Annotated in this window: 39 protein-coding genes (2 of these 39 cut by a window edge); 23 read left to right on the plus strand and 16 right to left on the minus strand. The window is 53.8% G+C overall.

The features are described from left to right. A protein-coding gene (locus tag WCT94_RS00255; protein ID WP_336867150.1) for a multidrug ABC transporter permease/ATP-binding protein crosses the window boundary here: on the minus strand, positions 1-555 show its beginning. 1,092 nt of this gene lie to the left of the window's left edge; the window shows 555 of its 1,647 coding nt (coding positions 1-555); its start codon is at positions 553-555; its stop codon lies off the left edge, out of view. A gap of 722 nt (positions 556-1,277) precedes the next feature. On the opposite strand from WCT94_RS00255, the gene WCT94_RS00260 reads away from it, so the two are divergent. The 4 genes from WCT94_RS00260 to WCT94_RS00275 all read left to right on the plus strand — a co-directional run bounded on the left by WCT94_RS00260 (position 1,278) and on the right by WCT94_RS00275 (position 21,169). Continuing rightward, on the plus strand, positions 1,278-15,869 hold the full coding sequence (locus tag WCT94_RS00260) for an Ig-like domain-containing protein (protein WP_336867152.1): 14,592 nt from the start codon (positions 1,278-1,280) through the stop codon (positions 15,867-15,869). Between the two features lie 513 nt (positions 15,870-16,382). After that, positions 16,383-17,810, plus strand: a complete 1,428-nt coding sequence (locus WCT94_RS00265; RefSeq protein ID WP_336867155.1) for a TolC family outer membrane protein — start codon at positions 16,383-16,385, stop codon at positions 17,808-17,810. A 39-nt stretch (positions 17,811-17,849) separates the two neighbouring features. Continuing rightward, the gene (locus WCT94_RS00270; protein WP_336867157.1) at positions 17,850-19,988 is read left to right on the plus strand and encodes a type I secretion system permease/ATPase; all 2,139 of its coding nucleotides are present in this window, start codon (positions 17,850-17,852) and stop codon (positions 19,986-19,988) included. Positions 19,989-19,999: 11 nt separating this feature from the next. Beyond that, entirely contained in the window at positions 20,000-21,169 is a 1,170-nt protein-coding gene (locus WCT94_RS00275; RefSeq protein WP_336867158.1) for an HlyD family type I secretion periplasmic adaptor subunit, read from the plus strand. Positions 21,170-21,262: 93 nt separating this feature from the next. Here WCT94_RS00275 and WCT94_RS00280 read toward each other — a convergent pair whose 3' ends face one another. Then, entirely contained in the window at positions 21,263-22,471 is a 1,209-nt protein-coding gene (locus WCT94_RS00280) for a glycoside hydrolase family 28 protein (protein WP_336867160.1), read from the minus strand. 578 nt (positions 22,472-23,049) lie between these two features. On the opposite strand from WCT94_RS00280, the gene pelI reads away from it, so the two are divergent. Beyond that, positions 23,050-24,105: a pectate lyase PelI gene (gene pelI / locus WCT94_RS00285; protein WP_336867162.1), complete on the plus strand. Its 1,056-nt coding sequence runs from the start codon at positions 23,050-23,052 to the stop codon at positions 24,103-24,105. Between the two features lie 98 nt (positions 24,106-24,203). Here pelI and uxuA read toward each other — a convergent pair whose 3' ends face one another. Beyond that, positions 24,204-25,400: a mannonate dehydratase gene (gene uxuA, locus WCT94_RS00290; RefSeq protein ID WP_336867164.1), complete on the minus strand. Its 1,197-nt coding sequence runs from the start codon at positions 25,398-25,400 to the stop codon at positions 24,204-24,206. A gap of 284 nt (positions 25,401-25,684) precedes the next feature. Further along, positions 25,685-26,419, minus strand: a complete 735-nt coding sequence (locus WCT94_RS00295; protein WP_336867166.1) for an FCD domain-containing protein — start codon at positions 26,417-26,419, stop codon at positions 25,685-25,687. 211 nt (positions 26,420-26,630) lie between these two features. Between WCT94_RS00295 and WCT94_RS00300 the strand changes: the two genes are divergently transcribed. The 6 genes from WCT94_RS00300 (at position 26,631) to WCT94_RS00325 (ending at position 31,844) form a co-directional block, all read left to right on the plus strand. Further along, positions 26,631-27,824: an alpha/beta hydrolase gene (locus tag WCT94_RS00300; RefSeq protein ID WP_336867168.1), complete on the plus strand. Its 1,194-nt coding sequence runs from the start codon at positions 26,631-26,633 to the stop codon at positions 27,822-27,824. Between the two features lie 85 nt (positions 27,825-27,909). Next, positions 27,910-29,154 carry a SpoIIE family protein phosphatase gene (locus WCT94_RS00305; RefSeq protein WP_180778253.1) on the plus strand — a complete coding sequence of 415 codons (1,245 nt, stop codon included), beginning with the start codon at positions 27,910-27,912 and terminating at the stop codon, positions 29,152-29,154. Positions 29,155-29,167: 13 nt separating this feature from the next. Further along, positions 29,168-29,722, plus strand: a complete 555-nt coding sequence (locus WCT94_RS00310; protein WP_012773669.1) for a SiaB family protein kinase — start codon at positions 29,168-29,170, stop codon at positions 29,720-29,722. A 1-nt stretch (position 29,723) separates the two neighbouring features. Further along, positions 29,724-30,176 (plus strand): DUF1987 domain-containing protein, encoded by a 453-nt coding sequence (locus WCT94_RS00315; RefSeq protein ID WP_336867170.1) that lies wholly within the window; start codon positions 29,724-29,726, stop codon positions 30,174-30,176. After that, positions 30,163-30,870, plus strand: a complete 708-nt coding sequence (locus WCT94_RS00320; protein ID WP_336867171.1) for a GGDEF domain-containing protein — start codon at positions 30,163-30,165, stop codon at positions 30,868-30,870. The genes WCT94_RS00315 and WCT94_RS00320 overlap by 14 nt, the downstream gene beginning before the upstream one ends. A gap of 80 nt (positions 30,871-30,950) precedes the next feature. Continuing rightward, the gene (locus WCT94_RS00325) at positions 30,951-31,844 is read left to right on the plus strand and encodes a LysR family transcriptional regulator (protein WP_336867174.1); all 894 of its coding nucleotides are present in this window, start codon (positions 30,951-30,953) and stop codon (positions 31,842-31,844) included. Here the strand turns inward: WCT94_RS00325 and WCT94_RS00330 are convergent. The 4 genes from WCT94_RS00330 to WCT94_RS00345 all read right to left on the minus strand — a co-directional run bounded on the left by WCT94_RS00330 (position 31,841) and on the right by WCT94_RS00345 (position 36,454). Further along, complete coding sequence (locus WCT94_RS00330) at positions 31,841-32,566, minus strand: sulfite exporter TauE/SafE family protein (RefSeq protein WP_336867176.1); 726 nt, start codon at positions 32,564-32,566, stop codon at positions 31,841-31,843. The genes WCT94_RS00325 and WCT94_RS00330 overlap by 4 nt on opposite strands. 581 nt (positions 32,567-33,147) lie before the next feature. After that, the gene (mltB, locus tag WCT94_RS00335; protein ID WP_336867178.1) at positions 33,148-34,233 is read right to left on the minus strand and encodes a lytic murein transglycosylase B; all 1,086 of its coding nucleotides are present in this window, start codon (positions 34,231-34,233) and stop codon (positions 33,148-33,150) included. Positions 34,234-34,369: 136 nt separating this feature from the next. Next, positions 34,370-34,711 (minus strand): zinc ribbon domain-containing protein YjdM, encoded by a 342-nt coding sequence (locus tag WCT94_RS00340; protein ID WP_010285776.1) that lies wholly within the window; start codon positions 34,709-34,711, stop codon positions 34,370-34,372. A 120-nt stretch (positions 34,712-34,831) separates the two neighbouring features. Then, positions 34,832-36,454, minus strand: coding sequence for an EAL domain-containing protein (locus WCT94_RS00345; protein ID WP_336867180.1), 1,623 nt, complete (start codon positions 36,452-36,454; stop codon positions 34,832-34,834). A gap of 313 nt (positions 36,455-36,767) precedes the next feature. Between WCT94_RS00345 and fecI the strand changes: the two genes are divergently transcribed. From fecI to WCT94_RS00390, 9 genes are all read left to right on the plus strand, one after another. Next, entirely contained in the window at positions 36,768-37,289 is a 522-nt protein-coding gene (gene fecI / locus WCT94_RS00350; RefSeq protein ID WP_336867647.1) for a ferric citrate uptake sigma factor FecI, read from the plus strand. Next, positions 37,286-38,242 (plus strand): ferric citrate uptake sigma factor regulator FecR, encoded by a 957-nt coding sequence (gene fecR, locus WCT94_RS00355; RefSeq protein ID WP_336867182.1) that lies wholly within the window; start codon positions 37,286-37,288, stop codon positions 38,240-38,242. Before fecI ends, fecR begins: the two co-directional genes overlap by 4 nt. Before the next feature lie 92 nt (positions 38,243-38,334). Continuing rightward, complete coding sequence (gene fecA / locus WCT94_RS00360; RefSeq protein WP_336867184.1) at positions 38,335-40,683, plus strand: TonB-dependent Fe(3+) dicitrate receptor FecA; 2,349 nt, start codon at positions 38,335-38,337, stop codon at positions 40,681-40,683. Positions 40,684-40,758: 75 nt separating this feature from the next. Beyond that, positions 40,759-41,673, plus strand: a complete 915-nt coding sequence (locus WCT94_RS00365) for a Fe(3+) dicitrate ABC transporter substrate-binding protein FecB (RefSeq protein WP_336867186.1) — start codon at positions 40,759-40,761, stop codon at positions 41,671-41,673. After that, positions 41,670-42,665: an iron-dicitrate ABC transporter permease FecC gene (fecC, locus tag WCT94_RS00370; RefSeq protein WP_336867189.1), complete on the plus strand. Its 996-nt coding sequence runs from the start codon at positions 41,670-41,672 to the stop codon at positions 42,663-42,665. The genes WCT94_RS00365 and fecC overlap by 4 nt, the downstream gene beginning before the upstream one ends. Next, positions 42,665-43,624 (plus strand): Fe(3+) dicitrate ABC transporter permease subunit FecD, encoded by a 960-nt coding sequence (fecD, locus tag WCT94_RS00375; protein ID WP_336867191.1) that lies wholly within the window; start codon positions 42,665-42,667, stop codon positions 43,622-43,624. The genes fecC and fecD overlap by 1 nt, the downstream gene beginning before the upstream one ends. Next, on the plus strand, positions 43,625-44,392 hold the full coding sequence (fecE, locus tag WCT94_RS00380; RefSeq protein WP_336867192.1) for a Fe(3+) dicitrate ABC transporter ATP-binding protein FecE: 768 nt from the start codon (positions 43,625-43,627) through the stop codon (positions 44,390-44,392). Between the two features lie 195 nt (positions 44,393-44,587). Then, positions 44,588-45,217: a glutathione S-transferase family protein gene (locus WCT94_RS00385; protein WP_336867195.1), complete on the plus strand. Its 630-nt coding sequence runs from the start codon at positions 44,588-44,590 to the stop codon at positions 45,215-45,217. A 335-nt stretch (positions 45,218-45,552) separates the two neighbouring features. Beyond that, positions 45,553-46,032, plus strand: coding sequence for an Hcp family type VI secretion system effector (locus WCT94_RS00390; RefSeq protein ID WP_336867197.1), 480 nt, complete (start codon positions 45,553-45,555; stop codon positions 46,030-46,032). A gap of 202 nt (positions 46,033-46,234) precedes the next feature. On the opposite strand, the gene WCT94_RS00395 is transcribed toward WCT94_RS00390, so the two are convergent. After that, positions 46,235-46,930 (minus strand): hypothetical protein, encoded by a 696-nt coding sequence (locus tag WCT94_RS00395; RefSeq protein ID WP_336867200.1) that lies wholly within the window; start codon positions 46,928-46,930, stop codon positions 46,235-46,237. 330 nt (positions 46,931-47,260) lie between these two features. Next, a complete protein-coding gene (locus tag WCT94_RS00400) occupies positions 47,261-47,641 on the minus strand; it encodes a hypothetical protein (RefSeq protein ID WP_336867203.1) in 381 nt (126 codons plus the stop codon). A gap of 521 nt (positions 47,642-48,162) precedes the next feature. On the opposite strand from WCT94_RS00400, the gene mutS reads away from it, so the two are divergent. After that, positions 48,163-50,727 carry a DNA mismatch repair protein MutS gene (gene mutS, locus WCT94_RS00405; RefSeq protein ID WP_336867205.1) on the plus strand — a complete coding sequence of 855 codons (2,565 nt, stop codon included), beginning with the start codon at positions 48,163-48,165 and terminating at the stop codon, positions 50,725-50,727. Between the two features lie 57 nt (positions 50,728-50,784). Here mutS and nlpE read toward each other — a convergent pair whose 3' ends face one another. Further along, positions 50,785-51,480, minus strand: a complete 696-nt coding sequence (gene nlpE, locus WCT94_RS00410) for an envelope stress response activation lipoprotein NlpE (RefSeq protein WP_336867648.1) — start codon at positions 51,478-51,480, stop codon at positions 50,785-50,787. A gap of 73 nt (positions 51,481-51,553) precedes the next feature. Next, positions 51,554-52,108, minus strand: coding sequence for a YaeQ family protein (locus WCT94_RS00415; protein ID WP_336867207.1), 555 nt, complete (start codon positions 52,106-52,108; stop codon positions 51,554-51,556). Positions 52,109-52,347: 239 nt separating this feature from the next. Between WCT94_RS00415 and WCT94_RS00420 the strand changes: the two genes are divergently transcribed. Then, on the plus strand, positions 52,348-52,548 hold the full coding sequence (locus WCT94_RS00420) for a YaeP family protein (protein ID WP_010285748.1): 201 nt from the start codon (positions 52,348-52,350) through the stop codon (positions 52,546-52,548). Next, positions 52,535-52,795: a Rho-binding antiterminator gene (gene rof, locus WCT94_RS00425; RefSeq protein ID WP_012773648.1), complete on the plus strand. Its 261-nt coding sequence runs from the start codon at positions 52,535-52,537 to the stop codon at positions 52,793-52,795. Before WCT94_RS00420 ends, rof begins: the two co-directional genes overlap by 14 nt. 148 nt (positions 52,796-52,943) lie before the next feature. Here the strand turns inward: rof and tilS are convergent, their stop codons facing one another. From tilS to dnaE, 4 genes are all read right to left on the minus strand, one after another. Then, positions 52,944-54,278 (minus strand): tRNA lysidine(34) synthetase TilS, encoded by a 1,335-nt coding sequence (tilS, locus tag WCT94_RS00430; protein WP_336867208.1) that lies wholly within the window; start codon positions 54,276-54,278, stop codon positions 52,944-52,946. Continuing rightward, positions 54,268-54,657, minus strand: a complete 390-nt coding sequence (locus WCT94_RS00435; protein WP_336867210.1) for a VOC family protein — start codon at positions 54,655-54,657, stop codon at positions 54,268-54,270. The genes tilS and WCT94_RS00435 overlap by 11 nt, the downstream gene beginning before the upstream one ends. 111 nt (positions 54,658-54,768) lie before the next feature. Then, complete coding sequence (gene accA, locus WCT94_RS00440) at positions 54,769-55,728, minus strand: acetyl-CoA carboxylase carboxyl transferase subunit alpha (RefSeq protein ID WP_012773645.1); 960 nt, start codon at positions 55,726-55,728, stop codon at positions 54,769-54,771. Positions 55,729-55,740: 12 nt separating this feature from the next. Next, positions 55,741-57,671 carry the 3' portion of a DNA polymerase III subunit alpha gene (gene dnaE / locus WCT94_RS00445; protein WP_336867212.1) on the minus strand. It continues 1,552 nt past the right edge of the window, so only the last 1,931 of its 3,483 coding nucleotides appear in the window; the start codon falls outside the window, past its right edge; the stop codon is at positions 55,741-55,743.

A 57,671-nucleotide genomic window follows, 5' to 3' on the forward strand; every position in this document is an offset into this window, starting at 1 on the left:
AAGACGATCTTCCGCTTCCCGCACCTTAGTGAGATGGCTGTACACGCGGGAAACCAGCATAAAACCGCCCCAGAGCGTTATCGCAATCCAAACGGACGTGACCACCAGCATTTTCGGGGAGAGCCAGGCAAGGTAAACCGCTGAACCAATGGTGAGCACAATGCCCTGAATCAACTCCGGCAGACGCACAAATGCAATCGTGATATTGCGGATATCGCTGGACAGGCTGGCAAGCAGTTGCGCACTGCCGATCTGCTCGATACGCGCAATGTTGGTGTCCAGAATACGTTTGATAAACTGCCCGCGCAGACGATAAACGAAGTGGTGCCCCAGCGTGGTCAGCGCCAATTGCGACACCAGCGTGACGCCCATCAAGAGCAGCAGCAAGCCCAGAAATTGCGGCAATACACTCAACGACTGATTGACCGTTTCAATCAATTGCAGATTGATAAAGGCAATAAGCCCAATGCCCAGCGCGGCACTCAACAAACTTAACAGGATAACGGCCAGAAATGGCCAACGGTACTGCTGGTAAACAATGCGGAGCAACTCCATAACAACCTGGTCTCTCTGATGAAAACAATCGCCCGCAGTGTAATAGGGATAACCGTGATATCAAGAATAATTCTCATATCCAGCGTTGCGCCAGACGCCCTATCTGCAAACCCCACACCCGACATCGCCAGCACCAACCATAAGAAAAAGTCATTGATTATCACACTTCGTGATCACTTTTCTGGCAACACGCTTTGTTTAACGCTCACGTATTAACAAAAACACAAATTGATACAAAAAATAAAGATAAAGACACTGCCTTAACGGTGAGTATCACCCATCGGCTCCGGCTCACCTGCGGACAAAAGGCGTATTCCCACGCCACAAAATGCGCCAGGAGACGGTATTTTAACATTATAGTTAGTGTGGTAATGATAAGGATAAAAGGGTAATGTCGCTAAGTTATTTAATATGTAAGAATATTGTCATCTTTTTTTTATTTTCAAAACATTTCAAAAAAGTTGGATTTTTGCTTAAGCCACACCTATAAATATCAAGAATTGAATGATTATCATCCCAATGGACTACTCCCCATGGAAGAGGGATAGACAGCAATCTATTTAGCCAAATTTGACTATTTATGCTTTTTGTTTCTGAACCAGGTCAACTTTAGCGCCCCGCTTTTTGTTGGTGGCGCATCACCCCATACGTCCCCCGTCTCGGCACCGATCCGATGGGAGAGGTATTAAGACAATGGTTGCAGATAAGCAAGAGGCTATTTCATGTCAGATATGAATATTATTGCTGGAAATGTGAATATCCTGTCGCGCCAGAATGGCCAGTTCATAGAAAACGTTCCACAGGGTACGAGAAACATCGAACTACTGGAAAGCAGCACCGTTCGAATCCATGGCACGCCAGATATCGTGTCTCGCTATGAGCGCGTCGGCAACGACCTTATCTTGCACATGAAAGACGGTACCACCGTCCGCTATGAAAGCTTCTTCACGCTGGATGCCGCGGGTTATCACAGCGAGCTGGTTTTTGACGATGGTACCCGCCTCATCCATGCGCAGTTCTCGGGTGCAGCGGCGGCAGAAGGAGCCACACTCGCAGCAGAAGCCGTTGCCCTTACGCCAGAATACACCGCGCTGGGCGATATGACGTCATTACTGATTGGTAGCACCACCACCAGTACGTTATCTGCAACCACACTGGGCAGCGTTCTGGGCGCGGTCGCTGTCGCTGGGGTCGCCGTCGCTGTCGCGTCATCAAACAATGACAACAGCGCCACACCGCCACCGCAAGAACCCTTAACCGTCGATGCTTTTGCCGGAAATAACGGGCTAAACCGTGCGGAAATCGGTCAACCTCACGTCCTCAGCGGGAAAACAACGGGCGTCAGCGCGGGGCAAACCGTCACTATCACGTTGAACGGCGTGGTTTACACCACCACCGTTGCTGCCGACGGCAGTTGGCACTTTACGCTGCCAGCAGATGCGTTTACCGGACTGCAAGACGGCATTTACGCACTAAAAGTGAGCGTGCCGGGTACGAACGGCGTCGTCCATGAGAAAACGATCGATCTCACCATTGACACCCTACCGCCGAATTTAACCGTTGATAAATTTACGGGTGACAATTACCTCACCGTAGGAGAGCTGGCAAACGGCCAGGTCCTGAACGGAACGGGGGAAGCGGGTCAGAACGTCACTATCACGCTCAATGGGAAAACCTATACCACGACCATTAATACCGCGGGTAACTGGACCCTGACCGTGCCGGCCGCAGACCTTCGCGCACTGAGCGAAGGCGAACACGCGATGTCGTTTACGATCAGCGATAGTGCCGGCAATACCACCGTGGTCAAGCGCACCATTATTGTCGACACCACGCCGCCGGAGCTGTCTCTGTCGCCGTTTACCGGCAACAACCTGCTCACCGCCGATGAACTCCAGTCTTCGCAGACTGTCTCTGGTACCGCTTCCCTGTCGGATGTCGGCCAGACCGTGACGGTGACATTTAACGGCACGACCTACACAACAACGGTAGAAAGCGATGGTTCATGGAGTGTGTTCATTCCCCCCGGCGACATGCAGGCACTGACTAACGGCACCTACAATCTGGTCGCGTCATTAACGGATAAAGCAGGCAACACCACTACGCTGCCTCCGCAAACCATCACGGTGGACACTAACGCCGAAGCGGTCAACATCAGCATCGTCTCAGCAGATGACCGCCTGAATGCCGTGGAAGCAGGACAGCCGCTGACGATCAACGGGACCACCGCTAATGTTGCCGCTGGCCAAACCGTGACGGTGACGTTGAACGGAAAACCCTACACCACCACAACGGGGGCAGACGGCAAATGGTCTGTGGACATCCCCAGCGCAGACCTACTTGTGCTGTCAGACGGCAGTAATACCCTGACCGCCAGCGTTCAGGGAGTCAGTGGTAATACCGTCACCGTCAACCACACGCTGGATGTACACATCAACACGCTCCCTTCCATCACGCTGACACCGCCTTTCACCGACGGCGTATTAAACGCAGCCGAAGCCGCACAGGATCAGGTCATCAGGGGGGAAACCGGGATTAGCGGCAGAGGACAAACCGTCAGCCTGACGATCGGTGGGAACTACGTTACCGGAACGGTGGATGCCAACGGGAACTGGACGGTGACAATCTCCAAAGACATCCTGCAAAGCCTGCCATCGGACAACATCAGCGTGCTGGAGATTGTTGTCCGCGATATCGCTGGCAACGAAACCACCGTAACGCAGAACATCAGCGTTGATACGACCCCGCCGACGCTCAACGTCTCCGCTATCGCGCAGGACGATGTCCTCAACGGTGCAGAACTGGTCGTCAATCAAGTGGTCAGCGGAACAGCCTCGCTCAGTGAAGCCGGTCGCACGGTCACCGTTACGCTGAATGACAAACCCTACACCACCACCGTCGGCAACGACGGAAACTGGAGTATCACGCTGCCAACGGCCGATCTGGTGGCGATCGCGGACGGGAACCATAACCTGACCGTTACGCTGACCGACGCCGCAGGCAACACCACAACGGTAACCCGTCCGCTGACCATCGACAGCGGCGCAACCACGGCGCCAACCATTACTGTCAATCACTTCGCGGGCGATAACGTCATTGATGGCGCAGAAGCAAAAGTCAGCCAGCAGTTGAGCGGGACGACCACTAACGTTGAGGCGGGGCAAGTTGTCACCATTAGCCTGAATGGGAAAACCTATCTTGCGACCGTGCAGTCTGGCGGCGTCTGGAGCATCAACGTTTCAACCGCAGATATGGCTCTGCTGGCAGACGGCACACACAGCATTAGCGTTAACGTCAGTAACAAAGCGGGCAACGCCGCGAGTGGAAGCCAGAGTATTAACGTCGATAAATCTGGCGACAGCATCGCCATCAATATTATCGCCAGCGATAACCTGTTAAGCCGGGCAGAATCCCTCCAACCGCTGGCGATCAGCGGTAATACCGCCAATGTTCCCGCAGGGCAGACGGTGACCGTTACGCTGAATGGGAAAAATTACACCACCACCGTTGCCGCAGACGGCAGTTGGACGCTGCAAATCCCCAGCGCCGATCTTCAGTTGCTGTCAGACGGCAATGCCACCGTGACCGCCAGCGTGAGTGTTGCCGGAAGCAGTCCCGTAACGGACGCTCACACGCTCGGCGTCTACATTAATACGCTACCGCAGCCGACGATTGATACCCCATTCGGCAACGGTTCACTCAACGGTACAGAAGCGCTGGTCAGTCAGACGATTACCGGCCACACCGGCGTTAGCGGCGCCGGTCAGACGGTCATCTTATCCCTCGGCGGGAAATCCTATACCGGAACGGTTGATACGGCAGGTAACTGGAAAGTCACCGTCCCTGCGGCCGATCTCCAGCAGTTGCCAGAAGGTGATAACACGCTGCTGGTAACCGCCCTGGATGCCGCAGGCAATCAGGCGGGTAAAACATTTGTCAGCCATACCGACTTCACCGCTCCAACCCTGACCATCGGCACCGTTGCCGGCGATGACACTATCAATATGGTCGAATCGCAAAACAACCAGACAGTCAACGGTACCGCCTCACTCAGCGAAGCGGGTCGTACTGTCGTTATCACCTTCGATGGGCAGTTCTATACCGGGGTTGTCGGTACCGATGGCAACTGGAGTATCAGCTTACCTACAGCCGCGCTGCGCGGCATGGCCGATGGCAGCTACAAACTGTCCGCGTCGCTAACCGATGCAGTCGGTAATACCGTCAACGTCGAAAAATCCATTACGCTCAGTGCAGACCCTGCGTTCCAGCCAACAATCTTCGTTAACGCTTTTGTTGATGAGAACAACGTTATTAGCGCGGCCGATCTCAAAGTCAGCCAATGGCTGACGGGCACCAGTTTGAATGTGGAAACAGGTCAGGTCGCCACGATTCTTCTCAACAAAAAATTCTACTTTGCCACGATCAAGAGCGGTGGCAACTGGAGTGTGGAAATTCCCGCTGAGCATATGGCTGAACTCAGCGAGGGAACGGTATCGATCTCTGCCACCATTACCGATCTGGCCGGTAACGAGGGCAGCCATGAAATCTGGTCTTCAATCGACACCAGTAATGACAGTATCTCCATCAGCATTGTCGCGCTAGATAACCAGATTAATCGACTTGAAGCCTCACAGCCGCTAACGATTTCAGGCTCGACGGTCAACGTGACTCCAGGAGAAAGCGTTACCGTTACGCTCAATGGCAAGACCTACACTGGCACCATTGCCGCAAACGGCAGTTGGAGCGTAATCATCGACAGCAGTGACATGCTCGCCTTACCGGATGGCACAACGACCATTACCGCCAGCGTCGCCAACCCCGGCGATGTTCCTGTCACTGCCAGCCGCGATATTGATATCCATATTAACAATCTGCCACAGCCAACGATTGACCCGCCTTTCGGCGACGGCATACTGAACATCATCGAAGCCGCCAGCGGGCAGAGCCTGACAGGGAAAACCGGGATTGCCGGAGGGGGCCAAAGCGTCATCGTCACGTTGAACGGCAAAACCTACACGGCAACCGTCGATAATCAGGGTAACTGGAGCGCAGCCCTTCCTGCCGCCGACCTGCAATTTCTGCCAACTGGCGTACAGACCATCCGCGTAGAGGCAACGGATACCGCAGGCAACAGCATACAGAGCGTCCGCGATATTACCGTCGACATGGTTCGTCCTCTTCTGACGCTGAAACCGCTGACCAGCGACGGCATCATCAACGCCGCCGAGAGCCTGAACGATCAGGTCATCTCCGGTAATGCGTTACAGTCGCAAGCAGGACGCACCGTCATTGTCACAATCAACAACAAAAATTATCAGGCTCAGATTCAGGTTGATGGCAGTTGGAGCACTACCGTTCCCGCTGCCGATCTTCAGGCGCTGGCTGACGGCAATTACACGGTGACAGCAACATTGACCGGCGCATCAGGCAACAGCACCGCCGTCACGGGGACATTAACGCTGGATGCCAATCCGGCGAACCTGCCTCTGCTCACCGTCAACGCCATCGCGCTCAATAACATCATCGACGGGGGCGAAATCAACGTCGCGCAAGTCATCAGCGGCGGCAGCCGGAATGTCGAGGCGGGGCAACGCGTTACCGTGACCCTCGGCGACAACACCTACACCACAACGGTTGACAGCAACGGTCAATGGCGCGTCAGCGTGCCGTCTGTCGATCTCCTCCATCTGGCCCAAGGCGCGCATACCGTCACGATTAGCGTCAACGATGTCAGCGGTAACCCCGCGACGCTCAACCAGACGATTACGGTGAATACCTCCCTGAGCGGCATCGCTATCGATACCGTCGCGGGTGACGACAAACTGAATCAAACCGAGGCGGCGCAAGATCTGACCGTCAACGGCAGCAGCCAGAACGTGGCGGCAGGCACCACCGTCACGATCATGCTGAACGGGAAAAGCTACGACGGCGTGGTACAGTCGAACGGTTCGTGGAGCATCATCGTATCGGCGGCTGACGTCAGCGCACTGGCCGACGGCACGTCAACCCTCACCGTAACAACGGTAGACAGTACAGGGAACGTCTTGAACGGCAGCCGTACGATCGATGTGTTTACCCATAGCAGCCCGACGTTGACGTTGAACACGCCGTTCAGCGACGGCATACTCAATGCCGCAGAGGCTGGCGTTACCCAGACGCTCAGCGGCACAACCGGTATCGCCTCACCAGGGCAAACCGTCACCGCCACACTCGGCGGCGTGACGTACACAGGAGTTGTTGATACAGCAGGAAACTGGACGATTTCGCTGCCTGTAAATAGCCTGCAAAATCTGCCTAACGGTACCACCGCATTGCAGGTTAGCGTCAGCGACGCGGCCGGAAACAGCAGCACGCTAACCAGCAACATCACCGTCGCTCGTACGCCGCCTACGTTGACGACGGGCAACGTTACTACCGACAACATTCTGAATAGCAGCGAGGTGCAAAGCAGCCAGTTGCTGACCGGCACCGCCTCGCCGTCCAGCGCGGGGCAAACCGTTACCGCCACGCTGAACGGCAAAACCTACAGCAGCACTGTCGGCAGTGACGGTATCTGGAGCATCACCATTCCATCAGCCGATCTGAGCAATCTGTCCGATGGCAATTACAGTATTGTGACCCGTCTGACCGATGCCGCAGGCAATACCACGACGATAACGCAGACCGTTATCGTCGATGCCAGCCCGCTCAACGCACCGGTCGTCACGATTGGGACTTTCGCCGGCAACAACATTATTGACGGCGCGGAAGTCCGAGTCAGTCAGGTACTCAGCGGCACCAGTAAAAACGTTGAGCAAGGCCAGACGGTAACGATTAGCTTCAATGGCAAACCGTATACCGCGCAGGTTTTGTCGAACGGAAGTTGGAGCACCACGATCTCGGATGCCGACATGGCACTGCTGGCTAACGGCAGCCAGACGATTACCGTTAGCGTGAGCGATGTCTCTGGTAATACCGCGACATCCAGCAGCACCGTGACGGTGAATACCAATGCGAGCGGCCTGTCTATTGCGCCAATCACCGGGGATAACCAGATAAATGTGCAGGAAGCGGCAAGCGGCATAACCATTAACGGCGGTGCCGTCAACGTCGCGCCTGGTACGGACGTCAACGTCATACTTAACGGGAAAACCTATACCGTCCAGGTGCAACCAGACGGCACCTGGAGCGCCACTATTCAGCCAGCCGATCTGCAAGCGCTGGGGGATGGCGTTATCACCGTTCATGTCACGGCGGTCGATCAGGCAGGTAATGCCCTGTCGGGGGCACAACAACTGGGCGTCAGCATCCATAACCCACCAGTGGCTTCGCTGCATATGCCATTCAGCAACGGTTATCTGAATCTCAGCGACGCACAGGGCGGGCAGACCCTCTACGGTACGACGGGCCTCCGTGGAGCTGGGCAAACCGTCAGTATTACCATCGGAACCACGGTCTATGCCGGTACGGTTGACGGCAGCGGCAACTGGAGCCTCCAACTGCCATCATCCGTTCTGACCGCACTGGCAGACGGCCTGCTCAACATTTCTGTTACTGTCAGCGATGCTGCGGGCAATACCTCCACCGTTCAGGGCAGCGCATTCGTTGATTTGACCCCACCGGTGCTGACCATCAACACGATTAGCACTGACGATATCATCAACATCGCAGAAAGCCTGCAACCACTGGTGATCAGCGGTACGTCCCCCATCAACGACAGCGGCCGTCCCATCATTGTTAACGTCACCATCAACGGGCAGATCTATCAAGGGCTGGCACAGGCCGATGGCACCTGGAGCGTCACCGTGCCCGCCGGCGACCTGCAAAACATGCCGAACGGCATCACGGCAATCACCGCGACCTTGACCGATGCCGCCGGAAACACCGGCACGGTAAGCCATTCGATTACGCTGGATACCGATCCGGCCAAAGCGCCAACCCTGACGATAGCAACGCTGTCGACCGATGATTATCTCAATCTGGCCGAATCTGGCCAGCCGTTGACGATCAGCGGCAGCAGCCAAAATGTGGAACAGGGCCAGCAGGTCACCATCACCCTCAACGGTGGAACTTACTTTGCCACCGTGGGCGCAGATGGCAGTTGGAGCGTACAGGTTCCCGCAACGGATGTCGGCAATATCCCTGACGGTAAACAAACCGTGAGTGCCAGCGTGACAGATGTGAGTGGTAACCCTGGTTCGACGACGCATAACATCACTGTCATCACCGATGCCGCCAACCTGCCCGGTATCACCATCGCGACCCTGTCTGGCGACGATGTCGTCAGCGCGCAGGATGCACAATCTGATCTGCTCATTTCCGGTTCAACGACAAATGTTCAGACGGGACAGCGCGTCACGGTAACGCTGAATAATAAAACCTATCTGGCGACCGTTGGCGCAGACGGCAGTTGGAGCACGACCGTTCCCGCCAGCGATGTGCAAAATCTGCCGCAGGGCAATCAGAATGTAACCGCAGCAGTCAACGACATCGCACAGAACCCAACCACGGCAACCCACCCGTTTACCGTCGATACTGTTCCACCGCTGCTGTCTATCGATATGCTGGTTGACACCAGCGATATCGGTTTGGCTGACGCGCTGGCTGGGCTCCCGTTAAGCGGCAAGGGCGAAGCGGGCCTTCTGATCACCATCAAAGTCGGTACAGCGGTCTATAGCACTGTCGCCGATAGCAACGGCATCTGGCAAATCGCCATTACGGCGAACGATCTGCTGGCGTTGGGCGACGGCGTGAAGACGCTTCAAGCCAGCGTGACCGACGGCGCAGGAAATACCAGCACAAGCAGCATTGATATCACGCTAAAAACGCAGTCGCTTCCAACGCTGACGCTGAATGCGCTCTATGACAACAATGTCCTTACCAGCGCGGAACTGGCGGCGGAAACGACCATCGGCGGCACCTACACTAATCTGCCCGTCGGGGCAGCGATTCAGGTCACGATCGGGGCTTACACCGTAACAGGCGTGACGCTCGCGGGCGGCCTGTGGAGCGCCACCATTCCGGCCAATGCGCTTAACATTCTGGCAGATGGCAACGTGCAGGTCAGCGCGACGGTAACAGACAGCGCAGGTAATACCGGTAGTGCGAGCGGCACGCTGGATGTCGTCATCCACACCAATTTCGCCATCAGTATCGCGACACCGTTTGTTGACGGCGTGCTCAATCAGGTGGAAAGCACGGTGGACCAGTTGCTGACGGGCACAACGGGGCTCCTCGATCCTGGCCAGAGCGTGTCAGTTTCCATTACCAACGGCACAATCACCACCACCTACAGCGCCACAGTCGCGGCAAACGGCCAGTGGAGTGTGACGTTACCTGCCGCCGATTTGGCTTCACTCGGTGACGGCACACACGCCATCAACGTCACCGTCACGGATCATGCGGGCAATACCGGGTCAGGAAGCGGCACGTTCTCCAGCGTCATTGTGGGCGTTCCTGTCGCCTCGATCGATACCCCGTTCGGCGATGGTAAACTGAGCCTGGCTGATGCGCAGCCGGGCGCGACGCTGTCCGGGCAAACGGGGCTCCCCAGCAACGTGGGGCAAACCGTGTCAGTCAGCATTAACGGCACCAGCCTCCCCGCCACGGTGAATGCCGACGGCAGTTGGTCATTATCGCTGGGCCGCCAGACGCTGATCGACCTGCCGGATGGCACGGTGAATTTCACCGTTATCGTGACCGACGCTGCGGGCAACACCAGTACCACAGCAACCACAGCGAATGTGCTGACCACCACCCTGCCTGTAGCAACGCTGGACCTGCCGTTTGGCGACGGCATCCTTAACACCACTGAAATTCAGGCCATTCAGACATTAACCGGTAAAACCGGTATTACCAGCGCGGGTCAGGAAGTCATCGTGACGGTGACCAATAAAACCACGCTGGCAGACACGACCTTTACCGCCGTCGCTGACGGGTTGGGCGGCTGGTCCAGAGAACTGTCCCCTGCCGATTTGGCGATCTTTACCGAAGGCAATTACAGCATTAGCGTCAAGGTCACCGACTGGGTCGGCAATACCAACACCAGCGCCTCGCTCGATGTGAGTTCGGCGCAGACGCTGCCCACCCCGATTATCGATGTCATACCGTTTGGCATTGATAATATTCTGAGCAGCGCCGAAGCGGCATCTGCACTGACCTTCTCTGGTCGCACGCAGATTGGCGGCAGCGGGCAGAGCGTTAAACTGGAGTTCGACCTCAACGGCATTCGCTACACCGCGACGGTAGACAGCGCGGGTAACTGGTCGGTGACGCTGCCTCCAAATGCGTTGAACTCGCTGAGCGACGGCCAGCATACCATCACGGTGACCGCCGTCGATGCAGCAGGCAACGTAGGGTCTGCGCCGATCGTCTTTACCAGCGATTTCACGCCACCGACCATTACGCTGAATCCGCCGTTTGTCGATGGCTACCTGAGCATCGCGGAAGCCGCTACGCTGGCGGGCAGAACCTTAAGCGGTACCGCAGGAGATGCGGTGAGCGTGAACGTCACGTTTGGCGGGCAACCGCTTGTCGTACAGCTTAGCGGGGGAGTCTGGACCGCAACGTTGACCCCAACCCAGCTTTCTCAGCTTGCTGACGGTACGCACACTATCAGCATCACGGCCACGGACAGTCTCGGTAACAGCAGCACGTTGAATTCTCAGGCCTACCTCGCGATTCAGGCCTCACCAACCATCACGATTTCAACTTTCGCCGGTCTGGACGGCCTAAACTATGCAGAAAGCCGGGCAACGCAGGCGGTTAGTGGGACATCTACCGGACTGGAAGTGGGCCAGAACGTGACTATCAGGCTGAATGGCCTGGATTATCAAACCCAAATTCTCAACGGTGGCTTATGGAGCGTTAACATCCCGTCCTCTGCGTTGCAGGTGCTGGCCAACACGACCTATTCACTTTCTGTCAGTGCAGAGGACCGGGCTGGGAATCCAACGCAGCCATCCAGCGTTAACTTTAACGTCAACCTGACGCCGCCTCCGACGGTGATGACCATCAACCCGATCTCGACCGACAACATCATCAACGCCGTCGAGATCAATGGTAACGTCACGATCTCCGGACGTTCTATCGGGCCCGCGTCATCAATGACCGTCGTGAACCTTCAGGTCGGGTCGGCAATATTTATGCCGATTACCGATGTGAATGGCAACTGGAGCATCACCATCCCGGCTCTGCCGACATTTTCCTCGCAGGGTGAGGTGCTCGTCACCGCCACGTCGCTGGATGCCACCCTGACAACCAGCGTCACCGTGGACACCCTTGCACCTACGCTGAATATCGTTTCCTTTGCGTCGGACAATGTACTCAACGCCACGGAAATGAGTACGGCAGAGGCGATTACCGGCACAGCATCCATTACCGAAGCAGGGCAAATCGTCTCGATTAACCTGAATGGGAAAACCTACAGCGCGCAGGTTTCCGTGACAGGAACCTGGAGTGTCAATGTGCCGGCCGCCGATCTGGCACAGCTAACCGATGGCAACTACACCATCACGGCGACCCTCGCCGATAAAGCGGGCAATAGCACCACCACTACGCAGACGGTTACCGTCGATACCGCGATCCCACTGCTTAGCGTTACGCTGTTTGATGACAATATTCTGACGTTGGCGGAAGCCCTGGCTGGCGCAGCGATTACCGGCAGAGGGGAAGTAGGAGCAACCGTTACGCTAACCGCAGGACCGCTGACAGGCACCACAACCGTCGGCCTCGACGGCAACTGGAGTCTTCCAATCCTGTCTGCCGACCTGCAAAGCCTGACCGACGGGCCGCAGGTCATCGGCGTGACGCTGACCGATACTTCAGGCAATAGTGCCCATCTTGATGTTACGCTGGACGTCGCACTGAACAAGACGCTCGGTGCAGGTATTACGGATATCTTCGGTAACGATGGCATCCTCAATCTGGCCGAATCACTGGTAACCCAGGTTATCAGCGGTAACGCGACCGGCAACTATCTGGGCGCGAAAGTCCAGGTCACCGTGTTGGGCAATACGGTGGAAGGCACCGTGGGCGCCAACGGTGCCTGGAGCGTCGCCCTTTCCCCGACCCTGCTCACAGGCCTGAGCAATGGCTTGTTGGCGGTTAACGTTAACATCATCGATTCACACGGCAACGTGAAGAATCAACTGGTCAATATTGATGTATTGAAATCCTCGCCGACCATTAATTCTATTGTCGCCTTCGCGGATGGCGCACTGAATGCCGCGGATGTGACTACCAGCCAGATTATCAGCGGTATCGTTAGCGGCGGCAGCGTGGCACTAGGGGCGACGGTCAGTGTGACGCTGGGCACCAAGCTTTACACCGGGATTACCGTCGGTGCAGGCGGAGCCTGGAGCCTGTCCGTTCCTGCCCTCGACTTGCAGGCCTTGCAAGATGGCACGCTGGCGCTGGGCGTTGTGGTCACCGATTACGCAGGCAACACCGCCAGCCAGATCGTGAACGTCCCGACGGTCATCAAGAATCTGCCGAGCATTACGCTGAACCCGGTCTTTGGCGATAGCGTACTCAATCTGGCCGATCTGCTGGTCAATCAAACCCTCAGCGGCACGGCTACGGGTCTGGCAGGCGGAACCATTACGCTGAGCATTGCGGGTTCACAAATTGCTACAGCTACTGTAGGTACAGATGGTAAATGGAGTACCGCAGTCACCCCAAGCGTACTCGGTATTCTACAAGGACTAGGCAGCGGTGATTTCACCGTGACCGCTACCGCGACAGACAGCGTAGGCAATACTGCCAACGGCAGTGCCGGCATCAAGTTCGATTTTGCCCAGCCAGTGATTACGCTAAACCCAGTATTTGGCGGCGATGGCTTCATCAACGCGGCAGAAGCGCTGGTAGCGCAAACGATCAGTGGCGTGGTTACCAATGCCAGTGCCGGATCGCAGGTTGCGGTTACCCTTGGCGGTAAAACCTTCCTGTCTACGGTCGGGGCGGGGGGCGCGTTCAGCCTGACGCTGCAGCCGTCCGATCTCAGCGCATTGGCCGATGGCAGCACCACCTTGAATGTCTCGGTCACGAACACCTCCGGCAATACCGGCACGGTAAACAACGCCATCAATATTATTGCCAAAAATCTGCCGACGATTAGTCTGGGTTCACTGTTTGGCGGCGATGGCTTCCTCAATGCCGCGGAAGCGGCGCTGACACAGACGATTAGCGGCACCACCACCAACGCCGTCGCGGGATCGTCCGTCGTGATACGCATCGGCACCCTGACGCTAAACGCGACGGTCGGCAGTGATGGCACCTGGAGCACCAGCGTCACGCCGCTGCAACTGTCCGGGCTGGCTAACGGTAACCTCACCATTAGTGCGACGGTGACCGACCCGGCAGGCAATAGCACCGGCGTCAGCACCGGCCTCAACGTCGCTATATTACCGCCGACGATTACGCTCAACCCGTTGTTTAACAACGGCGTACTGGATCTCACCAGCCTGTTGAGCGCGCAAACCATCAGCGGGACGACGACCAATGTGGCAGCGGGTACGTCGATCAATGTCACGCTGGGCAGCAAAACCTACACCACAACGGTCGGCGCAAACGGTAGCTGGAGCTTGCCGGTTCCTAATCTTGACCTGAAGGCTCTCACGGATGGCGTCACGAGCGTTGGCGTCCGTCTGGTGGATGCGGCGGGTAACGTTGGTCAGCAGGCCAGTAACATCAGCGTAGCGATTAACGGCCAGCCAACGCTGACCCTCAACCCGCTCTTTGGCGGTGACGGTTTGCTCAACGCCGTCGAGGCTGCTGCAGGTCAGGTCATCAGCGGAACCAGTACCAATGCGATAGGATCCACAATCCAGATCTCACTAGGCACCAAGACTTACTCTGCCGTGGTGCAAAGCAACGGTAGCTGGTCCGTCAGCCTGCCTTCACTCGATCTCAACAGCCTGACTGACGGCACGCTTTCTCTCAGCGCCACGCTGACCAACGCGGCAGGGAAAAGCGCCAGCGCAGGAGCGTCGATTGGCGTGGGCGTTCACTCGTTGCCAACGGTCAGCCTCGGTTCTCTTTTTGGCGGAGACGGTTACCTGAATCTGGCTGAAGCAGGCGTAAACCAGATCATCAGCGGAACCACAACCAATGCAGCGGGCGGTAGCATCACGTTGACCATAGGCGGACTCGTGCTCAACGCCACGGTCGCCAGCAACGGCACCTGGAGCGTCACGGTACCGAGTGCCAATCTGACCAGCATCCTTGATGGCAACCTGACTGTCGGTGTCACCGTCACTGACCGTTACGGCAACACCAATAACTCCAGTAGCAATGTGATCGTCAAAACGCACCAGTTGCCGCAGTTGGGCATTGATGCGGTGGGATCGCTGGTGGGGAATACCGTTGGCCTACTGGCAAACGGCGTCACTGTCAGCGGGACATCACGCTACGTGCAGCAAGGTGCCAAGGTGACCGTCACGCTGCTCGGCCAGACGCTACAGGGTACCGTCGGTGCGGATGGCAAGTGGAGCACACAGTTCACCAGCTCAATTTTAGGCATCAACGTCTTAAACGTCGCCGCAGTGTTGACCGCGCTGCTGGGAACAACGGTTGAAGCCTCCGTCACCGATCAGGCGGGTAACTTCACCGGCGTCTCCGCCGGATTAACTTCCGGTATCTCTCTCGGGTTGCCGCTAATGAGCATGATGGCGCTGGATGTTGACGATAGCAGTCTCGTTCAGATGGCCTCACTGTCCAGCGAACAGCTCGACACCGGAGAAAATGCCGAAGTACAGCCCCTTACTGTCAGCTCGAAAATGGCAGCAGCCACGCTCAGTGAGACAAACACCATCAACAATAGCGCCAGCACCGAAGTGGAAGACAGCGTTTATGCCATCGGTGGCGTCGTTATCAATCTGGCCGACGGCAGTGTGCAAACGGGCGAGGATGTCGAAGGTGGAGAAGGCGACGACATTATTACGCTTTCAACGCTCGACTTTACCCAAATCGACGGTGGTGACGGCATTGATACGCTGGTTCTGGATGGCACTGAGCTCAATCTGGACCTCACCGCGTTGGGGTTGAAAATCGATAACGTGGAGATCTTCGATTTAGGTCAAAACGGCACCAACAGTATCACGCTGGATCTCGACCGCGCCCTGAATGTCACCGACCGACCCGAAGATGATCTGCTGATCGTCGGGGGCGAAGGAAATCGGGTGAACCTGATTCCGGGAGAAGGCATCTGGAGCACGGTAGGACAGCGCGATATTGATGGTCAACGCTTTGATGTCTACCACCATTCATCGCTGGATAGCGCCAACAACCTGGGAGATGTACTGGTGCAGCAAGGCCTGCTCGTCAATATGGTGTAACGGTGTTTTAAGCGCTGGCTCTACCAAGAGCCGCTGCTTATACACAAATGCGGAGATCAACGCGGATTTTGTCGTTATCCGGCGTAAAAAATTATGCTGAGGAGATAGCAGGTTTAGGATGAGCCGCATGGACGCGGCGAAAGCTTGCGCCACGTCTGACAAAAACGTCAGAGACGTTTTTGAACAGCACTTGTGCTGGCCCGAAGGGCGAGCCCCATTTATGGGGCGAGTAAACGTGTCGCAAGCGGTCCGTTAAACCTGATATCTACGAAGGAACCGCGCCAGCGGCATAATTTCCGCCAAAAGCCTGGGGTCTCGGGGCGAGCGGCGTTTGAGCCGTCCCGAGTCGGGCGCGTGCTACGAGATAGCATAAAAAATCGCCATTATCGCGCACGAAACGGCCTCAGCAGCGGCATAGATACGTGTCCAAGAGACGGTACGAAACTGCCTCGATAGCGGCACAAATATGTGTAAAGGAACTAAAACAAAGAGTGATGAAAACAGGGGTCATTGATGCACACACCATTTTTTATCAGGGGCATATTTTTTCCGCACCACCGTACTTGTTTGACTCGCACACTGCGCCATCACACCCCGCGTTATGTGTTGGCGCTCGGGCTGGCCTGCAGTGGCCTTTCCTTTATCTATAGCTCGCCGACGTTCGCTCAGGCCGTCGCGTTTGACTGGTCCGCCGCACCGACAGAACAGCAGGTCGATAGTCTGGATCTCAAGCAGGCCATTCTCCGTGCGTTTGCACGCAACCCACAAATTGCACAGGCTTCGGCGCAGATTCGCGTCGGTGAAGCCGATCTGCGCGTCGCACAAAGTGCCTGGTTCCCGCAAATCGGCCTTAGCGGCAATGTCGGCCAGTCCGATCAAAGTGATTCTGGCGGCACGATGAGCAACAACGCCACAGCGGGTATTACGCTGAAACAGCTGCTGTATGATTTTGGTAAGACGGGCGGCAGTATTGATGAGCAGCACAGCCTGTCAGATGCCTATCGCTATCAGCTCTACGGCGTCATGACCACGGTAGGTCAGCAAACCTTACTAACCTACCTGAAAGTCAAACGCTATCAGGAATTGGGTCAGGCAGCAGATCGCAATATCGCGTCGCTCAGTCAGGTCAGAGACATCGCGACGCTGCGTTCTGAGGCTGGCCTCAGTACGCAATCCGACATCCTGCAGGCGGAAACCCGCATCGCGGGCATGAAGGCAACGCTGGAGCAATACCGTGCGCTGGAACGTTCCTCGCTGGCCCAACTCAGCGTGTTGACCGGCGTTCTCCCCACCGCCCTACCCGATCTGCCCCGTGCGCTGCTGCAACAAAAAATTACGCTCAAGGCACTCCCCTACCAGCAGAGTAATGCGGTGCTGAGCGCGCAGTCCAAGCAGGAAGCCTCGCGCCATCGGATTCGTCAGGCAGAAGCCCAGCACTGGCCCACCATTGCCGTGCAGGCGGGCCGTACCCGCTATGAAACCGACAGGCGTAATTACTGGGACGATCAGCTACAGCTGGTGGTGGAAGCCCCGCTTTATCAAGGCGGTGCCGTCAGCGCACGCGTTGATGCCGCATCAGGCACGCGTGAAGCGGCGCAGGCTGAAGTCGAAGCGGCAAAGCTGGATATGAACCAGAAAGCCTCAACGGCCTATGCCGACCTCATCGGCGCGCAGCAACGTGAGAAAGCCAGCCAGCAACAAATCACCAGCGCAACCTACACCCGCAACGTTTATCAGGATGAATACAAACTCAGCAAACGCAGCCTGAATGACCTGCTCAGCGTTGAACAAGACGTATTGCAGGCTGAAACCTCACGCATCGGCGCGTTATATGACGGCTGGGAGGCGGCGGTTAACTATGCCGCGGCCGTCGATAATCTGCTGGATATGTTGGGCATTGAGCGTCATCAAGCCACTGGCGAGACGTTACCGTCGCTGTAAGCCGGCTCACCTGCCGGATAAGAACATGCAGGAATGTGAATGACACAAATCACCCAAACTGAAACCTGGATTGCCGCCATGGCCCGCGCCGCCGCCCACTATGGACAGGTGGTCGATATCCAGTCGGTACGCCAGCAGATGCGCTGGTACGAACAGCAACCCATTGCCCGCCAGTTAGAACAAATCAGCCACCTGATGGGGTTAAGCATCAGCCTGCGACACACGGAGAAGCTCCACTGGCGCAACAAAATATTACCGGTATTGGCGGAAACCGACGATGGCGGCGTCATCGTCATTGAGTCGTTAAATGATGAGGGCATCGCCACCTACTGGCTGAATGACGGGGGCGACCTTCAACGTGAAGCCGAACTGACGGAACTCATCAAACACAGTCAGGGGATTATCGTACTGGTCGGCATCGCCGAACGTGGCCGCGATACCCGCATCGATGATTTCGTCAAACCGTACCGCAAGCACTGGTTCTGGCAACATTTTCGTGGTGCAAAACGGCAGATCGGGGAAATTTCTCTCGCGTCTATCGTGGGTAACGTTCTGGCACTGGCGGGGATCCTGTTCTCCATGCAGGTGTATGACCGCGTGATTCCGGCGCAGTCGATTCCCACCCTGTGGGTGTTGTTTTTCGGCGTACTGCTGGCCGCTGCATTAGAGTACGCCATCCGTTTATCACGCACCGTCGTCTCCGATCTGATGGGCAAAAGCATCGATCTGCACGTATCAGGGATGCTGTTCGCCCGCGCATTGGCGATCAAAAATGAAGCCAGACCGAAATCCACCGGCTCGTTTATTTCACAACTGCGGGAAATCGATCAGGTACGTGAACTGCTGACGTCCACCACCGTCGGGGCGGCAGCCGACATGCCGTTCGTCTTTCTGTTTCTCGGCATTATGGCGATGATCGGTGGGCCGCTGGTGCTGATTCCCATGCTGGCGATCCCGCTGATTGTGATCCCCGGTCTGATGCTGCAATGGCCGATGGCGAAGCTCGCCAAGGAAGGGATGCGCGAAAGCGCGTTGCGGAATGCGGTACTGGTCGAGTCCATCGAAGGGATCGAAGATATCAAAGCGCTACAGGCCGAACCCTACTTCCAGCGCCAGTGGGAGCAGACGCACGAAGTCAGCGCCGCCATCGGGATGAAGCAACGCATCTGGGGCGCACGGCTCAGCGGCTGGGCCTCGACCGTCCAGCAGTTAACCTATGCTGGCATGCTGGTGTTCGGCAGCTATCTGGTGCTGGCAGGCGATATCACCACCGGTACGCTCGTGGCCTGTAGTCTGCTTTCCTCACGCACCATCGCGCCGCTTATGCAGTTAACGATGGTGTTTTCCCGCTGGCAGCACGCGAAAACCGCCATGACCGGGCTGGATGACATCCTGCAAAAACCGCTGGATCGGCCAGAAGACAGCAAAATGGCGCACTGCCCGATCCTTCAGGGCCACTTCCAGCTCCATAACGTGCAATACAGCTACGATCCTGAACAGGGTGATATCGCCTTGCAGGTCGGCAAGCTGGAGATCAAATCGGGCGAAAAAGTGGCGCTGTTGGGTAAGGTCGGCGCGGGTAAATCCACCCTGCTCAAGCTGCTTGCCAATCAGGCCACGGCGACGCGTGGCAAGGTCATCATTAATGGCGTCGACATCAGCCAGATCGATCCGGCAGATGTCCGCCGTCAGTTGGGCTTTCTGTCGCAGGAATCGCGTCTGTTCTTCGGCAGCCTGCGGCAAAACCTGATGCTCGGCAACCCACACGCGACCGAGCAAGAGCTGTTGCAGGCGCTGCGTATTAGCGGTGCGCTCAGCCTGATCCAACAGGATGCTTCCAGTCTGGATCGCATCATTCATGAAGGCGGACGCGGTTTATCCGGCGGGCAGCGGCAGATGATTCTGCTAAGCAGGATGCTGTTACGCAATCCCCAGATCGTGCTGCTGGATGAACCCACCGCCTCGATGGACGAACAGCTGGAAAACCACGTTATCCACCAGCTAAGCAGTTGGCTCACGGGGCGCACGCTGGTGCTGGTGACACACCGCCCGGCGCTGCTCAAGCTGGTTGACCGCGTGGTCGTCATGGATGGCGGGCGCATCGTGGCAGATGGCCCACGTGACCAGATTTTGAAAGCGATCAGCAAACCGGCAGATGCCGCACAGAGCGTGGCGTAAGGGGAAACACAATGAGTAGCATCACTATCCATGATGACCTGAAACGCCAGGGTCGACGCGTCTCCGCCATTATTTGGCTCAGCCTGTTGGGGCTGGTCGTGTTTTTTATCTGGGCCACCTTTGCCGTGCTGGATGAAGTGTCCGTCGGGAGCGGTAAGGTGACGCCGTCGACCCGCGCACAGGTGATTGAAAGCCTGGACGGCGGGATCATCGGCCAGCTGTACGTGCAACAGGGCAACGTCGTCGAGAAAGGTCAGGTGCTGGCACAGTTAGACGTCAACCGTTTTCAGTCGGTCTACGGTGAAGCCTTCTCCCGCGTGCAGACGTTGCGGGCATCCGCAGAACGTCTGCACGCCGAGCTCAGCGGCGAACCACTCAAATTCAGCGCGGAAACCCTGAAGGAACCGGCGCTGGCCGCACGCGAACGCCAACTTTATGAATCACGCTTGCGTAATCGCGATGAAACGGTCGCCAACCTGCAACAATCGATGCGGCTGGTGGAGCAAGAGTTGCGGATGACAGAGCCGCTGGTGCAGCGCGGCGCTGCCAGCGCCGTCGAAGTGATTCGGCTGCGCCGCCAGATTAGCGAGATCCGCGGCAAAATCGACGAAGCCCGCAACCAATACGCCGTGCGGGCGCGGGAAGAACAGGTCAAGAACAACGCCGATCTGGAAGCACAAATGGAAGTGGTCAGCGGGAAAGCCGACCAGCTCAAGCGCGCCACCATTACGTCACCGGTACGCGGTATTGTGAAAGATATTCAGGTAACGACCGTTGGCGGCGTGCTGCAACCGGGCGGCAAGCTGATGGAAATCGTACCGCTGGAAGATCAGTTGCTGATCGAAACACGCATCAACCCACGCGATATCGCCTATATCCGGCCGGGCTTGCCTGCTACGGTAAAAATCACCGCCTATGATTCTTCCATCTACGGTAACTTAACGGGTGAAGTCGAAAGCGTATCGCCCGACACCCTTCAGGACGAAGTCAGGCGCGATCAGTTTTATTATCGGGTCTATGTGCGCACCACACAGGCGGAGCTGACCAATAAAGCCGGGGAAAAATTCCCCATCGTGCCCGGCATGGTCGCCAGCGTGGAGATAAAAACCGGCCAGAAAAGCGTGCTGGACTATCTGATTAAGCCGTTGAACAAGGTCAATGAAGCGCTGCGTGAACGTTAAACTCACGCATGGAAAAACGAGCGTAATTGACAAACAACAGCGCCGCCGGTTTCCCGTGCGGCGCTGTCATGACAAAACAACGTAGTGATCACACTACTTCTTAACGGTGACGTTCTTGATCTGCCATGTGCTGTCGCTCGTCAGTTTGACGTTCTTCATCGTCACTTCGATCGGCTTTTTCGCGTTTTCGCCGTTCAGCACCACCACACCTTTGGTTTGGGACGTAATATCTTTAAACGTAATGTCGCTCCAGTCAGGCACATTACTTCCCTCTTTTTTCTCATACACCGTATCAATCACAATCGGTTTCGCCACATTCTTCATGACCACATTGCTATACCGAACGCCATTGACCACCCCGGCAGCCGATTTGTCACTCTTAATGCGTAAGCCATTCGTGGTGCCATTCATGTTCAGATCATCGACGGTCACATTGTAAACCCCCATCGTTTCGCTGCCGATCGACATACCGTGGCCCGTTCCGAATTCATTATGCAAAATGGAGATATTGCGCGTCTCGGCACGGCCTTTATAGGCTTTGATCGCCACGTTATCGTCACCCGTCGAAATATTGCTGTGGGCAATCGTGATGTTTTTTGATGACATCGGATCGATACCGTCGGTGTTTCTTGCCGTGGACGGCGTTTTGATCGTGGTTTTCCACGCGGTTAAGCCATCACCATCGCTGAACACGACGTGGAAGTTCGGGGAGTTAATGAGAGAGACGTTGTACAGTGTGAAATTCTTACTCTTATTAATCTGAATCAGTCGTGGGGTGTTCTGTTTTAGCTTTTTCACTTTGGCATCGGCGGCCAGATCCCACCAACTCACCTTTTTATCCTGAAGCTTCACGCCCCCTTGCCCATCAATGATGCCCGGCCCATAGATTCCGCTGTTCGTCGTACTCGTGGCGGTAATAAATGCATTACAACCTTTACCGTTGTTATCCACTACGCCACAGGATGACGCCGCATTCTCAAAAGACTTGGCGTTGTTCACGGCACGCAGCGTCACCCCACTGTCGATTAATAAGCTGACGCCCGAAGGCAGAGAAAGTGGACCGCTCAGAAAGACGGACGTACTCCCCGCGCTCAGCCTGACCGCTTTGCCTTGTCCGCAGTTATTCAACGCTTTTTGAATAGCGCTGGTGGCCGTGCTGCTGTCCGCTTTCAGTACCGTACAGGAGGACGGGGCTTTCGGCTCACTCACCGTTCGTGAGTCAGAAGCAAATGCCGATGCGCTGAACAGGCCGATAAGGCCCAGTGATAGTGATAAAACTCGCTTACCTGATTGGTATTCCATGTCAAACCTTCCCTATAGATATCCGCAATTTCTTGTGACTAAAAAAGAATGACGCATTCATTTTTCTTAATTAAGAAAAATGAAACGCCTTTATAGAAACCAAGAATTGTCGAACATGCATATGTAGATTAATAAAAAGTCCATTTACATAAAACTTTGCTAATGTTTATTAAGAAAAGCATTCAGTTTTATGCATGATTAAATTATCACCAGAAAAGTAAATGAAGTATCAACAGAACGTGGAAAGAAACCGAATCCCGTCACGTGCAGTCAAGGGCGAGTGGTAAGATTTTTATCTCTTCAAGCCATTCACTTTTCTTATTTCTTTAATAAGAACCTTCCGAATATTTATTAGTTCACAAGAAATAATTAAATAAAATATAATAAACAAAAGATAAAATTAAATATAAAATAATCACAGGGTAAATTAAATAATCTGATTAATCTCAACAATTTTGTCGAATTATTATTCATTTCTAATTCCCTACTATATAATCCTTCTCGATGCGCAAGGACTCCCTCTTTATTTGGAATAAATAAAGAGAAAAAATATCCGTTTAATTTACAAGGAAAAACAAATGTTTAAGTATTTAACACCGATATTTTTATGCACCGCTGCTATTTCTTTTCAGGCTCAAGCTGATGACACCATGTTGATGCTGCTGAAAAAAGACAATGCCACCTATTTAAGCTGGTCTACCGATGCAGGCAATGTGGTTCGCCAGGATGTGTATCGCAGCACCAGTAATAATCAGGCGAGCAGCGAAAAAATTGCAGAGCTCAATTCCACCGACAGAACCTTTACCGATTTAAGCGCTAATCCAAAGTCGGATTATTGGTATTGGGTGGATACCGTTAGCGGTAATAATAATGTACTGAAGTCTAATGCTGCACCGACTAATCCTAGCCTGGAGCCAACACCACTGCGTGCAGCGTCACTGAAGGCTGCCAGTTCAGAATGTAAAGCAGGAGCGGTAATCAAAAATAAAACCGTCGACTGTGGCGGTATTACTCTGGGCCTGAGCTGTTCAGGTGACAGTGATAAGCAGCCTCCTGTTATCACGCTGGAAAATGCCACCATTAAGAACCTGCGCATCTCTGAGAAAGGCGGTTCTGACGGTATCCACTGTAAGTCAGGCGACTGCCGGATTGAAAACGTAATATGGGAAGACGTTTGCGAAGATGCGGCAACCAACCTGGGTAAAACCATGACCATCGTCGGCGGTGTTGCCCATAACACCACCAATGGCCCTGGCGGCAAGCCGGACAAAGTGCTGCAACAGAACGCCAAAAACAGCCACACTATCGTACAGGGCAACTTCACCCTGACTGGCCAACACGGCAAACTGTGGCGCTCTTGCGGTGACTGCACCAACAACGGTGGCCCACGTAACCTGACCATCATCAGCGCAACCGTTAACGGTACCATCGACAGCATCGCTGGCGTAAACCGTAACTTTGGCGATGTCGCTGAGATCCGCGATCTGCGTATTAAAGGCTACAAAGCGGGTAAACCACCGGTCTGTGAAGAGTTTAATGGTGTAGAAAAAGGGAAAGGCAAATCTGAGAAATACGGCGAATTCTGGGATACCAAGAACTGTAAAGTCAGCCGTTCAAACGTTAAACCGCTGTAATTCTGCTGGCAGAATTCACACGTAATTAACTTCCTCTGGGGTCCTGACGCATCAGTCATCTACAGACCGTGCTACTAAGCACGGTCTGTTTCATTTCATCACCCTTGCTGCAATTCGGTAAACAGCGTGCGCTTCAGCGCCAGCTCGACGCCACGCAGTTCAGCCAGCCCTTTCAGACGACCGATTGCCGAGTAGCCGGGGTTGGTTTTCTTTTTCAGATCGTCCAGCATTTGGTGCCCGTGATCCGGACGCATCGGAATCGGACGGCGATCGCCGGCCTTCTGACGACGTAGCTCTTCTGCCAGAATGGCATTGATGATTGCTACCATATCCACATCACCTTGCAAGTGCGCCCCTTCGTGGAAGGAATTGGGATTGTCTTCGCGACAGGTCGCACGCAGATGGGTGAAATGCACGCGATCGGCAAACGTTTCCAGCATCGTAACCAAATCGTTATCGGCCCGTACGCCGTAAGAACCTGTACAGAAGGTAAAACCGTTGTGCAGGCTATCAACCGTCTGTTTCAACCAACGCATGTCGTCAATCGTGGACATCACGCGCGGCAACCCAAGGATCGGACGCGGTGGATCGTCAGGGTGAATGGCCAGGCGAATACCGACAGCTTCCGCAACGGGCACAATCTCACGCAGGAAATGCCCAAGGTGCTCACGCAGTGTCGCATGGTCAATACCGTCATATTCCGCCAAACGTCCGCGAAATTGCTCCAGCGTATAGCCTTCTTCGGAGCCCGGCAGGCCCGCGATAATGTTCCCTGTCAGGCGCGCAATCTCTTCTTCACTCATCGCACGGAAATAGTCGGCAGCCTGTGCCTGTTCATCCGCCGTGTAATCTTTTTCAGCACCGTGACGCTGTAGGATATGCAGTTCAAAGGCCGCAAAGGCAATATGATCGAAACGCAGCGCTTTTGAACCATCTGGCAGAACATACTCCAGATCGGTTCGCGTCCAGTCCAATACGGGCATGAAGTTATAGCACACCGTATCAATCCCACACTGCGCCAGATTACGCAGCGATTGCTGGTAATGGGCAATATGCTGCTGATAATTCCCCGTTTGGGTTTTGATCTCTTCATGCACCGGCACGCTTTCCACCACCGACCAGACCAGCCCTTTCGCCTTCAATTCGGCTTTGCGCTTTTCAATCTCTTCAACCGACCAGATTTCGCCATTGGGGATGTGGTGCAGCGCCGTCACCACGCCGGTCGCGCCCGCCTGCCGAACATCATCCAGTGAGACAGGATCGTTCGGGCCGTACCAACGCCAGGTTTGTTCCATACCGAGTTACCTTTTTTCGCCAAGTGAGAAAGTTGTTTTGTCACTTTTTTCATCAATAAATAAGGAAAAGACTACCTCACCGGGGCAGGCTGTCAAACGAAATGCACAAATTGATTGACCAATTACACAAAAAATTCAATTTTTGGCCTAACAGGAATGCGAAAAAGACTGTAAAAATGAAGATGAAGTCAAAAACAGGTTATTTGGTCTGATATCTTTTCTCTCCGCACACCGATGCGATGCCGGAGAGAAAATCCACGCGGGAAAGGACATGTAGGAAGGAATCAGGATTCCAGACGTGAGGGAACGGACTCGAACAGGTAACCATCGAACGCCGGATCGTCCACGTTCGAGATTTCCAGCAGCTTAATTTTTACGTTTTCCAGATGCTGCCACATTGCCTGACGCGCCATGTTCACATCGCGGCGAGACACGGCACGCAGAATCTGCTCATGATCGTCCAGCCACTGGCGCTGGTAGCTGAAATCATCAGTATGGGAGTGAATGCCCTGCCACATTGGGCTGCGTTTACGCGCCTGCCACACCTCATACACCATATTGGCTAAGACGCTGTTTTGAGTAGACTGCGCCAGCAGGCAATGGAATTGCTCATCGGCGCTTTCATCCACGCTGCCGTTTTCAAGCGATGCCCTTTCTTGTTCAATGGCCTGGCGCATTTTCACAATGTCGCTTTTGGTCGCCTGCATCGCGGCAAACGCGGCAACTTCGCCTTCCAGCAGTTGGCGCGCCTGCATCAGCTCAAAGGGGCCATAGCCGCTGTCCACTACGCCCTCTTTTCCCTGCGGGGTCGGCAGTTGCATGACATAAACGCCAGAGCCTTTACGCACCTCGATCAGCTTTTCCAGCTCCAGCATGATCAGCGCTTCACGCACCACGCTACGGCTGACGTTGTAGGTTTCAGCAATATCACGCTCGGGAGGCAAGCGATCGCCAATCTGATAGTTACCCTTCAGAATTTCCGCGCGAAGATTGTCGCCAATCTGCTGATATAAACGCATACCGCCATCCCTTTATTCAACATCGGCCATCGCAATATTGGCCTGACCAAAAGACAGAAAAATGCCCAATTTGTCTGAAGTATAACATGAAGCCCTATTACGCCGCACGTTGAGCAATCTGCACGCGAAATAATTTCAGATATAGTGTTGTCGAAACGCCATTACCCCGTTAGCGATCAGGTTGATGTTGCCCAATAGGCAAGGAGCATAGATGACAATAAACGTATTCCGGTTCGTTTCGTGGACCACCTGGAAGCAGGTGATGGCGAGCCTGCTCGCTCTGGTCGGTGTGCTTTTTATCGTGGGGTGCAATAGCAATCCGCGTGATATCACACCGTTAGGACAAGCGTCATTCGAGCGTTATCAGCAAGACACGACGCGTTGGGTAGAACAACATCGCGCCTTCCAAACCACGGATAAACAGCTGGAATTACGCTGGAACACCCCCAGCGAAACACGCCCTGCGGGTCAGCCGCATAAAGCGATTTTGCTGGTTCACGGGCTGGGAGATTCACCCGGCTCATTCATTGACGTCACGCCGCAACTGGTCAAACAGGGATTTCTGGTCAGAACCGTGCTGCTACCGGGGCATGGTACCCAGCCATCCGATCTGCTGCACGTCACCGTCGATGACTGGCGCGAAGTCGTCGCCGAGCAGGCCGCCATTCTCAGCAAAGAAGTCGATGAGGTCTATCTGGGCGGCTTTTCCACCGGTGGCAATCTGGTGCTGGAATACGCGTTGCAACACCCTGAAATCAAAGGGCTGGTGCTGTTTTCTCCTGCGATTAAATCCAATGAAAAATACGACTTCATGACGCCCCTGCTATCGGTGTTTACCGACTGGCTGATGCCGCCTCGCCCCGGCTACCCACAGCAGTTAGCAACCCGCTATATGCGCGTGCCGACCAACGGCTTTGCCCAATATTATTATTCCAGCAGCGGTGTTCGTTCACAGCTCGCCAAAAAGCCTTATGACAAACCGGTATTAATCGTCCTGGCAGAGCATGATTCCGTCGTTGATACAGCTTACATTGTCAACACGTTCGATACGTTGTTTACCCACCCACGCAGCCGCCTGATCTGGTATGGCGATCGCCCTGCTGGCATACATTCCTCGCGCGTTTTGGTGCGTACGGGTTCGCTGCCTGAATGGCGCATCAGCCAGTTCTCGCACATGTCACTTCTGTTTTCACCAGACAATAAGGAATACGGCAAAACCGGTGCAATTGTCATTTGCGCCAATGGACAAACCAATAGCGACCTCGCGGCCTGTGCGGATCGCAGCACGCTGTGGTATTCCGATTGGGGATACGTGGAAAACGGCAAAACCCACGTGCGCCTGACCTTTAATCCCTATTTCGACTGGCAAAATCAGATCATGGCCAACGTACTGGACGCGCAATAGCCTTATCGCAAACCGGGAGTTGTCATCATTTGGTCATCAAGGGCGGGTATTTTGACTTAAAGACAAATCCGCCCAAAGATTAGCCATGATCGCCATGCCCGTTCCTTGCGCCCGACCGCTCCTCCGGGGTACACCGGTGGCGCGAGATCTTTGCATTCCCTTGCCGGACGTTTCTCCTAACACCGACAACGCCACCGTATTGCAGTTATTCAGTAAAAATAAAGAGTGGGTCAGCCTGCCTGTCGTTGAGGATGGACGCCCTTTTGGCTTAATCAACCGCCACATTTTTCTCTCACAGATGTCGCGGCCTTTTTATCGCGAACTGTACGATAAAAAGAGCTGCATCGCGTTTATGGATAAAAACCCGCTGATTGTTGATGCGCTGGCGTCGCTAAACGACGTGGCCGATCAAACGGTGATCACCGGTGATAAATCGCTGACAGACGGCTTTATGATCACCGAGAATGGACGTTATATCGGTATCGGGCTTGGCATCGATCTGATTAAGGCCGTCTCCGATATGCACCTACGCCAACATCAGCAAATTATGCAGAGCATCGAATATGCCAGTGTGATTCAGGCCGCGATGCTGACGACATCAACGCAGGCGATGTCGCGCACGCTTGCCGACTGGTGTTTGGCCTGGGAACCGCGAGACTGTGTCGGCGGCGACTGCTATGCCTTTAAAACCTACCAGAACGGCTGGTTTGCCGCCGTCGCGGACTGTACCGGACACGGCGTGCCCGGCGCATTTATGACGCTGATTTTCTCTTCCGCATTAGAACAGGCGCTGACACAGCACGGTCCGATGCTGCCAGCGCAGCTATTACAGGCCATCAACCGTCATATTAAAGATACGCTGGGGCAACGTGACGAAACGCGCCAGCTCTCTAGCTCTAACGACGGCTGCGACGCCATGCTGGTGTTCTGCGATATGACGCGCAATACGCTGACGTTTGCCGGCGCGAGGATGCCAGCCTTCATGCTGCAACGCCAGAACGGACAGCTGACGCCACTCCAGTGCGATCGTATGGGAATCGGTTATACCGAAACACCTTATGACTACCAGTGGTCGAGCTATGAATTGCCGCTCCATGATAACGATATGTTTTTTACCACCACGGACGGATTGACGGACCAAATCGGCGGAGAACGCAGGATTATGTTTGGAAAACGCCGGCTACAGGAGCATCTCCAGCACTATCAACACCAGCCGATGCGTGAACTGGCTAACCAGCTTCTATCGGCACACAAGATCTACCAGGGCGATCAGACCCGACGAGACGATTTAACTTTTTGGGGCTTCCGACATTGTTCGACTTTTGTTTAATCAGGCAGGCAGAATGATGCCAAACATCAAATACACTGAATTTTTTTCGCCCTCACACCAGCATGACATCACGCTGTATTACGTGGGCTATTTTTCACAAAACATCATCAGTTCACTGGCTGAAACCATGCGGCTACAGCTGGAGAAAAAGCAGCTTCCTGCCGGTATCCGCCGTCGACTGTTCTCTACCTTCGTCGAAATGGTGCAGAACATTACCCGCTATTCCGCCGCCCCGCTAACGGCGCTCGATCAGCCCGTCGAGGTTCGGCATGGCTCCGTCTGTCTGGGTTACGAAAATGGCAAATACTTCCTGCTATGCGCTAACCCGATACACCCCGACGATGTCGAGACGCTGCGGGGACGCCTTGAGCCACTGCGCGGTATGACGCTTGATGAAATCCGGCTCGCGTACAAGGCCTCTCTGCGTGATGAAACCCCGTCATCAAGCAAAGGCGCGGATATGGGGTTGCTAACCGTCGCGCGTGATGCCAGTGAGCCACTCCAGTTTACGTTTCGGGCCGACGCATCAACGGGGCTATCTACGTTTTATCTGAAGGCAATCATTTGACATGAAAAATATAACAACCTTAAGCAACCTCCATATTTCGGGGACATCCTGTACCCCGGCCGTTGATTTTCACTTTGACACACACCGTCTTTATCTTTCCGGCGAATCTTATCCTGAGAATGCTGCGGCGTTTTACCGTCCGCTGCTTACAGAGATTGAGGCGTATCTGCTCGCGTTAACGACCTATGCGGAAACGATGCCACCGGATGAGGCACTGCCGAGCATCGAGATTCACGTCTCCCTGATTTACTTCAACAGTTCCAGTACCAAGATGCTGTTCAGTTTATTCAACCTGCTTAATCAGGCGGCGGAACGGTCGCTATCGATTGCCCTGTATTGGTATTACGACAAAGACGACGACATTGCGGAAGAATTTGGTGAAGAACTGCACATCGACTTCCCTGCCCTGACCTTTCACAGCACGATTTTGAGTGATAACCATGAGCACAATTGAATTGTTTACACCGGAATACGACATTCTGCTCGCCGCGCGCAACATCGCTAACCAGCAGGAAAGGCCAGCCGAAGTCTATCGCGACACGCTGCTGGCGTTAACCGACCACTACCAGCGGCTGGTACGAGAATCGCACCGCCTGATTTCACGCAGCGATCGGGCGGAGAAGGAGCTGAACCGCGTGAACGCCCAGCTCAATCAACTGGCGGTCGAACTGGAATACAAGGCTAGCCACGATCCGCTGACCAGCGTGTATAACCGTGGCGCGATTATTGAACGCATCAATCACGCGCTGGAACGCAATCAGGCGGCGCTCATCGTGCTGGATATCGATCACTTCAAACTGGTGAACGATACCTACGGTCACCCTACTGGCGACGCCGTCATTTGCGATCTGGTATCGCGCGTGCAGAACGTGCTGAATACCACAAGCAGCATTGGCCGTGTTGGCGGTGAAGAGTTCACCATTCTGCTGGAAGGACATACGCTGATGCAGGCCGTCTCGCTCGCCAGCCGCCTTCATCAGGATCTCAACAGAATGCCGCTCAGCGTCCTGCCGCAACAGCGCGTTACCGCCAGCTTTGGCGTCAGTTGGGCACCGCAGAAAACCCGTTTCGATGCGCTCTATAGCGCAGCGGATGCCGCGCTCTATCAGGCCAAGGAAAAAGGCAGAAATAGAGTGGAATTTCAGTAAGTCGCGTGCCGGGCGATTGCCGTCGCCCTGACTCACGATCATAATAGTGGGTATCGGCTTCTCCGAGACAGATTCCCGCTATGCGATTCGATTTAACCGATCTCCGGCTGTTTCTCAATATTCAGAAAGCAGGCAGCATTACCGGTGGCGCAGGAGCGTCCAGTCTGACCGTCCAGGCCGCCAGCGAACGTATCCGCGGTATGGAAGAGGAACTTGGCGTACCGCTGCTGTTGCGGTCAAAGGCGGGCGTTTCGCTCACCGACGCGGGATTTTCACTCGCACACCATGCCCACATCATCCTGCGTCAGGTAGAACATATGCGCAGTGAATTACACCAATACAGCAAGGGGCTGCGCGGTCATATTCCGCTGCTGTGCAACTCTGCGGCGCTGAATGAATATTTACCCGCCCTGCTGGGTCGCTATCTGGTGGTCTGTCCGCAAATATCCGTATCGGTGAATGAAAAACTCAGCCGCGACATCGTCAACGCTATCCGCAATCAAACCGCCGATCTCGGCATTGTGGCCGATTCTGTTTCGCTCGACGGGCTGGAAACGCGCCCGTTCCGTCAGGACGAACTGGTGGCTGTGGTTCCCCGCGCCAGTATCTGGTCTGACGCCTCGCAGCTTACCTTTTCCGATATTGCCGACGCCGAATTTATCGGGCTTAGCGAAGGCGCGGCGTTACAGGAGCACATCGACGAGTACGCCAAAAGGCTGGGGAAACGCCTGAATTACCGCGTGCGCCTTGCCAGTTTCGACGCGGTTACTCAGGTGATTCACAGCGGTATCGGCATTGGCATTCTTCCACGCCATGCAGCACAACGCATGATAGAGCGACTGGACATCCGTACGATCCCGCTCGCAGACGATTGGGCGACACGTAATCTGGTTGTCTGCGCCCGCCAGTTTTCCACGCTGCCCGGTTACGTTCAGGATTTCGTGGCGTTTATTACGGCAGAGAACGCCGCTTAAAGCAGCCCGCGCATGGCCATGTATCCACCCAGCGCCATCAGCCCGATGAAGAAACAGCGCCGGAAAACCTGCTCGCTAATCGCGTGGCGCAGGCGTTGCCCCATCATCATGCCCAGTAACGCGGGAATCAGCGCCAGCATCGACTGCCAGAGATCGATGCCCTGTAGCCCGATTCCCTGCATTAGCTGTAGCGCCAGCCCCAGCGTGGAGACGGTAAATGCCAGCCCCAGTGCCTGTACCAGATCGTTTTTATTGAGTCGCAGGCATTGCAGGTAAGGTACGGCGGGGATCACGAAGACGCCCGTTGCCGCCGTAATAGCACCGGTGATGTAACCCACCAGCGGCGACAGCCAGATTTCATGACGGCCAGGCTGCGGCAAGGTGGTCGCTAGAATCCCCCACAGGCCGTAAACCACCAAAATGCCGCCGAGCGCCGCGCTCGTCCATGACGATGACGAGGTCAGCGTCGGCAGGCCATTCCAGAGTGTCCCAATAATAATCCCGGCAAACAGCGTCCAGAACCGCTGAATCAGGCTCATAAAGGCGGGGCCGCAGGCAAGCTGCCAGATGTTGGTCACCAGTGACGGAACAATCAACAGCCCCGCCGCGCTGGCAGCGGGCATCACCAGCGTTAACAAGCCCATGGCGATTGTCGGTAACCCCAGACCAATCACGCCTTTCACCACGCCAGCCAGCAGGAACACCACCATCATCGTCGTCATTCATCGCCTCAGTTTGCAACGTCATAGGAAGACCCTATGCGTGAATAGTCCAATGAGACGGCTGTTGGTGTCGATGCGGATTGTATTGAGGATGATTCAGGGAAAATTGGAGGTAGAGGGAGGATTGATATTCTCGAGGGCTCTCGCTGTCACATGTTTATGCAGGCTCAGAGACCGTTTCGTGCGCAACAATAGCGCTATTCTCATGCTACTTCGTCGCACGCGCCCGACGCAGGGCGCTCAGTCGCCGCCGCCCTGCGAACCCTGGCTTCCGGCTAAATTATGTCGCTGCGCGATGCCATCGGTGTTCATGACCGCTAATCGAGCCACCAGTGACGCGTTTACTCGCCCCATAAATGGGGCTCGCCCTTCGGGTCAGCACAAGTGCTGTTCAAAAACGTCTATGACGTTTTTGTCCGACGCGGCACTGGCTTTCGCGGCATCCATGCCGCTCACTCGGCGGTCACGCTCACCGCTGCATAATTTCTTATGCCGGATAACGGCCAACCCCACTTATGTCCCTGCATTATGTAAGAGACAGACCCGGCGAATGGGGCTACCAACACCAAACAGCAGATATCTTAGTAACTCTGTCCTTGGCGCGCGCGGCCTACGGCCTCACCCAGTTGCCATACGGCCATCGCGTAGTGCGTGCTGTGGTTGTAGCGCGTGATGGTGTAGAAGTTGGGCAAGCCGTACCAGTATTGGTAACCCGTACCGATATCCAGCCGCAGCAGGCTGGCTTCACTGTATCCCGCCAGCGAATGCTGTGGCGTTAAGCCCGCGGCCTGGAGTTCAGTAAGCGAGTAACGGGTATTAAAACCATTCGCCAGCAGCGGCGCCTGACCATTTGCCTGCACCGCCACAGGAGCGCCCCTCACCCACCCGTGCGCTTTGAAATAATTGGCTACGCTACCAATCGCATCCACCGGATCCCACAGGTTGGTATGCCCGTTGCCGTCGAAATCCACGGCGTAATTCTTGAAGGATGACGGCATAAACTGTCCGTAGCCCATCGCCCCCGCGTAAGAGCCACGCAGGCTGAGCGGATCGTTGCCTTCTTTACGCGCCATCAGCAGGAACGTTTCCAGCTCACCCGCAAAGTAATCAGCACGTCTCGGGTAATCAAACGCCAGCGTTGCCAACGCATCGATGATGCGCGTTTTCCCCATCACTCTGCCCCAGCGGGTTTCGACACCAATAATGCCGACGATGATCTCAGGCGGAACACCGTAAATGTTTTGGGCGCGCTGTAACGCATCCTGATATTGATTCCAGAACGCCACGCCGTTCTGCACGTTGTCTGGCGTAATAAACTGATTACGGTAGCGGTTCCAGGCACCGTTCGGCCCTGAAGGCGGACGCGATGTCGGGGCTTGTTTATCCATCAGGCGGATTACCCAATCCAGGCTTTTCGCCTGAACCAGCACATCATGCAGTTGCTGGCGATTAAAGCCGTGTTCCAGCACCATTTTATCGACAAACCGCGCGGTCGCCGGGTTGGTCGCAAAATCGCCGCCTAACGGATGGACATTGTGTGCAGGTTCAAGCAGGAAACCGCCTTTAAAAGGATTACCTGAAGGTGCTTCTGCGGGGGGAGGAGCCGGCTGACTGCTACAAGCCGAGAGCAAAACAAGCAGAGGGAGAAAACGAACCAAATGACGCATCAGATATCCGTATAGCCAGGTAAGAAATCAATACCCGCTATGGTAAAGGATTGTCTGATGTGAAAAAACCAGCCAGAGGTGAAAAAGTGCCGCGCGCCGACCAGATGGCAGACCGGCGCACGCCATCACACCCGAATCAGTTTTTCTTCACAAACTCGGATTTCAGCTTCATCGGGCCGAAACCGTCGATTTTACAATCAATATTGTGATCGCCTTCCACCAGACGAATGCCCTTCACGCGGGTGCCGATTTTCAGCGGGGTCGAACTGCCTTTTACTTTCAGGTCTTTAATAACCGTGACCGTATCGCCATCTGCCAGCAGATTACCGTTGGCATCTTTTACCACTAAAACGTCATCCTGCGCCGCCGCATCGCCTGCTGCGGACCACTCATTTCCACATTCCGGGCAGTTAAGCATTTCGCCTTCCTGCCAGGTATATTCAGAACTGCATTTTGGACAATGAGGTAACTGTTGCATGATAAACTCCTGAAAAATTCACAATAAAAAAGTAATAAATATCATTAGTTAACTACCATATTTTCGATATTTTACCCTTTTATGCATATTTTTGATAGTGAAGCAGCGTTTATCGTGACTTTACTGCCCATCTGACATCACTTCGCCCCTTGCCGCCAGAAACGCTATCAAGGCTTCTTGCGTTAGCGCTTTGGAATACAGCCAGCCCTGCGCATAAGCGACGCCAAGGCTTTTCAGATAGGCTTCCTGAGCTGGTGTCTCAATTCCTTCGGCAACAATATGCAAATTCAGACAGTGCGCCATGCTGACAATATGGGACAGCACAATATCGGTCGGCGAATGGTCATTAATATTCCCAACAAAGGATTTGTCGATTTTAAGTTTATTGGCTTTTACCCGCTCAAGATACGACAGCCCGGAATACCCGGTGCCAAAATCATCAATGGCGACATCAACGCCTTTTTGTTGATACAGCTCCACCATCGGTGCCGCTTTCTGCGGTTCGATCATCGATGATTCGGTTAATTCGACATTAACATTAGCACCGTCGAGCTCGTATATGGCAACCTGCTCAACGAGATAATTGAAAACGTCAATATCTTCGAACTCCGCCGCTTCAAGATTGATAGAGACAAACATCTCAGGATAACGATGTCTCAGCACGCTGGCCGTTTGTAGCGCCTCATTGATAACGAAAAACGTTAAGTTTTTCATTAGCCCAACCTGACGAATCATGGGAATGAAAGAATCCGGCGTAATCAGGCGTCCATCCGAATGACGCCAGCGTATCAGCGCTTCACACCCCACGACCTGAGTGGTATCCAGTTTAATAATCGGCTGATAATGTAATTCAAACTCTTTTTTCCTCAGCGCCTGATTGAGAACATAGCGCGGGCTTTGAATGACCAAGAATTTTTTGGTGATAATCTCTGACAACAGCAGGGAAGTCAGCATAAAAATGGGAAAAACAGAGAAAAAAATCGTTAGGTAAAATGAAAATTTCGCGGGTTTATCCGCTCTGACCACCAAAGTCAGATCGCTATCCGGTAGGGGTTTCAGGACATAATATTTATCGTCAATATAAAATCTATCGGGGTTATTGCCCCCAGAAGTCAAACGAGAATAAATATGACTGCTCATCGAGTCCGACAGAATAACCCGACCGTCCAGCTTATTTTTCTCCAGCAATGCATATTGGATATTATAGCTGTAGGACGGAACATCCAGAAATGAACGAGGATTCAACACCACAAGATGACGCGTGGTACCAACATAAATCATCGGCTTATTTTTATTCAGCGGACTTTCAATTTTATACCAGATGTCATAAATATCTTTATAACGAAAATCGGGTTCCGGAAGAAACATCGTATTAATGTCACTCAGCATCGAAGAACAGCGAGGCCGATTCCCATCGATATAGACCACATCCTGGATATAATCATTGTCGTAAGCAATTTTACGCAATAAATCCAGATGCGGATTATCACAATAAGGTGGGTAGTTTTTTTCTAAAACATCAAGTGCAGTGGTAGCCTGCAGCATGATTTTCCCAGCATGTTCAACCGTAACGTTAGAAAAATCATCCACTTCCCCTTCAAACTGCCTGAGCGAAAACGTCGAATAAGCTGTAAGCACTAACGCAAAAAGCGCAACCAGAGTAAAAAACAGGCCGGAGGATAATAAGAAAAAACTTTTCTTAAAATAGAGCGTTTGAAAATAGGCTAGCAGGCTTTTTTTCATAGGAGCGACGCATCATTATTATGAAGAATCCAACATAGCACACAACCCTCCCCCACAATGTATCGATATCTCAAATAATTCTGATTTTAAGACCTCGGTAACCGTCGGGTTCCGCAGCGCCTCTCAGGCAAAGGCAACATCGCTATTTGCTTTTCAATTCGCCTTCCTATTTACCTTAGAAAACAGCCAGTTGCTTTCTATCACTTTTTTCTTATCACTATCTCGCTGTGATTTAATTGTAATGAGAACCATTATCATATTAACATAATGCCCTATTCTTGACCGCCGATACGCTTTGCTATTTCTGACCATGATGTCTGACCACGCCACCCGCTCTGCAGAACTGACGCTCGAATCGCTCTATGGTTCGCATCACGGCTGGCTGAAGCGCTGGCTAACGAGCAAGCTCCACTCCTCTTTTGATGCCGATGATATTGCTCAGGATACCTTCCTGCGCGTGATGAACGGCGAGTCGCTGACCGCAATCCGCGATCCAAAATCCTTTCTGTGTACCGTAGCCAAACGCGTGATGGTCGATCTTTTCCGCCGCAAGGCGCTGGAAAAAGCCTATCTCGAGATGCTGGCGCAGTTGCCGGAGGCGCTGGCGCCCTCCCCGGAAAACCAGCAACAGCAACTTGAGACGCTCCAATTGGTGGATCTCATGCTCGATGGCCTGAGCCACAAAGCACGGCAGGCGTTTTTGCTTTCCCAGCTTGATGGCATGGCCTACGGTGAGATTGCCACGCGGCTGAATGTGTCCGTCAGCTCAGTCAAAAAGTACGTTGCCAAGGCCACCGAGCATTGCCTGCTGTTTCGTCTGGAGCACGGTCTATGAGTATTCCGCTGACCGATGCCCAGCGTCAGGCCCTGCGCTCCGCTTCACACTGGTATGCGGTACTGAGCGGCGAACGCGTCAGCCCGCAGCAAACCGAGAAATGGCAGCAGTGGTATGAGCAAAATCGGGATCACCAGTGGGCCTGGCTACAGGTAGAAAACCTGCGCAGCCAGATGAGCGTCGTGCCCGGCAACGTCGCCCACCGCGCCCTTCAGGATACCCAGCTCACTCGCCGCCGCGTGATGAAAGGCCTGCTGCTGCTGTTGGGCGTTGGCGGCGGATGGCAGCTTTGGCGTTCCGACACCGGAACGGGTCTGCGCGCCGATTACGCCACGGCGAAAGGCACAATCCGCCAGCAGCGTCTGGAAGACGGGACGCTGCTCTCGCTAAACACCGATAGCGCCGTCGATGTTCGCTTCGATCCGCAGCAACGGCGCATTCATCTCTGGTATGGCGAAATCGCCATTACCACCGGACAAGATGCCAACAATCGCCCTTTCTACGTGCAGACGCGGCAGGGGCAACTGACCGCACTGGGCACTGAATTTACGGTACGTCAGGAGGCAGACAGCACGGTACTGAGCGTACAACAACATGCGGTGAAAGTCGTACTGGCAGGGGCTCCTGGCCAAGCACGCATCGTACGTCAGGGCGAAAGCCTGCGCTTCAGCGCGCGCGAGTTGGGTGAAACCCAATCCGCAGAGGAAGAAGACAGCAACTGGGCGCGGGGTATCCTCAGTTTCAGCAATAAACCGCTCGGCGAGGTGATAGCGACGCTATCGCGTTATCGTCACGGCGTGCTGCGCTGTAGCCCAGAGGTCGCCACGCTGCGCTTAAGCGGCACCTTCCCGTTAAAAAATACCGATACGGTGTTGCAGGTCATAGAGAAAACACTTCCTGTTAAAATTCAGTATATTACTCGCTACTGGGTCAACATCCTTCCCGCAAAATAAACGATAACGAAAAAAATTATCATTCTTGATTGTCCTTTTGCTCCCTCTCGTTCGACTTAGCTATAGAGAACAAAAATGATGATGGAGATGTTATGACGCTTTTACGCGCCTTTCGTAAAGCAACCCCGTTAGCCATGGCGATACAGCTTAGCCTGCTGTCGACAGTCGGTATCAAGACAGGGATGGCTCACGCGGCAGTTGCACCCGCCACCGCACGCTACGATATTGCGGCTGGCGATTTAGACAAAGCACTCAACCACTATGCCGCCCGTAGCGGGATTACGCTGTCGGTCGATGCCAGCCTGACGCAGGGCAAACGCAGCAACGGGCTGCACGGCGACTACACCGTTGATGGCGGTCTGAAAGCCCTGCTTGCGGGTAGCGGTCTGCAACTGAAAGCGCTGGGCGATAACGCCTGGACGCTCGAACCGATCCCGGCGGCAGCGGAAGAAACGCTGACGGTCGTCGGCGACTGGCTGGGTGAAGCGCGTGAAAATGACGTCTTTGAACACGCAGGCGCACGCGATGTGATCCGTCGTGAGGACTTCGCCAAGACCGGCGCCACCACCATGCGCGATGTCTTAAACCGTATGCCGGGCGTATATGCGCCGGAAAATAACGGCACAGGCAGCCACGATCTGGCCATGAACTTTGGTATTCGCGGCCTCAGCCCACGTCTCGCCAGCCGTTCCACTGTACTGATGGACGGTATTCCGGTGCCGTTTGCCCCTTACGGTCAGCCGCAGCTCTCCCTCGCCCCTATTTCGCTTGGCAATATGGACGCCATTGATGTCGTACGCGGCGGCGGTGCCGTACGCTACGGGCCACAGAGCGTCGGTGGGGTCGTGAACTTTGTCACCCGGGCGATCCCGAAAGCGTTTGGCATAAGCGCTGGCGTAGAAGGCCAACACAGCCCGACCTCTTCACAGCACAACCCGAAAGAAACCCACAACCTGCTCATTGGCGGCACGGCGGATAACGGTTTTGGTTCAGCACTGCTCTATTCCGGCACGCGCGGCAGCGACTGGCGCGAGCACAGCGCGACGCGCATTGACGATGTCATGCTGAAAAGCCGCTACGCGCCAAACGAGGTGCACACCTTTAACAGCCTGCTGCAATATTACGATGGCAGCGCCGATATGCCGGGCGGCCTGTCGCGTGCCGATTACAATGCTGACCGCTGGCAGTCAACGCGCCCGTACGATCGCTTCTGGGGGCGTCGTCAGCTTGCCAGTTTAGGCTATCAATATCAGCCAGATCAGCAGCATAAGTTCAACATTCAGGGCTTCTATACGCGCACGCTGCGCAGCGGCTATCTGGAACAGAATTCGATCATCACCCTGTCGCCACGCGAATATTGGGTACGCGGCATCGAACCTCGCTACAGCCAAAGCTTTACCCTCGGCTCCTCCGCTCATGAAGTGGGCGTTGGCTACCGCTATGTCAGCGAATCTACTCATGAGGTGCGTTACTTCACCAGCACCGCCAGCAAGACGCTGCCAAATGCCAACAGCCCTATCGACCGCGAAACCCGCGCGGGCACAGAGGCGCACGCCTGGTACATCGACGACCGCGTTGATATCGGCAACTGGACGATTACGCCGGGAATGCGTGTCGAGCACATCAAATCTCACCAGGACAACACGCTGAAAGGCACGGGCGAAGCGGTCAGCTACAACGCCCCGCTGCCAGCGCTGAATGTGCTCTACCACGTTAACGACAGCTGGAATCTTTATGCAAACACCGAAGGATCATTCGGCACCGTACAGTACAGCCGAATTGGCAAGGCTGCTCAAAGCGGCAAAGTGGAGCCAGAAAAAGCGCGCACCTGGGAAGTCGGTTCCCGCTACGACGACGGCGCGCTGACGGCAGAAATGGGCGTTTTTCTGGTTAACTTCAATAACCAGTATGACTCCAATCAGACCAACAACACCGTCACCACGCGCGGAAAAACCCGCCATTCCGGGCTGGAAACGCAGGCGCGCTACCGCCTCGCCGAACTGTCGCCTCGCCTGGAAGCGGTGTCGGTTTATGCACGCTATGCCTACGTGAATGCGGAAATTCGTGAAGCAGGCGACACCTACGGTAATCAGGTGCCCTTCTCTTCAAAACACCGGGGAGGATTCGGCGTCGATTACCAGCCGGGCAACTGGACGTTCAACCTGAACAGCGAGTTTCAGTCCAGCCAGTTCGCCGATAACGCCAACACCGTTGCCGAAAGCGCCGATGGCAGCGCCGGACGACTCCCCGGCTTTATGCTGTGGGGCGCACGCGCCGCCTACGATTTCGGCCCGCGGTTCTCTGACCTCAATCTGGCCTTTGGTGTGAAGAACCTGTTCGACCACGATTACTACACGCGCTCGAACAGCGATGACAACAACAAAGGAATTTATGCCGGCCAGCCCCGCACCTTCTACATGCAGGGCTCACTGAAATTCTGATCGCCACACGCACTCGCCGGGCCCCTGCCCGGCCTGACTTTCGTTCACGATTGATGACCATTATGGAGTTACACTATGTTTGCTCTAATTCGCGTCGCACTGATTGCAACACTGTGTCTGTTTGGACTGGGCCGCGCCAATGCCGTAACGGTGCAGGATGAGCAGGGTTCTTTTACGCTCGACACGCCGCCTCAACGCATTGTGGTACTGGAACTGTCTTTTGCCGATGCGCTAGCGGCGATAGACGTCAGCCCGGTCGGCATCGCCGATGACAACGATCCAGACCGGATCCTGGCAGATGTCCGTGAGCACCTAAAACCCTGGCATTCCGTAGGCACGCGCGCGCAACCGAGCCTGGAAGCCATCAGCGCGCTGAAGCCGGATTTGATTATTGCCGACAGCAGCCGCCATAGCGGCATTTACACCGCACTGAAAGCGATCGCACCAGTGCTGCTGCTGAAGTCGCGCAACGAAACCTATGAAGAAAACCTGCACTCAGCAGAGATCATCGGCAAGGTGTTGGGGAAAGACAATGCGATGCAGGCTCGCCTCACTCAGCACCGCGAGACGATGAAAGCCTACGCCGACCAGCTTCCCAAAGGGACGAATGTGGTCTTCGGCACCTCGCGCGAGCAGCAGTTTAACCTGTACTCCAGCGATGCCTACACTGGCAGCGTGCTGGCCGCACTCGGCCTGAGCGTGCCTAAACCGATTAATAATGCCCCTATGGCCTCGATCAATCTGGAACAACTGCTGGCGATTAATCCACAGTGGCTGATTGTGACGCACTACCGCGAAGAAAGTATCGTCAAACGCTGGCAGCAGGATGCGCTCTGGAACATGCTGGAAGCCCAGCAAAAACAACAGATTGCCGCCGTAGACAGTAACGCCTGGGCACGGATGCGCGGCATTTTTGCTGCGGAACGCATCGGCAGCGATACGGTGAAGATTTTTAAGCATCAGCCCGTTAGCGTCAGCAGCGAGCAATGAGGCAAGGCTTTCATCCGTTCTGGCGTTGGGGATGGCCGATAGCAGCACTGCTGGGCGTGTTCTGGCTTAGTCTGTTCTGTTATTCCGCGACCCCCATTCCCGCCTTGAGTGCCCTCAAGGCGCTGGTAACGGGATCGTCCTCTTCGCTCCCCGAGGCGCTGGTGCTCAACCTGCGCCTGCCACGCAGTCTGGTTGCCGTCCTGATCGGCGCCAGTCTGGCATTGTCCGGCGCCCTGCTTCAGACGTTGACCCATAATCCTCTGGCTTCTCCTTCTCTGCTCGGCATCAACAGCGGCGCGGCGTTGGCAATGGCGCTGACCAGCGCATTCAGTTCTTCACTCTCCGGTTACCCTATCGCCTTTGTTGCCGCCTGCGGCGGCGGCCTATGCTGGCTGATGGTGATGGCAGCAGGCGGCGGCTGGCGACAAACGCTCGATCGCAATCGGCTGATTCTGGCGGGCGTCGCGCTTTCTGCCCTATGCATGGCCTTAACGCGGATTACGCTTCTGCTAGCGGAAGATCACGCCTATGGCATTTTTTACTGGCTGGCGGGCGGCGTATCGCACGCGCGCTGGGTGGAATTCTGGCAACTCTTCCCGTTTGTCATCACCGTCACGCCTGTTGTCCTGCTGCTGTCTAACCAACTTAATCTGCTGAACATCGGTGACGTGAGCGCCCACACGCTGGGCGTTAACTTAGGCCGACTGCGCCTGATCCTCAATCTGGCCGTGCTGATTCTGGTGGGTGCCTGCGTGAGCGTGGCAGGCCCGGTCGCGTTTATCGGCCTGTTGATACCGCATCTGGCGCGTTTCTGGATCGGTTACGACCAAAGAAAGCTGCTCCCCATGAGCATGCTGATGGGTGCGGCGTTTATGTTACTGGCCGATCTGCTTGCCCGCGCGCTCGCCTGGCCGGGCGAACTGCCTGCTGGCGCGGTACTGGCGCTCATCGGTGCCCCCTGTTTCGTCTGGCTGGCAAGGAGGCGAGGATAATGCGCCCCGTTATTGTGTTTGTTTCAATTACGCTGCTGCTACTGACGATCGGCATTCTGTCGCTGCGCATGGGCGCGATTCCGCTGCCGTGGTCGGCGCTGATGAGCGGCTGGCACAGCACCAACGAACATCATTATGTGCTGACACAGTATCGCCTGCCACGCGTGCTGCTGGCGCTGTTTGTCGGCGCCGCGCTGGCCATTTCCGGCGTGTTGGTGCAAGGGATTGTGCGTAACCCGCTGGCATCACCGGATATTCTCGGCGTGAACCACGCGGCAAGTCTGGCGACCGTCGGCGCACTGATGCTGGTGCCTGCGCTGCCGGTGATTTGGCTGCCGCTTCTCGCTTTCCTTGGCGGCATCACCGGGCTACTGCTGCTGAGACTGATTGCAGGAACATCATCCCCGATGCGGCTGGCATTGATCGGCGTCGCGCTGTCCGCGACCTGGGCAAGCGTCACCGACTACCTGATTCTTTCTCGCCCGCAGGATATCAACAACGCGCTACTGTGGCTGACGGGTAGCCTGTGGGGGCGCGACTGGTCATTCGTTCTGGTCGCACTGCCCGTTCTCAGCGTACTCATTCCGCTCAGTCTGCGCTTTTGCCGCGATCTGGATCTGTTAGCACTGGGCGACGATCGCGCCAGTACGCTGGGCGTCAACATAAGGCGCGTTCAGTTCTGGGGGCTGGCGCTCGCCGTCGCACTCGCCGCAACCAGCGTGGCCGTCTGCGGCCCCATCGGCTTTATCAGCCTCGTGGTGCCGCATCTGATCCGCTATCTGGTGGGGGGACGGCACCGCTGGCTCCTCCCAACTTCTGCCGTTGCTGGTGCGCTGGTATTGCTGCTTGCCGATCTGCTGGCACGCACGCTGAACCCGCCGATGGAATTACCCGCAGGGGTGCTCACTGCCATTATCGGCGCGCCCTGGTTTTTTTGGCTTCTCGTGAGAATGCGCTAAATGGAACTGACAACACAAAACCTGACGGCGGGCTATGGCGACAAGCGTATTCTTGACGAACTGTCGCTGTCGCTACCCGCCGGAAAAATTACCGCCCTGCTCGGCCCCAACGGCTGCGGTAAATCAACGCTGCTGAAGTGCTTCGCCAAACTGCTTACCCCGGAATCCGGCGCTATTCAGCTCAACGGCAAGCCGCTCTCTGCGTTCTCTGCCCGCCAGCTCTCACGCCATCTGGCGCTATTGCCGCAGCAGCATTTGACGCCAGAGGGGATCACCGTGCGTGACATGGTGGCCTACGGACGCAGCCCTTGGCTATCACTGTGGGGACGGTTATCGCAGGACGATCGCCAGCGCGTGCAGCGTGCAATGGAGAAAACGCACATCGTCGACCTCGCCGACAAACGATTAACCGATTTGTCCGGTGGACAGCGTCAGCGGGCGTTTCTGGCGATGCTGCTGGCACAGGATACGCCCGTCGTCCTGCTCGATGAACCGACCACCTACCTCGATATCAATCATCAGGTCGAGTTAATGAAGCTGCTACGTGAACTGAATCAGGCGGGTAAAACGGTGGTGACCGTCCTGCACGATCTGAATCAGGCCAGCCGCTACTGCGATCATCTGGTGATGCTGGCAGGCGGACGCGTGATGGCGCAGGGCTCACCGCACGAGGTCATGAAACCGGCATTACTCCAGCAGGTGTTCAGCATTGATGCGGAGATCCACGCCGAACCCGTCTCAGGACAGCCGATGTGTGTGGTGCGGTGATAGCGGGTCATATTTTTATCCAGCATTCGTGGGCATAACTACCCCATAAAAATATTTATGCCCCTTCAGAAATAGCCTTGTTAGCCGTGAGCCATCAGAACCGCTACTCTGCCTATGTGACATGGGATCAATACGCGTAATGGAAACAACATCATGGCTATTAGCTCAAACCATCAGGATTTAAGGAAACGCGATATGGGATTAAAATTGCATCATCTTAATGATTCGCGGTCTGTGCGTATCCTCTGGCTACTTGAGGAAGCGGGAATACCCTATGAACTGGTCAGATACCAGCGGGATGAAAAAACGCATTTAGCACCAGCCTCATTGAGAGCGATACACCCTTTGGGTAAATCGCCGTTGATTGAAGAAGATGGCAAAATCATCGCAGAATCCGGCGCTATCGTTGAATACCTGATCAATCGCCACGCAAAACACCTGGCCCCGGATGCAAACGCTGCCGAATACATTGATTATCTTCAATGGATACACTTTGCGGAAAGCTCCGCCATGCTCCCGGTGTTATTGAAGATCTTTGGCGAGTTTGAAAAGAATACCGGCACCACGCTGAATTTCCTCGAAGATTACGCTGACAACGAATTCGAGAAAGTCTTTTCATTCTTAGACGATGCGCTATCTTCACGGGAATTTATCGTGGGCGATAAGCTGAGCGGCGCAGATATTATGCTGGGCTTTGTTATTAACACCGTCGTGGAGAGACTCGTTCCCGGCGAGCGCTTCCCGAATATTCAGCGCTACTCACAGCGCCTGAAAAATCTGCCGAGCTGGCAGAAAGTTCAGGCCATTGAATCACGCGCAGAATAAGGAGTCAGAGTCAGCGCGAGGCATCACGCTGATGTCGGGAAAACTTGCGTACCGCCTCGCGCGCCCAGACTATTGTGGAAAACTGGCCCCTCTTATCTTTTTCACACTGATAAACCAGCCCAATATAAAGAGTTGTACAGTCCCTCCTGCTCTCCTCTGGTTAGTTAAGTTAAAAATAATTAACATGTTAATCACTTCAGAAATCAATCATGCTGAGTGATATACACCACACGATAACCACTATTGACTCATTGATTAAAAAATGTAGAAATTACCCACCCATAAGGAAAAAGGATTTATGGGGCAGGATTATGGATAACATTAGGGAATAAATAATGGCGAATTTGATCTATCTAAAACTCACTGGTATCAAACAAGGTCTTATCTCTGCGGGCTGTTCAAGTGCAGACTCGATTGGCAATAAATATCAGATTTCCCATGAAGATGAGATTTTTGTTTATGAGTTAGTGAATCAGATAACAAGACAAGATAACGTTTCTTTGTATCCCGTCGAAATAAGAAAGCCAATAGATAAAGCCACCCCACTTCTGGCTCAGGCATTAAGCGATAACGAAAGACTAACCTGTGAATTTCTGTTTTACAGAACGTCCCAATCCGGTGGCAACGAGCTCTACTTTAAAATGATGCTGAGAGATGCAGTTATTACAGGTATACAATTTCATTATCCGAATTCATTAACACATAATGAGGTTCAACCTCATGAAAACATTTCTTTTAAATTTGCATCAATCGAATGGGAGCATGTAGTAGCAAGAACCAGTTCTTACATTTTATGGGAAACAATAAAATACTAACATCTGACAGTGAAATATTCTAAACATTGCTAATACCATTTAGAATATTTCACATATAAAAAAATAACAATAAACACCCATATAACGGTAAGATAGAATCCGCAGTTTGGAAAAAAACTAACAAAAAAAACACCACCTAAAACAATGGCGACAACAGGTACAAAATAAAAAAAAGACTGACCTAACCATTCAACAATCCATTTCATTTTTTTAAAACCTGGTTTAGCAAAAAAACGACATCATCTTCATTATAATAACCGGAGTTAGTCATGTATATTATTTTTGACATTTCAGGTTCAATTAAAAAATACAATGACTCGATTTTTTCATTATATAACTCCCAATAATACTCTGGCTCTATATTTTTTAATCTTCTTGCTGCCATCGCTGCTTTTTGCATTTTTCCATAAAAACTTCCCACCTGTACAACAGCCAGACTACCTTTATTAATAATTTTGGTATGTGAATCATTAAAATCTCTCGATGTTCTGACTATTTTAGCGATTACATAAGCAAGGGATAATTTGCTAAATTTAATGGAGGCGTGTTCAGCTATTTTTTTTGCAACCTCCTGTAAAATACTATTTTGTTTTTCCTCGCTTATTCTCATTAGCTTTTTTTTGAAAAAAATCTCAACCATATCAAGAACAACATCATCTCTTAGATACACCTGCTTAACAGCAATAAGCATTCTGTAATCTTCTTTCCTTAACTGCCGACAAACATCTTTATAATCATCGAAAAGACAAGAACCATACCAACTTACTCTTTCTACTCCAGAATATAAGGTATCCGCAGTTTCCCTAAGATCCTGCTTAATTTCCACAAGTGCATTCTCAATTTTCAACGCAATAATTCGGTCTGCTTGCATTTTTTGTTTCAGATAAGCAATAGTCATTCCGTACCTCATAAAATTTGACTTTAAAATCCCTTTACTTAAAATGATACCTTATGTTGAGGAAAATAAGAAGGATGGATAAAGTGAAAAAAACAATTTTATTTTTAATAATTAGCGTGATATATACAATATTTTTATTTGAGTTAGTATTTAAACACTTACCTGAAAAGATTTACTTATTTATTGCAAAGCTAACCAACCCATTTAACATAATGAATTCATCTTTAGATTCATTAATTATCTTCCTTGTATTAATAGCACTACTTTTATCATGGCTGACAACTAAATTAATAGTAAAAAAACTCACACCTAGGTAAAACCATTCACTATCTATAATGAAAATGAAAACTTAAATTTAATTAATTTTACAACCGTAATAATGCGTATACTATAATAATTACTCTCAACTTTTAAAACGCAAAAAATAATTATAGAAAAAAGAATAAAAAACACTGTTACACTTGCAACTACATTCCCATTTTTATAAAAATCATAAAAAGAAAAAAATAGGGCCATGAAGAAAGGAAGATACATTGCTTCCCAGCATAAACGTGCGACTATAAAAACATAGTCTGCAAAGGACTCGGATTTCTTCGTTGGGGTATTAAATTTAAAATCATCGCTTTTAACATAGACGTAGTTATTTTTCAGGCGAAGTAGCTCCCTGACAGTCAATCCTGATTTTAAGATTAGTGTTCTTTTATCCATCATCCATTCCCTTGGTTATCTGTTTTGCTAATCAGCTAACTTTCAGCCCTTCGGCTCAATCCGTTACTTTCTCAATTCCTGACGAGCCAATTGTTTGAACCCATTGTCGAGACTAACACCTTCTTTTGCTACTCCAATCTTACCCTATGGTTGACTGCGGTATTAGGCAGAAATGTCACCCATTATAAACTCAATAACATTGATTGTTCCCCGACTTGACTCAACCCTCACCTCGTTGACCTTATGCCTTTTCCAGACAAACTTGCGAGCCGCCTCGCGCGCCTGAGCAATAGAGGAAAAATCGCATACGCATCCCGGTCCCAGTCTGGTAACGTCGTCTAACGCCAAATAACGGCCACCAGTGATAAGATAGCGCATTCGCGGGTGATGTTTTTCATCCGTCAGTCAGTATACTTCTGGCATTCCATTTCAATGATCAGGTGATGAGCCATCCGTAAGGTTTTTCATCAAACCCAGCGCGGTCACCTGAACGAACAAAAGCGTTAAGACTGAGTAAAATCAATATGAAAGATTCTACCGACAAGGATTTCACTGCCCACACTCCCATGATGCAGCAGTACTTTAGGCTAAAGGCTGAACATCCAGAAATCCTGCTGTTTTACCGCATGGGCGATTTCTACGAACTGTTCTATGACGATGCCAAGCGGGCTTCTCAACTGCTGGATATCTCGCTGACGAAGCGCGGTGCCTCCGCAGGGGAACCGATACCAATGGCTGGCGTCCCTCATCATGCCGTTGAAAACTACCTTGCCAGACTGGTGCAAATGGGCGAATCCGTCGCTATATGCGAACAGGTGGGCGATCCCGCTACCAGCAAAGGCCCAGTAGAACGCAAAGTCGTGCGCATCGTCACGCCAGGAACCATCAGCGACGAAGCGCTATTGCAGGAAAAGCAGGATAACCTGCTGGCAGCGATCTGGCAGGATAGTCGGGGATTCGGCTATGCCACTCTGGATATCAGCTCAGGGCGCTTTCGCGTAAGCGAGCCGACCGATCGGGAAACCATGGCAGCCGAACTACAACGCACCAATCCGGCAGAGTTACTCTACCCCGAATCTTTCGAGTCCATGGATTTGATCGAAAATCGCCACGGGCTGCGCCGTCGTCCGCTGTGGGAGTTTGAGCCCGATACCGCACGCCAGCAGCTTAACCTGCAATTTGGCACCCGCGATCTGACCGGTTTCGGCGTAGAGCAGGCCAAGCTCGCATTACGGGCCGCCGGCTGCCTGCTGCAATACGCGAAAGACACCCAGCGCACCTCGCTGCCGCATATCCGCGGGATTACCATGGAGCGCCAGCAGGACGGCATCATCATGGACGCGGCCACCCGTCGTAACCTTGAACTGACGCAAAATCTGTCCGGCGGCGTGGAGAATACGCTGGCTGCTGTACTGGACTGCACTGTAACCGCCATGGGCAGCCGGATGCTGAAGCGCTGGATTCATATGCCCAGCCGCGATATTGATGCGTTGCAACAGCGCCAGCAGGCTATCAGCGCGTTGCAGGACATCACACCCGATCTACAACCCTATTTGCGACAGGTCGGCGATCTGGAGCGTATTCTGGCGCGACTCGCATTGCGCACGGCACGCCCGCGCGATCTGGCACGCATGCGCCACGCTTTCCAACAGTTTCCCGATATTCGTGAGCAGCTTGCACTGCTGGATATTGACTCCGTTCGTCGTCTGGTCAGCCTGATTGGGCAATTTGATGAACTACGCGACTTGCTAGAACGCGCAGTTGTCGAAGCACCGCCCGTGCTGGTTCGTGACGGTGGCGTCATCGCGCCGGGCTACAATGCGGAACTGGACGAGTGGCGTGCGCTGGCCGATGGCGCCAGCGATTATCTGGATCGTCTGGAAATTCGTGAACGAGAAAAACTGGGACTCGATACGCTGAAAGTCGGCTTTAATGGCGTACACGGCTATTACATTCAGGTAAGCCGTGGCCAAAGCCATCTGGTGCCGATCCACTATGTACGCCGCCAGACGCTGAAAAATGCCGAACGCTACATCATCCCCGAACTGAAAGAGTACGAAGATAAAGTTCTGACCTCGAAGGGCAAGGCGCTAGCGTTGGAAAAAGCGCTCTATGATGAGCTGTTCGATCTGCTGCTGCCACATCTGGCCGAGCTTCAACAAAGCGCAGCCGCGCTGGCCGAGTTGGATGTCCTGACGAATCTGGCCGAACGTGCCGATACGCTGAATTACGTTTGCCCAACGCTGAGTGATAAACCCGGTATCAAAATCATGGGCGGCCGTCACCCTGTCGTCGAGCAGGTGCTTCGTGAGCCATTTATTTCGAACCCGCTGTCGCTGTCGCCACAGCGTCGCATGCTGATTATCACCGGCCCCAACATGGGCGGGAAAAGTACCTATATGCGCCAGACTGCACTCATTGTGCTGATGGCGCACATCGGCTGCTTCGTGCCTGCGGATCAGGCGGTGATTGGCCCCGTCGATCGTATTTTCACTCGCGTGGGTGCTGCGGACGATCTGGCATCTGGCCGTTCGACCTTCATGGTAGAAATGACGGAAACGGCGAACATTCTGCACAATGCGACGGAAAACAGTCTGGTATTGATGGACGAAATTGGTCGTGGCACCTCAACCTACGACGGCCTGTCGCTGGCCTGGGCCTGCGCCGAAAATCTGGCGAATCGCATCAAAGCCATGACGCTGTTTGCAACGCACTATTTTGAACTAACCACCCTGCCGGAAAAAATGGAAGGCGTGGTGAATGTTCATTTAGATGCGCGCGAACACGGCGATACGATTGCCTTCATGCACAGTGTACAAGACGGTGCAGCCAGCAAAAGTTATGGCCTTGCCGTCGCCGCACTGGCTGGCGTACCGAAAGAAGTGATTAAGCGCGCACGCCAGAAACTGAAGGAGCTGGAAACGTTATCGAATAATGCGTCATCCAGCCATATCGATGGCGCGCAGTTGGCGCTGCTGAGCAATGATGAACCGTCTCCGGCAATGGAAGCGCTGGAAGCCATCGATCCTGATGTACTCACGCCACGTCAGGCGCTGGACTGGCTTTATCAGCTCAAGAAAATGCTCTAACGCGTAATCGATACTAAAAAGGCACTGAAATCAGTGCCTTTTCTTTTTAACGCCGCGTTAGTCTATCTGTGTATCGCAGTTTGCTCGTGCTCGCATACGTGCGTTATCACTGCTGTTGGGGACCACCGCTTTCACCATCTGACCTTCTTCCATCGACGGAATCACGGCAAAATGCGCGGTAAAGGAAACCAGTACAGGTTCTCCCGCCGACACCGTCGTACGAAGATACATTCTTTCCAGCACGGCATTACTCACCACCACAAACGTTTTTCCCGTGGCGCAATCAGAGAACGTCGCCGCATCTGCCAGATAGCGATACATTCCCTTCATCGACATCGGCGTATTCGGCAATGCCTGCTCGGTTGCCGTCAGTTGACGAGGGAGAGAGGAGTTGATGGGGAGCCCTTGCTGATCCAGCATTTCCAATCCCTTATCAACCGGGCGGAAGTAGCGTTTTTCTCCCGAACTATCCGTCAGCACCAGCTTATCTGCGGTGCGTCGCCACTGCCCATAGGAGGCGAATGTGTTGTTGCCCTCTCGCGTCGTTTGATACTGCTCACGCAGAATAAAAGTCCCGTCTTTTTCCAAAAACAGCGACGTATCAATCCCTCCGCAGTCCGCACAGGGTAAAACGCCACGATAACTTTGCGCCATTGGTTTAAGGGGTTCTTCCTGAACTTGTGAACGGGTATGACACCCGATCAACCCAGAAACCCCTGCAATCAACAGCACACCGATAGCCAGTTTTTTCATCATTATTTTCCTGCCGTCTCTGCCCTGTTTTTATCGTTCTGACTCAATGCCCTGGACGCTGTCCAGCCCGTTATCATCCCTGAGTCTGAGGAATTTTCCACTCAGAAAATGCTATTTCCAGACTATTCTTATCGTCAGACAACCAGATCGTGCCGTCCTGTATCGTTGCCTGCAAGGCCATCGTGCGCTGAACCAGTCCGGCAAGCTGAGCCAGCTGACTATCATCCAAAAAGCGGATAGCCAAATTCTTGTACCCGGAGACCTTACCCGATATCGCACTCCACCAAACCTGCGCCGCCCGCTCGCTGTACGCGTATAGCACCACGGCGCGCGACTGGTTGCAGGCTTTTTTAAGCCGCTTTTCATCCGGCAGGCCTAGCTCAATCCACAATTCCAGTTCCATCGTATCGTTGCGTCGCCAGATTTCCGGTTCGTCATCGGCACTGAGCCCTTTGGTAAAGCGCAGGTTTTCATCAGCATGGCAAATCCACGCTAAAAGACGCAGAATCATGCGCTGCTCCGTTTCCGACGGATGCTGCGCTATCGTCAGGTTCGCGTCGTGAAAAAAATTCCGATCCATATCGGCAATATTGATTGCTGCTTTGTAAACCGTTGCTTTTAATGCCATCAGTAACCTCGTCGTTAATCCCTTTAGTTTACTTGAGTTAGCGCTATCCTCACAGTAAAGGTGATATCTGCCACGTAACTGATAGATTAGGCCTCTAAGGACTACTGATATCCTGTTAGTGCCTATGCTATAGTCGGTTTGATAAATAGAGTTTATCTTCGTAGGCTTACAACATCGCGCACCGAAAAAGGTGATGATGCATGAATATCTACCGAGCTAAGCTTTCAAGGGAGGATATAGTGCAAGAATACTGTGAATTAGTACGTCGCTTATACGCAGAGATCGCCAGCGGCGATCTGGGCTATATACCCGATTCGCTGGGTTGTGTTTTGAAAACCCTGGATGGCATTGCCGCGAATGATGCGCTGCCATCCTCCGTCAGGGAACAGGCAGCTTTTGCCGCCGCTAACTTATTGGTGAGTGATTATGTCAATGAGTAATGAATATCAACCCATCAACTGTGATGATTACGACAGCCTGGAAGCCACTTGTCAGCAGAATCTAACGCTGACGCTGGAACTACGCAATGGTGAAGTTGTAACCGGTAAAGCCAGTGACATGATCTCCCGTAAGCAGGTCGAATATCTGGTGATCGAAGCCTCCGGTGCAACGCGCGAACTGCGCCTCGACCACATCGTCAGTTTCAGTCATCCTGAAATCGGGAAGGTCGTCGTCAGCGAATCCTGACAGGCTTCTCCTTTCATTCAGCGGCAAACGCTGAACAAACGCTTCCGAAACGGACAACGCTGGTTGTCCGTTTTTATTCCAGCAGTTGCCAGCCTCAGCTTTTATCCAGACGGCTTTAGCTTTTTCCCAAACTTATTTTTCCCAAACCTTATTTTTCCCAAACAATGTGCCACATAGGCTGATGTTCTCTTACCTGCCCTTCCCGCGTGACAAATCGTCCCACGGCCGCAATCAGTTGTTCGTTGTAGAACACCAACGGCGTCCGGTCGCGCCACCAGGGCGGAACACCCAGTTCCTGCCACAGTTTCTTGATGTGTCGCCCGTGGACCCTGCCGACAATATGCACGGTTCCACGGGTCGAAAAGCGGATACTCACCGCTTCACCGTTTTCCGGCGCGCGAACCGCCATCCCACTATCGGCCAACCGCAGCGTGCCGAGATTGTCGGGGAGCGATAGCGAACATGACGTCGGCTGCCACGGTAAAATGCGATCTTGTAGCGACGCCATTAGCGGCAGCAGATAGAGATGCTGACGGAAACGGCGGATCTGCTGCTGATTCAGCTGCAATACAGGCTCCGCATCCTGCCGGCTCGTCGCCACCTCATCCCAGAGTCGTTGCAGCTGTTCACGCGAGGGCATGGCCGCCCCTTGCTGCGCCAGCCAGCGACGCAGTAGCGCAAAACGACGCACTGAACTTAGCGGCACCAGACCGTCAATACTCAACGCCCCATCCGGCTGACATAACGCCCGCAATGACTCCTCCAACAGTTCATCGAGCAGTTGTTCCTGTTCGGCACACAGCTCGGCGCTACGCGCCACAGCGGAGGAGAAATGCGGCCAGCGCTGTGTCAAACGCGGTAAAATCTGGCGGCGTAGAAAATTGCGGTCGAAACGCTCATCCTGATTGCTGTCATCTTCAATCCACCGAAGCTGATGCCGCTGCGCATACGCTTCCAACTGCAAACGAGAAAACCCCAGTAACGGACGAATGAGACGATGCTGGCCCAGCGTACTGTGCGCCGCCATCGCAGATAATCCGGCAGGCCCGCTGCCGCGTTTAAGCGCCAGCAAAAACGTTTCGCTCTGGTCATCAAGATGCTGCGCCGTCAGCAAGGTTTCTCCCTCTTGCAGATGCGCTTGCAGTGCCTGATAACGCGCTGTTCTGGCCGCCGCTTCAATACCCCCGTTCTGCGCCTCAACCACCACTGGCAGCGAGGCAAACGACACCTGCCAACGTTCACACTGCTGACGACAATGTTCAGCCCAGCTATCTGCCAGCGGGTTTAAACCGTGATGGATGTAAGCCGCGCGAATAGCCAGACCAGAACGCTGGCGTACAGCCACCAGCAGATGCAGCAACACACTGGAGTCCAGACCGCCGCTGTAGGCCAGCAGGATCGACCCGCATCCCGCCATTTGTGCCACGATCGTCTGGAGCAATCTATCGTCAGGTTCAGTACAGTTCACGGCATCAGATCTCATACAGTTCTAAGGGCAAGCCGTCAGGATCGGAGAAAAACGTAAAGCGCTGCTGCGTTTCAGGATCGATCCGTATAGATTCACAGACAACCCCAGACTGCTCCAGCGAGGCGACGGCCTGTTCAATGTCAGCCACGGCAAAAGCCAGATGGCGCAAGCCACAGGCTTCTGGCCGACTCACGCGTGCAGGTGAATGGGGGAAAGAAAATAGCTCGATGGTATAACGCCCATTTAGCGAGAGATCCCCTTTCCACGACTGTCGCGCATCACGGTAAACCTCATGATTCAACGTAAACCCCAGCACATCACAATAAAACGCCTTGCTGCGTTCATAGTCCGAGGCAATAACCGCAATGTGATGGACATCAAGCAACTTCAACATGCTTCAACCCCTCATAGCAAAAAATCCGCTGTCATTTCTGACAACGGATTTTCAGAGTAACGCCAGAATTGCCTGATTGATAATACTGCAATCAATCAGACAATCACGCTATCAGCAGTAACCATAGTTCATCAAACGCTGATAACGGCGGTTTAGCAGTTCTTCTTCCGTCAGACCGTCGAGGTCGAGCAAATCGGCCAGCAGTTGCGCTTTCAGCGACTCGGCCATTGCCGGGACGTTACGGTGCGCCGAACCCAGCGGTTCAGGAATCACGGTGTCGATCAACTTCAGCTCTTTCAGACGCGGCGCGATGATGCCCATGGCTTCCGCTGCGAGCGGCGCCTTATCCGCACTCTTCCACAGGATAGACGCACAACCTTCCGGTGAAATAACCGAGTAGGTGCTGTACTGCAACATGTTGACCTTGTCGCCCACGCCGATGGCCAACGCACCACCGGACCCCCCTTCACCGATAACGGTACAGATGATTGGCACACGCAGCGTCGACATTTCACGCAGGTTGCGCGCAATCGCTTCAGACTGACCGCGTTCTTCTGCGCCAACGCCCGGATAGGCGCCCGGCGTATCGATAAAGGTAATGATCGGCATCTTGAAGCGTTCGGCCATTTCCATCAGGCGCAGCGCTTTGCGATAGCCTTCCGGTGCCGGCATGCCGAAGTTACGACGAATTTTTTCTTTGGTTTCACGTCCTTTCTGATGACCAATGATCATCACCGGACGCCCATCCAAACGGGCAATCCCGCCGACAATGGCTTTGTCATCGGCATAGGCACGATCGCCAGCCAATTCATCAAAGTCAGTAAAGATATGCTTAATATAATCAAGCGTATAAGGACGTTGTGGATGGCGCGCTAACTGCGCAACCTGCCAAGCGCCCAAATCAGCGAAGATTTTACGCGTCAATTCAACGCTCTTCTCACGCAGGCGCTGGACTTCTTCGTCCAGATTAATATCCAATTTTTCGTCTTGACGGCTGACTGCGGTCAGCGAGTCAATTTTCGCTTCCAACTCTGCAATCGGCTGCTCAAAATCAAGAAAATTCAGACTCATAGTATTCCTATATTAGTCAAATTCCAGTTCCACCTGCTCATTACCCACTAATGTGCGCAGCTCGTTCAGTAGCGCATCGGCAGGCGTTACACGCCATGCTGCGCCGAAACGTAGTCGGGCGCGCGCATCTTCACGCTGGTAATAGAGATGCACTGGGATCGTCCCCGATCGATGGGGTTCCAACGATTGGCGGAGACGGTTTAATAGCTGGTCATCAATTTGCCTGTCAGTCAGCGAGATAGCAAGCCCGCGCGCGTATTTTTCCCGCGCTTCACTGATATCCATTAACTCTCGGACGGTCATTTTAAGCCCGCCGCTGAAGTCATCAAAGCTGACCTGTCCACTGGCGATAAGGATACGGTCTTTCTCAAGTAAATGCTGATATTTTTCCAATGCATCGGTAAACAGCATTATCTCAAGCCGACCGGAACGATCGTCCAAGGTACAGACACCAATACGGTTACCCCGCTTGGTTACCATGACGCGAGCTGCCAACACCAGCCCTACGGCAGTGGTCATTTTACCCCGATCCGTCGGGTGCATATCTTTCAAACGCACGCCACCGGCATAGCGTTCGATTTCCTTAATATATTGCGTGATCGGGTGGCCGGTCAGGTACAACCCCAGCGTTTCCCGCTCACCATCCAATACGACCTGCTCCGGCCACGGCGGCACGGTGCTGTAAGATTGCTCAACCTGCTCAGGTGCCTCGGCCAGCACGCCAAACATATCCACCTGGCCAATGGCTTCCGCTTTCGCGTGCTGATCGGCGGCCTTCAACGCATCAGCCAATGAATTCATTAACGCGGCGCGGTGCGGCCCCAGGCGGTCAAAGGCCCCGGACATAATCAGCTTTTCCAACACGCGGCGGTTCAGCTTTTTAATGTCGGTACGCGCGCAAAGATCAAACAGCTCTCTAAAATAACCGCCCTGATTACGCGCCTCGATAATCGCCTCAATCGGGCCTTCACCCACGCCTTTAATTGCGCCGATGCCGTAAACAATCTCGCCATCGTCGTTAACGTGAAAGTGATACAGCCCACTGTTGATGTCAGGAGGCAGGATTTTTAACCCCATCCGCCAGCATTCATCAACCAGCCCGACCACTTTATCCGTGTTGTCCATATCGGCCGTCATTACCGCCGCCATGAATTCAGCCGGATAGTGCGCTTTCAGCCACAGCGTCTGGTAAGACACCAGTGCATAAGCCGCTGAGTGAGATTTATTAAAGCCGTAACCGGCGAATTTTTCCACCAGGTCGAAAATTTTAACCGCCAGTTCGCCGTTCACACCGCGAGATTTGGCACCATCTTCGAAGCCACCACGTTGCTTCGCCATTTCGACTGGGTTCTTTTTCCCCATCGCACGACGCAGCATGTCCGCACCGCCCAGCGTATAGCCCGCCAGTACCTGGGCGATCTGCATGACCTGTTCCTGATACAGGATAATGCCGTAGGTCGGCTCCAACACGGGCTTGAGTGACTCGTGCTGCCATTCGATATCAGGATAGGAGATCGCTTCACGGCCATGCTTACGGTCGATGAAGTTATCCACCATGCCGGATTGCAGCGGGCCGGGGCGGAACAGCGCCACCAGAGCGATCATATCTTCAAAGCAGTCAGGCTTCAGGCGTTTGATCAGGTCTTTCATGCCGCGCGATTCAAGCTGGAATACCGCCGTGGTTTCCGAGCGTTGCAGCATGTCGAAACTTTTCTTATCGTCGAGCGGAATGGCCGCGATATCAATCGGCTCCTGACCTTGCTTCGCGCGACGGGCGTTAATCATCTCCAGCGCCCAGTCGATGATGGTCAGCGTACGCAAGCCGAGGAAGTCGAACTTCACCAGTCCAGCATATTCCACGTCGTTCTTATCAAACTGGGTAACCGGGTGGTTACCTTCCGCATCGCAGTACAGCGGCGCGAAATCAGTAATCTTGGTGGGGG

The organism is Pectobacterium sp. 1950-15 (assembly GCF_037136835.1).
In the GTDB taxonomy this organism is placed as follows: Bacteria; Pseudomonadota; Gammaproteobacteria; order Enterobacterales; family Enterobacteriaceae; genus Pectobacterium.

What these genes read in the sequence shown, in the direction of transcription:
- WCT94_RS00260 (WP_336867152.1), top strand. Translation starts at nt 1,278, where the DNA reads ATGTCAGATATGAATATTATTGCTGGAAATGTGAATATCCTGTCGCGC.
- WCT94_RS00265 (WP_336867155.1), top strand. Translation starts at nt 16,383, where the DNA reads ATGCACACACCATTTTTTATCAGGGGCATATTTTTTCCGCACCACCGT.
- WCT94_RS00270 (WP_336867157.1), top strand. Translation starts at nt 17,850, where the DNA reads ATGACACAAATCACCCAAACTGAAACCTGGATTGCCGCCATGGCCCGC.
- WCT94_RS00275 (WP_336867158.1), top strand. Translation starts at nt 20,000, where the DNA reads ATGAGTAGCATCACTATCCATGATGACCTGAAACGCCAGGGTCGACGC.
- WCT94_RS00280 (WP_336867160.1), bottom strand. Translation starts at nt 22,471, where the DNA reads ATGGAATACCAATCAGGTAAGCGAGTTTTATCACTATCACTGGGCCTT.
- pelI (WP_336867162.1), top strand. Translation starts at nt 23,050, where the DNA reads ATGTTTAAGTATTTAACACCGATATTTTTATGCACCGCTGCTATTTCT.
- uxuA (WP_336867164.1), bottom strand. Translation starts at nt 25,400, where the DNA reads ATGGAACAAACCTGGCGTTGGTACGGCCCGAACGATCCTGTCTCACTG.
- WCT94_RS00295 (WP_336867166.1), bottom strand. Translation starts at nt 26,419, where the DNA reads ATGCGTTTATATCAGCAGATTGGCGACAATCTTCGCGCGGAAATTCTG.
- WCT94_RS00300 (WP_336867168.1), top strand. Translation starts at nt 26,631, where the DNA reads ATGACAATAAACGTATTCCGGTTCGTTTCGTGGACCACCTGGAAGCAG.
- WCT94_RS00305 (WP_180778253.1), top strand. Translation starts at nt 27,910, where the DNA reads ATGATCGCCATGCCCGTTCCTTGCGCCCGACCGCTCCTCCGGGGTACA.
- WCT94_RS00310 (WP_012773669.1), top strand. Translation starts at nt 29,168, where the DNA reads ATGATGCCAAACATCAAATACACTGAATTTTTTTCGCCCTCACACCAG.
- WCT94_RS00315 (WP_336867170.1), top strand. Translation starts at nt 29,724, where the DNA reads ATGAAAAATATAACAACCTTAAGCAACCTCCATATTTCGGGGACATCC.
- WCT94_RS00320 (WP_336867171.1), top strand. Translation starts at nt 30,163, where the DNA reads ATGAGCACAATTGAATTGTTTACACCGGAATACGACATTCTGCTCGCC.
- WCT94_RS00325 (WP_336867174.1), top strand. Translation starts at nt 30,951, where the DNA reads ATGCGATTCGATTTAACCGATCTCCGGCTGTTTCTCAATATTCAGAAA.
- WCT94_RS00330 (WP_336867176.1), bottom strand. Translation starts at nt 32,566, where the DNA reads ATGACGACGATGATGGTGGTGTTCCTGCTGGCTGGCGTGGTGAAAGGC.
- mltB (WP_336867178.1), bottom strand. Translation starts at nt 34,233, where the DNA reads ATGCGTCATTTGGTTCGTTTTCTCCCTCTGCTTGTTTTGCTCTCGGCT.
- WCT94_RS00340 (WP_010285776.1), bottom strand. Translation starts at nt 34,711, where the DNA reads ATGCAACAGTTACCTCATTGTCCAAAATGCAGTTCTGAATATACCTGG.
- WCT94_RS00345 (WP_336867180.1), bottom strand. Translation starts at nt 36,454, where the DNA reads ATGAAAAAAAGCCTGCTAGCCTATTTTCAAACGCTCTATTTTAAGAAA.
- fecI (WP_336867647.1), top strand. Translation starts at nt 36,768, where the DNA reads ATGTCTGACCACGCCACCCGCTCTGCAGAACTGACGCTCGAATCGCTC.
- fecR (WP_336867182.1), top strand. Translation starts at nt 37,286, where the DNA reads ATGAGTATTCCGCTGACCGATGCCCAGCGTCAGGCCCTGCGCTCCGCT.
- fecA (WP_336867184.1), top strand. Translation starts at nt 38,335, where the DNA reads ATGACGCTTTTACGCGCCTTTCGTAAAGCAACCCCGTTAGCCATGGCG.
- WCT94_RS00365 (WP_336867186.1), top strand. Translation starts at nt 40,759, where the DNA reads ATGTTTGCTCTAATTCGCGTCGCACTGATTGCAACACTGTGTCTGTTT.
- fecC (WP_336867189.1), top strand. Translation starts at nt 41,670, where the DNA reads ATGAGGCAAGGCTTTCATCCGTTCTGGCGTTGGGGATGGCCGATAGCA.
- fecD (WP_336867191.1), top strand. Translation starts at nt 42,665, where the DNA reads ATGCGCCCCGTTATTGTGTTTGTTTCAATTACGCTGCTGCTACTGACG.
- fecE (WP_336867192.1), top strand. Translation starts at nt 43,625, where the DNA reads ATGGAACTGACAACACAAAACCTGACGGCGGGCTATGGCGACAAGCGT.
- WCT94_RS00385 (WP_336867195.1), top strand. Translation starts at nt 44,588, where the DNA reads ATGGGATTAAAATTGCATCATCTTAATGATTCGCGGTCTGTGCGTATC.
- WCT94_RS00390 (WP_336867197.1), top strand. Translation starts at nt 45,553, where the DNA reads ATGGCGAATTTGATCTATCTAAAACTCACTGGTATCAAACAAGGTCTT.
- WCT94_RS00395 (WP_336867200.1), bottom strand. Translation starts at nt 46,930, where the DNA reads ATGACTATTGCTTATCTGAAACAAAAAATGCAAGCAGACCGAATTATT.
- WCT94_RS00400 (WP_336867203.1), bottom strand. Translation starts at nt 47,641, where the DNA reads ATGATGGATAAAAGAACACTAATCTTAAAATCAGGATTGACTGTCAGG.
- mutS (WP_336867205.1), top strand. Translation starts at nt 48,163, where the DNA reads ATGAAAGATTCTACCGACAAGGATTTCACTGCCCACACTCCCATGATG.
- nlpE (WP_336867648.1), bottom strand. Translation starts at nt 51,480, where the DNA reads ATGAAAAAACTGGCTATCGGTGTGCTGTTGATTGCAGGGGTTTCTGGG.
- WCT94_RS00415 (WP_336867207.1), bottom strand. Translation starts at nt 52,108, where the DNA reads ATGGCATTAAAAGCAACGGTTTACAAAGCAGCAATCAATATTGCCGAT.
- rof (WP_012773648.1), top strand. Translation starts at nt 52,535, where the DNA reads ATGTCAATGAGTAATGAATATCAACCCATCAACTGTGATGATTACGAC.
- tilS (WP_336867208.1), bottom strand. Translation starts at nt 54,278, where the DNA reads ATGAGATCTGATGCCGTGAACTGTACTGAACCTGACGATAGATTGCTC.
- WCT94_RS00435 (WP_336867210.1), bottom strand. Translation starts at nt 54,657, where the DNA reads ATGTTGAAGTTGCTTGATGTCCATCACATTGCGGTTATTGCCTCGGAC.
- accA (WP_012773645.1), bottom strand. Translation starts at nt 55,728, where the DNA reads ATGAGTCTGAATTTTCTTGATTTTGAGCAGCCGATTGCAGAGTTGGAA.